Source organism: Campylobacter concisus (assembly GCF_003049085.1).
In the GTDB taxonomy this organism is placed as follows: Bacteria; Campylobacterota; Campylobacteria; order Campylobacterales; family Campylobacteraceae; genus Campylobacter_A; species Campylobacter_A concisus_H.
The window spans coordinates 171,643-228,115 of record NZ_PIQX01000003.1; the positions used below are offsets into that span (position 1 = coordinate 171,643).

A 56,473-nucleotide genomic window follows, 5' to 3' on the forward strand; every position below is an offset into this window, starting at 1 on the left:
ACCTTCTTTTTCCAAAAGAGATATAAAATTACTTTCTTTATAGTGCTGTGGCGCTTGTTTTTTTACTTCCTGTAGATTAAATTCTAATATTTGGAGCTCGTCGCCTTGTGCTAGATTTAATGTTATCTCTTGAACTTCTTTATCTTTGTCGTCTTCATCTTCAGTTGTGGCTACGATAGCGTTTTTAAATCCTTTATAGATACATTTGCTCGTTTTTGCCTTGAAGCTTAGCGTCTTTATATCTATATCATATATAGTATTTTCGTTAATCGCATTTTTGGCTTGACTTTGAACCGAATTTAAAAAGATAAGCTCATAAAGGCTTTTTTCGTCATCCGTTAGGCTTTCTTTCTTTGCTATTTCTTCTATTTGGTTAAAATCATGTATGTGTGAGATACGTATTGCTTCATGTGCTTCTGCTTGGCTTTGACTTCCTGCTTTATATTCTTTTTTCTCATACCATTCTTCACTGCCAAATTTAACGCCTACTTCATCTATAAATTCGTTTGATAAGCTGTTACTATCGGTTCTATGATAAGTAATTAAGCCTTTTTCGAATAATTTTTGAGCAAGGCTCATTGTCTTGTCAGGGCTAAAGCCCAATCTTTTATTTGCGTACTCTTGTAGTTGTGAGGTTCTAAAAGGTACTTTAGGCTTTTGTTGTGCCTGCTTAACATCAATTTTATATACCTTTGCTAGACTACCAGCTAATTCAGATATTTTGGCATTTGCTTCATCTTTGTCAGTAAATATATTGTCATTTACCGCATTGAATTCTATGCCGTCTTTTGTTTTAAGTTTTACTTTTATTTTATAATCGATCTTTGCGTTTGCCTTATTTTCCAGAAATTCTTTTATTTCCAATTCTCGCTTGACAATTAGAGCAAGAGCTGGGGTTTGCACCCTGCCTACGCTATTGTTTTTATCATTTAGCTTGTTGATATATGTTGGCGACATGATAAAGCCCACTAGCTTATCGCCAACCGCTCTTGCCTTGAAGCTATCAAATTCTTTTAAATTTGAGTTTGCAAATGGCACAGCACTATCTAGCCCCTTTTTTATTCCACTCTCTGTGATCTCGTGAAATTCTGCACGTTTAACGCTTTTTGCTATATTTTTAATAGTTTGATAAACCATATAGCCTATTCCGTATCCCTCTCTATCAGGGTCTGTCGCAATTACGACATCTTTCCCTTTGCAATCGTTAAATATTGCATTTATTCGGCTTTTGCTATCTTCTTTGAAATCAAATATTGGCTCATAGTTCTTAAAATCAACCACTATTTGATTTGTAAGCTCTTTGAAATGCCCTTTTGTAGCATAAACTTTTGCTCCAGTTATTTGCTCTATCTTATTGACCTTGTTTGGACTTTCAATTATGATTATTGTGTTTTCGTTCATAGCTCTAATCCTTTGCTTTGATTTTGGTGTTCTTTCCATTGTTTTGATTTTTCAATCATTTTTAAAACTTCCTTGATTTGCGTGTTTCTGTCTATAATCATAAACGTTTCATCTCTAAGAATAGACGAAGCCAGCATTCTTTCTTGCAATTTTTGGCTTTGTGCGTATGTGTGAACTCTGCTTTCCATTGTGTAGTCCTGTTTGGCTTGTTTGTCAAGTTTTAAAAAGAAGTTGATACTCGTATAGAAGTTTTTACATTTTTTTATGAGTTCATTTGTTCTTTTCTTATCTTTTGGATCGCAATAAAATTTACCAAGCTCTATAGGGCTGTCACTGATTGCTATGTCGTGCTCTTTAAGCACTTTGGCTATATTTAACATCTGTCCTTTGGTAACGTATGGCTGGTCTTTTAGCCTCTCTTTTTGGTTGTTTTCGATGAGTTCCGTTGCAAATTCCGAAATTAAGCCAACATCTATTCTTTTTTCTCTCATGTATTTTTTTAAATTTTTAGCTAGCGTACTTTTGCCAGCTCCTGGACTACCATAAATATTTATTACCAATTTATTCATTGCTTTATTCTCCTACTTTTATGGAGCTACATATCCGCCACGAAATGTTTTATACTTTTCATATGCTTTTCCTACGCCTTGACCTATTGCTTTTGAGCCTGCGCCGATATCTTTTATTAAATTTGCACCTGCTCCTATACTTGCACTAGCTATTTGTCCTGCTACTCCAGCTCCTGTAGCTGATCCAAATCCACTTACTGCTCCGCCTATAAAACTTCCGCCACCAGCTTTTCTAGCTAATCCGCTTAATATGGTCTTGCCTGCTACTGCACCAGCCACTATTCCACCAGTTACACCGCCACTTCCATTTTCCATCTGTGTACCAAGCACTGCGTTGATCCAACTTGGAATTTTCCTTAATAAAAACAATGCTGTTATGCAGGTTATCGATCCTGTAATTAGGTATTCGAATTGTTTAGTAAATAGTTCGCCTATATAATCTTGGTATTTCTCTAGTTCTAAAATTGGGTTCATTGCTAAATTTAGGGCTATAAATGCTAATGGTGCAATAATTGCGTATGATAAATAGAGCTTATACCAGCTCCATAAATATGGTAAGAATTTTGGCATTATTAAAAATGGTATGACTAAAGGCAAGGTGCTAAGTATTAAAAATGCCATAAATTTACTAAAGAAAATCACTATTGTAATTCCTATCAAAAGTATAAAAAATGCTAAATAAAAAATCCAAAAAGGTATCATGCGAATTGCTGTTATTACGCCTGCCGATAAATAATCCATCACACCATTAAAGCTAATGCCTAGAAATGACCACTCTTGCGATTGTAAATACTCTTTTGTTCCGTAGCTCCACATCATTTCTCTTAGATTATCGATCCTGTTTGCTGACTCTGTAACAATCGATCCAAAGTCTTTATTTTCAAAAATTGAGCTAACTATTGCGGTTATTGCGTTCTCTGGGATTGTCAAAATGTATAAAACGCCCATATAGGCGTTAAAGGAGCTAAGAGTTGCAAATATGAAGCATAGCAATATTAAATATTTTATAGCTCCGAAGATCTCATCTCTTGTTGGGTAGCCATTTTTAACTCTACCTAATAGCCAAAACACCACTATAAGAATTATTATAGTTTCCGATGCAGTTGAATATACTAAATCATGCGATCCATTATAAAATTTTTCAAATAAGCTCATTACGTTTTCTTGCATAACGGCTTGTACTTTATTAATCCAATTGCTATCGGTTAATATATCTTTTGCTACTTCTGTCTGTGCCATTTTACGCCTTTGTTATTTCTTTCATATATGTTTTTATTGATATTAGTGCTCTCCCATTACCTAATGGATTTTTAGTCTTTATTTTTTTTATTTCTATTTTTTTATTATTTTTTATAATTGTTTCTGTTGCGATTTCTTCTTCAAAGTATGGACTTTGCATTTCTATGATAAAATTTTCCGTATTTTCTTTTGTGGTAGGGTTGCCCACATTTGTTTGAATTTTGCTATTGTTCTTTTTGTCGCTCAGCCCTAAAAAATTTATAAAATCGCTTAACATCTTTTTCCCTTTTTACAAACAATAGGGAGCTTTGCTCCCTATTTGTCCTAAGTTTCGTTTATGACCTATTTATCTCTCCATGCCCTTGTTTTGCTCTTTGGTTTGAGCTTTTTCTTTGGTCATGTCGATCTTTTTAGCTGGATTAAAATAATCTACACCTTTAATTTGAGCTAGCGTTAGGTTATTTAGTTGTTTCTCTAAATTTCCGCTTATCCCCAAGGTCTTGTTGTAATCTATTTTTACTTCAAAATCTTGATTTTTTGCTTGCTCTCTATAGTGCTGGATTGCTGTTAGATCTCTTTCTTTGATCTTGCTCTCGTCTAGTCCATCAAACTGACTTACGTGATATAGAGTTTTTGTTTCTAGGCGTGGATTAATTGGGATTTTTTCCTTTACAACATAGGTCATTGCTTCCCCTGTCTCTTTGTCATACTTTATATTGCCGTCTTTGTCTTTAACAACAGCCATGATTTCTTTACCATCTTTGTCTAGCTTTGGTCTTATCTCATGGTCTGCAATATAGAGCATTTTAACACCATCGACTCTAGCTTGTAAGCCATTTTTAGTGGTTAGGATTTCGCCTGTTTTCTCATCGTGTTTTAGCTTTAGTATTCCGCCCATTGCGTTACCTTGCTCCATTGTCACAAATTGAGGCTTGTCATAACCCTTTATAGCCATTTCGGCTCTTAATAGCATACTAGTCTCTCTCGAGTATGTGGCTCCAGTCTTTGCGTTGTATGGAATTGTCCTATCGACTTCTTCTTTACTCATATCTTTTTGCCAGTCTGCTTTTGCTGTATTGTGGGCTTCAAAGAGCTTATATTTCATGTATTTATCAAAGCTCTCTTTCTTTTCAGCGTTATCCATCTGGTTCCAGCTTTTTCTCTCTTGTTGTTCTGACTTGATATACTTTGTAAAATCAGCCATTTTTTATCCTTTACATCTGTTAATAACCTATAACTTTTGGGCTATAGGTTAGAGTTAGGCTCATTTTCTTCTTCTATGATTTCGAGGCTTTGGTGGTCTTTTTTTAGATAATCCCACTTCTTGCTTTCATCATCGTTGATTTCAAACTCGCCGTCTTGGCTCTCTTCGAATTGCTTTGCAAGATACATCTCATACTCTTTATATGCTTCTTCTTGCTTTAGCTTTTCTGCATAGTTCATTTTCTACTCCTTAGGACAGATTTTTAGAGTTTTTAGGCTCTAATCTAAAATTTAGGTTCTTACTTAAATTTTAGATTAAAAACTTTATAAATAATAAAATATATAATAATAAAATATTAAAAAGTAAAAATATTTAAAATTTATAAATACTATTCCTTTAAAATTATTAGTAATATTTATAAATTTTTTTAAAAAATTTCTACTCTTTATCTATTTTTATTCTTAATGATTTTAATAATTCATCTCTTTGCTCTTTTCTTTCATCTTTTACTTGTGTTTGTTCTTGATTTGTAATTGTCTTAGTTGTTTCTGCTGTTTCTATAATTTCTTGGGTCGATACTACTTCTACTTTATCTGCCCCTTTAAATTGCTCTATTTTGAACCAATACGGCACTTTCGCCTTGATAGGTATTTTAAAAAATCCTTTTACAAGTATCAAAATATCGCTACTATCCTGATTTTTTAGGTCTTGTGCTGTGACCAGCTTCTTTGCTTCTTTGCTTTTTGAGATATTGCTTTTAAAAAGATCCATATTGCCTTGCGATTTACTTATTTTTATGTTGGTGTAATCGCCTATTAGCTTACTTGTGTCTTCAGCGTCTTTGTCGCTGTTCATGCCAAAAATTACTTGATAACCGCTGTTGTTTTTAACGATATTCATATCATCTTCGCCATAATATTTTTTGATTTGCTCATAGCTTTGGGTCACAAATACAGGCAATAAACCATAGCTTCTACATAGTGCTGGTGCTTCTAGCAAGAATGGCATTTTTCCAAATCTAACGAATTCGTCTAAAAATGCATAAATAAATTTATTTAAATCACTGCATTCTTTTCCACTCATAAGCTTTTTAAATAGCGTTTCTACAAAAATTCTAATAAGCGGTGCTAGGATATCCATATCTTCGGTTTGAACGACTACGTACATCGATATTCTTTTTTCTCTTAGGTCTTCAAATGTGAAGCTCATTTTGCTGGTGGCACTAGCAACTTGTGGGTTTGTAAAAACTTTCATAAAAGTATCGTATGTCGATTTTATCGATGCAAACTCATTGTCGGCAGATTTTGAGTAGGCTCTAGCTTGATTTCTCGTATTCTCATCTATAGTTTCGTCAAAACTAGTCTGCTTGAGCCAAATTTTAAAAGTATCCACATCATAATCTCGTTCTCTTGGTTTCGTTGGATCGTCTTCATCAGGCTCTTTCATGGCTTCTTCGCCAAATTTCTCATCAAGATAGTCGAAATAATCAGCCTTTGGTGCTTGTGCCAATTGCGCTAGCGTTGCGTGCTTGTCTTTTTGCATAAAATACTCTGCGAAAAATACAAACATTGTTTTTGCCGATATTATCCAGTGATCGTTTTCTCTACCTTTTTCGCCTACAAATATTGTGGAGGCGATCTGCTCTGCTAATTTTTTTATGTGAAGATATTGTAAATCTTTAACTAGGCTATGATCGAACGGATTAAAAAATAATGTATTATCCCAGCTAAAAGGGGAGAATAGCTGGATTTCATTATTAAAATATTTTTGACGATAGCCTGCCGTTTTTGCGTAAAGCTCTCCTTTGATGTCTAATACTACACAAGAATTCGGCACACTTAATAAATTTGGGATAATCATACCAGCCGTTTTTCCGCTTCCAGGAGGTGCCACTACTAATGTTGAGAGCGGTTGTGTTGCCCGTATAAATTTTGGGCTTGTGCTGTCAATATCAAAGCATCCTAGCACAAGTCCTGTTTTGTAGTTTATCTTCATCTTTTCAAAATCTGCTGGCGTTGCAAACCTTGCTGATCCATAATCTTCATTATCTCTTAGATATGGCATTAACCACCAAATTATAGCGACCAAGAGTGGTGCTATTAGTGCAAATACCGCGACATAGGCTTTCATTTTTAACGTTGGCGTGCCAATATTTTGTAAAATTTTAAATGCCACAATTGGCACATTTACTATGTCAGGGTTGAAAATAAGTTTTACAACTACCAAATATGCAATTATCCCCATTATTAGGGATGTTACGTATATTAATATCCACTTTTTAGCTGTAAATTCTTTGCTATTCACTTTGCAATCCTTTTATCTCTTTGTTATTAGGTTGCTTTGTTCGTTCTACGTCTATTTTTATTTTTAGCTTACCGATCTTATTACTTAGTCTTTCTATTGCGTCAAAAAACTCATACATAGTCTTTTCTAAGTCGCTTTTAGCTTCTTCTTTTTTTATGATATGAGCATTTAGGTGATATGCTATTTGGTTTAAATTTTTTCCGAGGTGCTTAAATTCTTTCAAAAAATCAGCCAAAATTTCATTATTAATCTCAATTTGTTTTAGGGTTTGTGCATATTTTTCAACATGAATTAATTTTCTAACGATCGCAGATTTGCTTTCATTCCTTGCCTGCATCATTTTTGTTAAAATTCTTGCATCGGCTTCGGTAAAATAAATAAAATGGCTAGATACTTTTTTCATGCGATCATCCTTGCAATATCTATCTCTTTTAAATTGAGGATGTCTGTAATTACTCTTTTATTTTTTACCCTTGCTATTTGAATGATATAGTCAATTGCTGTCATTATTAGGCTGTCAAGCATACTTTCATCTACGTTTGATAATCCACCGCCTAATATAATATTTGTTTTTATTGCTTTTATGGCATCTTTTGGGTTGTTCGCATGTAGTGTGCTTAGGTTGCCTGCGTGTCCTGTATTATTTACACGTAAAAATGAAAAAGTGTTTCGTATATCTATTTCGCCTAGAAATAATCTATCAGGTCGCAAACGCATTGCATTGTCGATCGCTACTTGGTAGCTATAAATTTCTGTTGCTATTTTAGGGACGGCAAGTTGAGTTTTATTTATGTTTTCAACTCTTAGTTCTTGGCTATCTTCTATGGTTACTACTCGCTCGCTTGGGTCTATTTCCCCCATTAGTGAGTTTAAAAAACTTGTTTTTCCGCTTCCTGTTCCACCACTTAAAAGCACATTCTTTTTTTCGTGTATCAAGTTTTTTATTTTTTCGTAGCTCCAGCCGTTATTTATGCATTTTTCACTTAGGATAAAGCTTTCGAGTGGATAAATTTCTTTGCTTGGTATCCTTATACAGATTGCTATTTCGCTATTAAACAGGCTTGATTTGTGCTGTGCTTGAACACGATATCGCAAAAATGGACTTGGCAATTCACAAGATAAGTGGCAATGGCTTTCATCAAAACGTTGATTTCTTCTAGTTGCCAACTCGACTAAAAAACTATTTAAAAATTTAGCATCTAGTTTTTCGTCTTTTACCACTTCCCAGTGGTCGCCATAATCTATATTAATTTCGCAAGGCTGATTAAAAATTAGCTCGTTTGCGTTTAGATTTAGATATGGCTTTAAAACACTAAGAATGTTTTTTAAAATTATACTTTCACTCATCTTGCTCGTTTTGCTTTTGGTCTGGTGCTTGGTTCATTAAATTTCTTTTTTCTTCTAGCAACATCTCAAGCTTTTGTTTCTCTTTATCTGCATTTGCTTGAGCTTTCTCGGTTTTCTTTACCTGTTTTGCTATACGCTCCAAAATTTTGTTATAAGCGTTTTGGTTTTTGATTTCCGCTTTAATATCTTCTAGTTGCACGCTTGCTCCTTAATCGTTGAAATATTGCATTAAAACTTCGCCATTTTTAGGTTTAGCAAACCACATGTGATTTGTTGGTACTAAAAATATACGGCTTCCGCTTTTAATTTCAATTGTTGGTTTAATTTGACTTTGTTGTTGAATTATGTCTTGAACCACACTACTTACATCACTTCTTGAATTAGAGTAAATTTCATTTACATAGGTGTTGTTTGCATTGTTTCCGCTATTAATTTTCGATGCTATGCCTAAAAGCAAAGCATTTGTAATTGTTGAGATTGAATATGCTATGCCGTATCTTTCCCAATATTTGTTATTGACTGCTCCAACTGCTCCTGTCATACCCATATTATCAGCTACTATTGCATCTGTTAGCATTATGTTTATGCCTTGTGGCGTGATAATCTCTCGCCATCTAATTTCTAATCGCTCGTGTCCGATCTTGGTGTCGTTGGTGTAAAATCCTATTGCTTTACTTCCACGTGGTATCAATACGGCTCGCCCCATTGCGGCATATATATCTTGCTCTATTTGAGCCGTAACTATTCCGCTTAAGTCTGAACTTATTGCACTGGTTAATATTGCTGGGATTAGTCTGCCAGCTCTAATTGTGCGATACAGCCTATGTTCATTTGTGCTTATATCAACTGGCTTTTGATTTGAAAAGCTATCAACGCCATATTTTGAGCTGTTTTGATTTACGCTTTTTACTTCATTATTGCGATTTGCTAAAATTTGCGCTCGCATTAGCTCCTGCATTCGTTTTTTATACGCCCTTTGGTTGTCTATTGCCATTTCTTGTCGCAATTGTTCTTGTTTGGCTTGAAGCTTGGCTTGTTGTTCTCTTGCACGCTGTGCCATTTGCTCCTGCTCTTGTATATCTTGCTCAGGCGTCTGATCTTGTAAATTTTGATTTCTTTGTTCATTTAAAGCATTTTGTTGCTTGTTGCCTAGCTTCTCGAGTCTGTTTAAAATCTCAGTTAAATTCTGATCTTCATTTGGCTCTCTCTTGCCAGCTTTATAAATATAATCATCTACTGGGAATTTTGAATTTTCGAATAGATGATTTAAATTTGTTTGATTTTGCAAATTCCTGATCTTCTCATCTTTTGCTTTTTTGCTTATATTTTCGTCATCAAATATTTCAGCCGTAGCTGTATTGGTGGCAAAAAGGGGGGCAGATATAACGCTAATTGTAACTATGCTTAAAAATAGTCTATTCCCCTTTTTCATTTTAAATTCCTTTAGTTTCATTTATTGTTTTTTTGTTTTCTTTTTGGTGCTGTCTTATTGCTTCTTTATCAGTATTTAGGTTTTTTCTTATTTCTTTTCTATCTCTTTCTTCTTGAGTTTCTTTTCTTTCTACGCACACATAGCTATCGCCACTTTTAATAGTAAATTTTGGATTTATGGTTTCGGCTATAATGTAATCTCCTATTACTCTTGTTTCTACTGGGCTGTCCTGCTTGTCGATAACCGCAAAAATTGTAGGAATTTGTGGCATTTCATCTTTGGCATATTTAAAATATGTAAATTTCTTGTCGCTAAAAATTTCTGCTGACAAAAGCCATTCATTTTCTTTTTTCGCCTTTTGCGTATAGCCAGTATATATATCGCTCTTTAGCACTTTTAGCTCTGCTATGCCATCTTTTATGATTTTATATTTATCGCTTTCATCTTTTGCTTTGGCTTGCTTTACCTTTTGCACTTCATCGTCTTGTATGCGAATTACAAAGCTTGGGTCATTCGTATTTTTATAATCTGTCGAATACAAATAAAATGTGTGGATTTTTCCATCGCTTGTAAAAATAGTTAGACTTGTATCAATTCCTATAAGCTGTGGGATTATCGCTATCGCATTTGCTTTGCTTGGTATTTGCTCTACTTTAAATCCTGTTTGGTCACCCAATACAAAATTATCTATATCATTATCAAATATAAGCGTTGTTGCCATTGCTTGGCGAGTACGTATTTTATGCGTCTTATTTGGTACGTATTTTATTGTTTGTGTATTTTCATATCCGCTATAATTTTTAGTGTGGAATTTATTTTGTAGTGCTTTTAAGTCCTGATTTCTTATAGCATTTTGCATAAGCTCAAGCTCTTCTTTGCTTATATCTTGTGATTGCTCCACACCCATTCCATCTTGCTCTGGTATTTGAGCCATTTGTGGTTGAGAATTATTAAATTTTGCTAGTTGCGGATGATTGTTCTGCCCCATGCCAAATGGTTTTACCTTGAAATTTGATTGAACTTGGCTATTAATATCCTTGTTTTTGTCATTAAAAATATCTTCGCCCATTGAGCCATTTTTTTGCTGTTCATTAACTAGTTCTTGTGTCTGTCGCATAATTGCGCGGACTTCATTCATTTGTTCTTCACTTAATCCGCCTTGATCTTGTTCTGCATTTAAATTTAAAACAAATAATGCTATTAAAGATAATCTAATTAAATTTTTCATTTCTTATCCTTTTCATCTATTATCTGCGTTACTTGATATTTGTTCACTATAAAGCCTGTTGGGTTTTTCATTGTGTCCGCATAATTACTAGTTTGGTTACGGAAGTCATACTCTATTGCACTTCTATATTTTTTATAGCTAACTTCAGTGCGAGTTGGATTTGTAATTTCTGCTTGAAAATCTATCGTAGCTACATTTTGGCTTAAAATCGCTACGTTTAGAATTTTTATATCTCTATAGTAGTTTTTGGTAGTGTAAATTGAATTAGGATCACTAACCAAATTTTCGAACGCTTCCCATACCTGTCTACTACTTTGCGTACGTATTTCGTTATAACGCTCGGCATCATCTATGCGATTAATTAGCTCTCTATTTTTCACATATCCTGCAAGTATGCTTTTTAAAAGTTCTTCATTGTTTCTAACATTTAAACTGGTATCGTCTATTGTCACAAACCTTGAGTCACCATCTGAAAATTTTAACAATACAGGCTTTGTCTCTTTAAGAGGTGTTAGTAGTGCTATTGCAACAGATAAACTTATGCTAACTATTGTTAAAGCAATGATCACATAAAACATATACGCTTTTATGTTTCGCTCCGCCTTAAAAATAAAATTTGGGTCTACTTTTTTGTCTTCGTATGCCATATTAACCTACTTGTATGATGTCGTAGCAAGCGCAAGGGCTTACTTTTTCTATTTTGCTTGGCTTATCAGCACATCCACTTAAAAATATTGTTAAAGCTGTTGCTACAATTACTGCTAGTTTCATTTTTAGCTCCTTTGTTCTTTGTGTTCTATATAGTATTTACGCCAATGTATTGGGCTTTCAGTCTTTAATTTTTTTATCAAATTTACGCTATCTGAGCTTGACGAGAATACTCTTAAATAATTTCCTAGGCTTGACAAATTGACATTTAGTTTTGCGCTCTCGTTTCGTAGCTTCATGTTTAAAAGCACCTGCCTAGCATTTGATTGAGTGTCTTTTAAGAATTTAGCTTCCGTAGGCGTTAGTCCTATTATCTCGCTTAGCTGATTTAGCGTATCTTCATTGTTTGTTGGGAAGATAAGAAAATTTGCGATATTGTCAAGAAATGATGAGCCACGCTCATTTCCGTTAAATAGGCTTATGTTTTGAAAGCCAAAGCATCCAACACCGCCTATCTTTCTCCACTCCAAAATACCTTCAAGGATTTTCTCTGACATTACTTCATCTCTTAAATAGTCCTTCAACTCGTCTATGAAACAAAAAAAGCCACGTATATTTTCGCTATTTTTTGCCTGATTTTTCAGTCTGTGAAATACATACATTGCGGTGAGGGCTGATACCTTTTTGTTTGGCAATATTCCATCCATGTTTAGTACTGATAGCTGTTTTGTGAAATTTAGGGCATCTTCTTTGTTATCAAAAATTGAGCCCTTATAATTTCCAAATCTAGTTTTTAATCTTGCTTCATTATCAGCTGGCAGTGAGTCTATAAAATCACTTAACGACAATATTTGATCCGCTTGCTTATTATCAAAAAGCCTATTTATTGTTTCTCTAATATCTTTTGTTGCATCATGCTCTTCAGGCTTTAGCTCAGCCATTGAGCTTAGCCATGAAGCCAAGAATTCTCTATTTTCTGCTGTGTCGGCTAGGCTGAATGGATTTAGCTTAAACCCATCGCTTTCGCTATCATGATATTCGCCGTCCATATAATTTGTGAAGCAATACATACCCCTTAATTTGTCCATTGCAAAAATACTTACAGGATATTTAAAGAGGTTTGTCATTAAAAATTGAATTGTTGTTGTTTTACCAGTTCCTGTTCCGCCTATGATCATTGTATGACCAGCTGGTCTATCTCCATCAGGCTGGCAGTGGAAGTTGAACAAAAATGGTGTGCCGTTTAAGTGTTTAAAAGTCGTAACTGCTTCGTCGCCCCAATCATTTTGGTTAAAGCCAGTTACTTCGTTTTCAAAATTTGCAATCGTAGCTAGGTTGCTTATATTTAAGGTTTTCTTTCTTGCATTCAAATTTCCACGACTTGGGAAGAGGCTAAAATATAGTGCCTTTTGGTTAATAGTCTCTCTAACAACGTTGAGACCTTGATTTTCAAGGATATTTTTTAATTCATTTGTGCGATTATCCAATTCCGATAGGTTGTCGGCTAGGCAATATATAGAAAAGCTTGTTTCAACTAGGTTTTCTCTATCTGCTTGGATAAGCTCCATCAAATGATCCAGTTCTTGTTGGACTAGTTCAACCGAGAAGGCTCTAGTATCTTTTATTTTTTTGATTGCTTTGCGTTTTTCATAAGCTTTGAAATAAATCATTGTCATAAACTCATGATCGCTTTTAATTAAATTTGACGTAATGATTGACTTAATTTGCTCTGTTTCGTATGCCTTGACGCTTATAAATCTTGCATATTTTGTTGTGCCATCATTTCGATAAAATTCAATATAATCTTTTTTAAATTCGACATAAGAGCTAATGTAGCTATCTGTTATTAATTCGTTTGTGTATCTTAAATTTGTTTCCTGTGCGTTTGAGTATGTGGCATAAAAATTAATTATCTCATCACTACTCATCTGGCGTGGTTGATACGTTGCCAAATGATTTTTTATATTTAAGAGCGTGTTATTTAACAACTCCATTTTTTGTTTATAGTTTGAGCTTTCTTTATTTTTTTCGTCTTGTTCGCTAGTTACTTTTGTCTTAAAACTTTCAAGAAATCCAGTTATATTTTTCGTCGTAGTCGATATAAGCATAAAATATTTGATTGAATAAATATCTTGATTTTGTTCCCATTTTTCAATTATTTCATTCGCATATTGATTTATATTTTTTTCGATGTAGTCTTTAGCCTTGATTTTAGTTTTTTTGATGATTAAATTGGTCTCTACATTATCTCTTAGCGTCGTAAAAAACATAATTCGATTTAATAGATAATCCATTTCATTGTCAAGACTAATTCCTGCGTAGCTTGTCCCTTTTAGCTCCACTGCAATTGTTATGTTGCCATCTTTTGTAACAATAGCATTCTCGCCGTATTTGCATGCGATATTGTTTTCTTTTGCCATTGTGTATATTTCAGGTTCGCCCATCATTATTATTCTGTCAGCTTTTTTATTTATTTGACTTATTTTTGAGCGGATATCACTATCTTTTTCTTTTTTTGTTTCAATTCCAAGTTCTTGTTTGTTTTGTTTCCAATCTTTAAAAACATCTATAAGTCCACGAGCCATTATCTAATCCTATGCAAAAAATTTTCTTTGTGAAATTTTAAGATTTGAGCCGATGATCTCATAGATATCTTCATCGAAAAATTCCAAAATGAAAAAAAAGCAGTATAAAACTGCAACGACTGCCAATGAATACAAAATCAAGATAAACCACGATATAAATCCGATTACAAAAATAATTAGTAAGCTTGTTGTAGTTAGCCCCATTATTTTTGTTTTTCTAGTTAAGTCCATATAGCAGTCAGTTACAACCATTTTACACTCGCTTTATCTTAAATCTACATTGCTGCGGCAGTTAATCCGTAGCAAACCCCGAGGATAATTGATGCGATTACTACAAATCTTATATGTTGTTTTATTTGCTCTACATTGAAAAATGCTGTTAGCATAAGGACAATAATCCAGAGAATTCCAATTACAAGTATTATCGTGTTGAGAACGCTCGCAACACTACTTCCTGCTTCGGTTACTTGAGTATTTACGTTTTGCTCAAGTGTCTTCAACACATTTTGTCCGCCACCTGCTCCAAAAAGAAACAATGGTGAGCACATTGCCAGATAAAAAAGCTTTTTCGCTTTTGATAGGATTTTTTTCATTCCATACTCCTTTGTAATTTATTTTGTTTCCGTTACTATATTATTTTTAAAAAACGGACTTTTTGTATAAATATTTTTAAGATGTATGTTTTTATGGGAGTTCTAAAATATGATATAAGTTTTTTTTAATTTTTTATTTACTTTTTAATTTTTCTAAAGTAACGTTTTTTTGGCACTTCATTTATTTTTTTTATAAATTTTTTCTTTTACAAAATGTCACTTTTTAAAAAATTTGTATTTTTTTATTTTTCATTATCTTTTATATCTTTGACTATATATTTTTCAATTTTATATATTCTATTTTAATTTATTTTTTTATAAATATAATTTTTTCTTATCATCTCTATTTTACATATTTTATATTTTTTACAAATATTCTTTTTAATTACTATTCTTATTTAAAAAAATAAAATCTCATTTTATTTTTTATTTTTATTCTTTTGTAAAAAGAATAAAAATCACACTATAAAGCCGATTATATCGGCGTTTAGTGTAAAAAGTGATATATAAAAGGGGTTATCCTGCCTATCTTCTCGCATTATATTTTTTTAACTTTACTTACACTAACATCATTACAAATCTTTTAAATAGTTGGAGTTTTTATTTTGGCTAGGACAGAAGCGCAATGGGATGAATTTTTAAAAACTATCAGAGCTGGGCGAACAAAAAATTCAATAAATGAGCACAAAAATATATCTTTTAGCTCGAGCCATATTTCATCGATTAAAAATTCTTTCTTAAAAAATACAAAACAATCTGTTGTGAAGATGATTTCAAATTTACCACGTGAAAGTATTAAAAGATGTATTGACTACACTCTTAATAACTCAATTGATGGCTCTGCCATCAATGAAAAAGGGGAGAGAGTAAGCAGTGACGAAATTATGAAAAATTGGAGTAAGGATTTTGGCACAAATAAAAATTCAAAAGACGCTTGGCATCTGATTTTCTCAATCAATGAGCCATGCAATGACGAAAAAACACTAAACGCTCTAGTTGATAGTGTTAGTGAAATTTTAAGTAGAAATTTTATGGGGCATAAGTATGCTTTGGTGCTTCACACGCATCAAAACAACCCACACGTGCATGTGGTTCTTAACAAGCGTAATGATATGACTAGGCGTAAAATTCATTTTGATACTCGTGACGAGATTAAAGATTTCTTCGACGAAGTTCGCACTGATTTTGCCTATTCGCTTGGCGCAAGAGGGTTAAAATACGAAAATAAAAACGCTATGCATAAGGATTTAAAAAAAGAATTTTCTAAAATAAAATCTAGTGTCAACCTTGAGCAGGATAGCTATACGGCAAAGGATAAAACACTAGAATTTTACGAGCAAATGCAAGAAAAAAATAAGAGAGAATACAATGCAACTTCCAGCCGTATTAAGGCTATGAATGATGAGATTGATTTGCTAAAAAAAGCTAATGATGAGCTGACTAGGCAATTTTTACTATACGTTCAGAAAAAGGGCAAAAAACGTTTTAAGCTGGGTAAGGAGCTAAAAGAGAATAATAAAATATTACTTCAAAAACGCAAGGATTTAATAAAAGAGATTAAAAAGCTTGATAGTCTTTCACATAAGGCTACTCAGATTAATGATATGCATTTGGCTCACTACAAGGATCAATCTGATACCCTTAAATTACTTGAAAATTTTAGTTATAACTTTAACAAAATTTATCCGCACGGTAAAGGCTCTAGTAAAGCCGACTGGTTATTTTCTAAAAAGGTAAAACGATCTATTGCTGTGCTTCGTGGGCGTGATGATAATGCTAAAAAATACTTTGATGATAGCTTAGTTGCTACACGTCTTTTGGGTCGCAATGAAAGTCTTTTTAAACTTAATAAAAAACTTGAAATTTTAGATCAAAGCCTTTATATTTTACATCACTCTGAGCTTGGCGATACTGAGAAAAATGAATTTAAAAAGCGACTAGATGATAATAAGGATTTTATAGCCGATATATGTAAAAAACGCTTTTTATATATTGAAAATAAGCTATTAAAATCTGAAAAGATTAGTAAGGACGATTTTCTTTTAAAAGAGTATTTTAAAGGCGTATCTATGCTTGATACTACGGCTAATGAACGACTTGTTAGGATTAAAAACGAGCGTAGGCTTTATAAGGATGTTTTGGCTGAGCGTGAGGCTATGGGCTTAAATTCTTACTCTTCGTATGATAAAACTCAAAATGAAAAAAATAACGATCGTAGTAGATAAATGCTATTACCTACTATTTTAAAATTTCTTTGATTGTTGTTTGATAGTTTGCTAAAAAAATAATAAAATATATAATAATAAAACTACATATAATTAAAATTAATAAAAGTTAAGAATAATAAATAAAGTAATTTTTTATAAAAATTAAGATAGTAAATATTAAAAAATGTGTTATTTCGTTGGCACATTCTTTAAAATACTTTTGACATTCCTATCTGTATAAACTTCATCTCTTTTACTTATGTCGAGAAAAAGTACTATAAGCTCTTCGTCTTGTATAAAACATATTAAACGATAGTTTTTTACTCTATATCTCCATAATCCACTCAAATTCTCAGTTAATCCTTTTCCACTACTGCGAGGATCATCACTTTCCTCGAGCCGATCAAGAAACTTTTGAATTGGTTTTTTTATTGAGCCGTCAAGTTCATTAAACTTCTCTTTGGCATAATCGCTAAATCGTATCTTATAAGCCATTTTCTTTCTTTATATCAGCCCATGAGGTTGATTTGCTTCCGCTAGCCAAATATTCAGAATAAAGCTTTGCTCCAAGCTTTGCATCTTCAATATCTTGTAAGGCTTCGCTGTCGATCTTATCTTTCGATGTGTTGATATACTTTATCGTATATGTTGGATTGCTGGCTTTGGCGACAGCGTTTTTTATAGCTTGGATAATTTGTTGATTTAAATTTTCGCCTGTAATAGTTATTGTTTTCATGTGTCTTGCTCCGTTTTATCTATTCTTATCCATTATTTTTTCGATATCTATATCTGCGCCTTTATCTTCTGTTTCGCAATAACTAGCTTCAACTGCATAATTTTTTCCAAGAGTCCTAACCAAATCTGGTTCGTTTCCTATATATCCTTGACTTCTTAATTGCTTATATTTTTTTATGATTTCTGCACAACTTTCTTTTTGCTCTTTTTTTTGCACCTTTGGCAGTTGAAACTCTGCACATCCACTAAAAAACAACCCAGCTATTGCTGTAATTATCAAAACCTTATTTACTTTCATTGTAAATCCTTTTTTAAGAAAAATTATAACATATTGTATAAAATTTTACGTTATAAGGCTATTTGGTTTCTCGACCAGCTTTATCATACTCTGGCTCTTCTTTGCTCTTCTTCGTCGATCTGACACACTACTTCGTCGTCGTGCCATATCATGCACCCAAGGGAGTCTAAGTACTCAACCATCAACCTAACACTGCTTTTTAAAAATGAGAGCTCTCTATCACTTATATTTGCAAGCTCTCTTGACTCTAGTGGGAGCGGAGCTTTAATTAACTCATTCATTATTTCATTTGCTCTCTCAAATTTATTATAATCTCTATTCATGTTTGCTCCTTTTATGGCAATTTAAAACCTATTGCATAAATCGGATACACATTCTCTATAAACCCACTTTTAGCCAAAGTTTCTCTTATTTCCTTAAAAGTATGGCGACGATCATCATATTTGATCCAGCCACCTTCAATATCTTTTTTCTCAAAATACCAATACACTTCATCTATATTAATATAGCTTTCTTCGACATGCCCCTGTTTAAGTGCCATGCTATTATCAAATTTATCTGCTGGCTCGGCTGGTTCTATAACATAGTAGTATTCATTGTCGCTAGCTGCTTTATAAAAATCTACTACTCTATAGATAGACTCGAATTTATCAAGTGGTCTATCCATGTGCTTTTTTAGGACTATTCTGTCATTTGATTTAAATTTTTGCATTTTAGACTCCTTAATTGTTTAGGTTTGCTAGTAAATTTGACTTTTCGTCTTCTATGCTCTTAATTACATCTTCTTTATTTGTAATTTCGCAACCAAACTCGTCTGCTAGCTCAATTATGTACTTTTGAAGCCTAGCACATTCGGCTATGACTTCTTCGCTGTCGTCATCCAAATCCCCTAACCATTTGCATTCTTTTAACGCCTTTAGCGTCATTTCATGCCTGCAGTAGCTCATAAATATCTCTCTCATCTTCTACTCCTTATCTATTTTCTCTTATATTTTGCTCTATAACATCTTTTGTGGCTCTTAGTGACTCACAAAATGATGTAAACTCGGTCTTTTCGCCTTTATTATAGGTAACATAAACTACGTTAGTTGTGTTCGTGTCGTTTAACATGGCTTCGTATACCACACCATTTCTTTGCATCGATATATGCTTTTCATCGCCATTTATCTTTCCGTATTGACTAAGTAGGTTAATTATGCTGTTTGCTTTCATCTCTTATCCTTTCTTTTTATAATAAGATTATATCCAAAATAAACTTAATAAATAATAAAATAATAAATAATAGAATATTATATAATTAAAATATTCAGTAGTAAAAAAATAATCTATGAAATAAAATAATAAAAATACAAACATAATATTTAAGCATTTTTTAAGTTACATTATGCTTTTTTCTTCCCCCTTTTTAAATTTACACATCGCTTTTAGCGATGCTACTATATTGCGGGGCGTTGCGGGGTATCCCCGCTTAATACCATAAAGAGCCGAGACCTAGGCTCGGCTCTGGCGTTCCAGCACTCTAGTGCAGGTCGCCTGCCATAAATTTCGGACAATTTGTAAAAATAAATTTACTCAACAATGCGTCAAACTCCCACACAAAGGGGATAAACATCACTTTATCAATACTTATTTAAAGCTTAAAGTCTAAAAACCATAGCTTTATCCTGACTAGCCAAATCCTGAACTATTGACGAGAAAATGTAAAATTTCTTACTATTTAAAAGCCTTACAAACGCCGATACAATGGGGCTAAACCTAACTTCATCAATACTTACTTAAAGCTTAAAGTCTAAAAAGCAGATGGCTTGCATTCGATTACGGCTCATAAAATTTCGGACAATTTGTAAAAATAAATTTACTCAACAATGCGTCAAACTCCCACACAAAGGGGATAAACATCACTTTATCAATACTTATTTAAAGCTTAAAGTCTAAAAACCATAGCTTTATCCTGACTAGCCAAATCCTGAACTATTGACGAGAAAATGTAAAATTTCTTACTATTTAAAAGCCTTACAAACGCCGATACAATGGGGCTAAACCTAACTTCATCAATACTTACTTAAAGCTTAAAGTCTAAAAAGCAGATGGCTTGCATTCGATTACGGCTCATAAAATTTCGGACAATTTGTAAAAATAAATTTACTCAACAATGCGTCAAACTCCCACACAAAGGGGATAAACATCACTTTATCAATACTTATTTAAAGCTTAAAGTCTAAAAGCAGATGGCTGTTTTTTATCGTATCTTAGATGATCTTTCGTAGTCTTTTTCAATTTTTGCATTTATCAAGTTAAATCGCTTATAGCTTTCTCTCATTCCCTGCAATGTCTTGATCTTTGGTTCTATTTCTCTAAATTTTTCAATATTAAGGGCGTATAGGTCTTTTATTCTACTTTTCTTAGCATCTGGCTCGAGAAAGTCGTATTTCTTTGACAAATACTCAACTTGCCGAGAAAACTCCTTTAAAGGCTTTGTTATGCTGTCGAGATTAATTTTATTACTACTTATACCTAATGCTGTGCCTGCTACCAAATCATCATTAAAGTCCTTTAGGATTGGTTTGGCTGATCTCGCATTTGGTACTATTTCTAGTATCGCTTTTGTAAATTCTTTGCCACGTTCGTCATTATCAAATCCTAGTACAACTCCTGCATTTGGTGCCAGCTTTGTCAATGCTTTTATGACTTCCTTTTGCGTTGCCGATATTTGACCATTTGTTGAGCATAGGAGTGTTTCTTTTAAATTTACGTCTTTTATTTCACAATATGATAATGTATCTATCATGCTCTCACAGATTACAATATTTTTAAAATCCTTTGGATTCTTGTGTGCTTCGTCTGCCTTGAGTATTTCAAGCCCCTTTATTCCATTGCAGAGCTGTTTTATTGGCTTAGCGTATGCCTTTCCTTGCTGATCCTGCGTTAAAGGCTTTGATAAATAGCTTATATACCCTGTCTGTTTTAGAAATTCTCTTTTGCCACTGCTTAGTTCCAATACACTTAATGTATATGTTGGCACTATTGCATTCTTAAATTTTTCATCCTGCTTGAGGCTACTAAATTTTATCAGGATATCACTTTTAATTTTTCTTTTGCTAGTCAAAAATGAGTTTTCATCTATCTTATTTAATTTTTTAAATTTTTCTACTATAATACTATCATTTTCTTTTTGTTTTATTATTTCTTTAGTATTGATTTTTAACGTCTTTACATCGTTTATTATATTTTCATCTATTAAATCTTTTATTGAAACGCCACGATTTTTGGCGAAATTATAAATATTTCCTCTATCATTATCATCGCTTGGGTTAAAGTATAAATAGTGTCCGTTGCTTTTTCTCGTTATGATAATTGTATCGGAGTTGTTGTTTGTGAGTGTCTTGTAATTTTGGCTACTTTTCTCTCGTTTTTCAAAGTAGCCATTATTCTTTAAAATTTCATCTAGTGGGAGTTCGACTAAATTTTCTTTGTTCATTGTTTAGGACATAATTTTAAAAAGTTCTCACGCTTCTTTGCTTGTTTGTGTGGTTTTTTGTCTGTTATCGAAAAATATTTTTTAAGTGCTGGAGCACATTCGCTTGGTCTTGTTGGGCTCGATAGGCATAATAATGCTTCGCATGCCAGCTTTGCATCTCCTGTTATTTCCTGTGCTACTGCACTACCTGCAAACATTGTTATGGCAACAATACTTAAAACTATTTTTTTCATTTTTACTCCTTATTTAAAAAATACAAATTTTGGAAGCCCTAGCTCATCTTTTGGCATTTGTTTTGTTTCTGGGTCAAATATTGCATCATTTCGCTTATATTCAACAACTTTTTGGTTAAAGCTATCTGGCGTTAAGTCTCTAGCACTATTGTCTTTCATGGCTTGTCTGCTCGATGCCATTGCGCTGGTGTAATTGATATTTAGCTCATATTGCTGTTGCATATTTTCTAAAATTTTAAGCAGTATAGAATTTGTTAATGCTTGAGCCTGCTTTTGATTATTAGCTTTATTTAGTTGTTTTGCTAGACTTTTTAAATCATCTTGCATCTTTGCTCTAGAAAATCTGTTATCTTTGTCAGCATTATAAAAAACGTCTTGAAATTTTAGAAGATTGTTTGTTTTCTCTATATTATCTCTCTCTTGTAAAAACCTTTCCGCATTTTTAATATTGCTGATCTGTGCCTGATAGTTTGCTCGTTCTATTGGGTCAACTGCCTTATTCATTTTTTGGGTTAATTCTTCTATACTCTTGCTTATATTTGCTCCATTTTGCAAAGCAAAAATGCACCTATTTGCTTTGTCCTTTATTTTATTGCTTGACGTTTTTACAGTATGACTAAAAAATTGGCTATTTTGCTCTAAGAATGAGCAGGCTGTTTTAACTCTTGCTATATCCCCCATTATGTCTTGTGGTAAATTTTTTACATCTTCGTATATACTTTGCATTTGCGATATTAAACTTTGTGCATCGCCTAATATCTCATAAACGCTGTTCATATCTACACCAAGCTCTTGCATTTGTTTCTCGAAATTTAGTGTATCTTTTACCATCTGCTCGTATTGTTTGATCTGTTCTGCGTAGTCTTTCAGTGTTTGCGTGTATTCCATAACTTGTTGGGCTATCGCGGCTACGTCAATGGTTGGTATACCACTAGCATTAACACTACTTAAAAATAGTGAAGATGCTACGGCAACTGATATAATCATTCTTTTCATTATTTTTTCCCTTTTTTACTCATTTTTTATAAGCTCCTGCTTTGTTCTTGGTCTTTCTCTTTTGTCTTATTTAGTATTTTTTCTTTGCTCTGCGCTAAACTATCATTAACTTTTTTATAAAATTTAGGATAACTATTTTTAAAATTTGGCGTTTCTTTCTCTATTTCATTTAACATTTTATTTAATTTTTCGTATCCTTTTACATCAAGCCCTTTTTTAATTTCTTTTTCATACGTTGTTTTTAGTTTTGCGTAGTTTGCATGTTCGTTCTCTAATTCTTTTAAACCGCCCTTGACTTCTTTGCGTTGCTTATAAACTTCTTTAACCAGATCTCCCACTGCATCTTTAAATTTGGGACTATCAAAGGCTAGCTCTAGCTTTTCTTGTCGCTGGCGTTCTTTTGTTTCGCTTTCTTCTTTGCCCTGTCGCATCATCATTTCTAAACTTCTATCCATCTCCTGCAGAGCAGTCATTATGTCTTTTATATCGCCACTATTCATCAGATTGTCAATTGATTTTTGAAAGTTGGCTTCAAGTCTAGATTGTTCATCTCTTAATTTTTCAAGCTCTTTTTCGTGCTGGTTTTCTAGTTCATCAGCTTTTCTGCTCCAGTCTTCTTGTTCTGCTTCTCTTTCTTGTGAGTGTGTTGTAATTGCGACATCCAGCTTGGCTTCATTTTTATTCTCTAGCTCAGCTTCTTTTGCCTTGATCTGCTCATCTATCTTTTCTTTTTCTTTTAAAATTTCAAGGCTACTTTTTAGGGTGTCATTGCCGTCTATTTCATTCAGCTTATCGCTTACAAAGTCTCTCTTTTCTTTTGGGCTTTTAAATTCATTAAACTCAGCTTCTTTTGCCTTGATCTGCTCATCTATCTTTTCTTTTTCTTCTAGGGTATTAACGGCTTCATTCAAATTCTTATTTAATTTTAATTCCGCTGTTTCAAAAATAAATTTACGATTTATGTCTTGGATCGTGTATTCTTTTTCATTGTCGAAGTTCTCTTTTAAATCCATATCCATTTCTCTCATCGTGAGTATTTTAATTTTGTTGAGCTCTTCTGCGCTTATGTCTGTTTTATAGATATTGTTAATAGCTTCTCTTACTTCATTATCGTCGTTGCTACCATAAGCTGTATAAAATTCTCTCGCACATGCTACTGCACCTGTTTCGTTGCTTTTAAAAATTCCTGTGTTATCGATAGCTTCTTTGCATGCTAACACCTGCTCTTTTACACTGCTTTGTTTTATTTCTTCGGATGGCATCACCATTTCTTGCTCTTTAAGATAACTCCATTCAGCCAATTGATCTTGAGTTAGCTCTTCTGCCATTTTCTTTCCTTAAACGATAGATTATTTAATTAATTTTACCCTTTATTAAATTCAACTAACTTTTAAAAAGTGATATATAAAACAACTATTTTTAAGCTAAATTTAATAAAAGCCACAATCAATCTTTAAATGCTCTACAATCAAAAATAAGTGTTTAATGCTATCCTTTCTTTAAATTATTTTTTAAAAGCCAACACACCCCTTTAAAATCAATTTAAACGCTAATTCCTTTCTTAAATTTTTTCAACCTACAAAACAATAAAAAATTTAAAAACTCAAAACAACATAAAATAACTTTAAAAAATTTTTAAGCTTCTACTTATTCTATTAAAATTTAAATTTTCTTATTAACAACATCTCTAATAAAAAAATTTCTTTCCCTTTTTAAATTTTATGTATTTATATATTAGTGTTTAGCGTGGCGGACATTTTGTAAAATATTAAACTTTTTATTTAATTTTTCCTTAGTTAAAAATATCCCTATTTTTTGGTGTTTTTAATTAATTCTTTTTATTTATAACTTAAAATAAAAATAACAAATAAAAGGACATTTTGTAAAATAAAGCCATTAAAGCAAGGTATATTAAGCATTTATTAATATTTATTTCCCTTTATATGGTTATTTAAGCTTTAAAAGATATAAATACTCTTTTTTAAAAATCTTAAATAATAAAATTAATTTAAAGTAAATTTTTGTGTTATGTTTAAATTTTTGCTAAAATCACCGCATGAAAAATTTAGAAAAAAATAGAAATATATATATTAAGCATAATCGTTTTTATATTGACTATCAAAAGGATGGCGTAAGAATTCGCCGTGCCACTGGACTGAAAAAATCCCCTTTAGCATTTGATTTTATTCGAAAAAACTATAATTTATTTCTTGGCTCTGAAGAGGATATTGAACTTGCTAAGAGCAAATATTATGAGCTCGAGGATATGCAAACTGATCGCATAATCAGAAAAGGGGAGCAAAAGCTGGAGCCTATTAAAAATACTAGTGAGTTTAGCTTTGAGGGGATTATTTATAGATTGCTTAATGAAAAATCCTTTTTAAAGGATAAAACAATCAGGTTTTATAATGTTGCTAGTCAGGCTGTTATCGATTTTCTGCATTCAAAAAACATCTTTTACCTGTCCGATTTTGAAAGGCAGGATAGTATTGATTTTGTAAAATTTTGTAAAAACAAGGGCTTAAAAGATAGCTCAATTAATGGGTATTGCTCTTTTTTTAAAATGGTTTTTCGTTATGCTATTGCCAATGATATAATCTCAAAAAATCCATTCTATATACCTAGGTTCAAACAAGAATTACATAATGCCGACAATGGTGATTTTACCCCTTTTAATTTAAGTGAGATTTTGCAACTTATAAAACATGCCGAGGGCGAGCTACGCTTATTTTTAATAGTTGCATTCTTTACTGGGGCTAGGACTGGCGAGATTTTGGCTTTGACTTTTAATGACTTGGATTTTCAAAATAAGGAGATACGTATTAATAAAACTCTATCGGAGCTAGGTGTTTTGGATTCTCCTAAAACTAAATCCAGCAATCGTACAATCGATATGCTTGATATTGTTTATAATGAACTGATAAAACTCGATTATACCGATATTAATCAAAATATTTTTTCTCTTTCACGAGCAGTTATCAGATTAAAATTTAATGATTTGCAGAGATCCCTTGGCTTTAAAATACATAAGCTTTATGATACTAGACACTCATTCGCTTCTGTAATGTTAAGTCGTGGCGAGGAGCCGATGTGGGTTGGTTGTAAAATGATGGGTCATAAAAATTTAAATGAGACCTATCGCTCTTATGCTAAATATCTACCAAAAGATACTAGGCAAAGAGCAACTTTTTTAAAGAATATAGCAATTTAAAATTTTAAAAAAATAGACACTTTTTGATAAAAATATGCTATAATATACTAATTTAATTTAAAAAAGTAGATGACTTTTCACCCCTTTTTTATTTATTTAAATGCCTATTTTACGGCATTTCAGCTTATAAATAATAAAAATTTAAAAGAGTAGATTTTCTTCGGATGTTTTGTGAAGCTCTTCTAAAAGCTCCTCTTTTTGGCATAAAATCAATATATAGATAAAATTTTTAAGCTTTTTTATCTCGCTTAAATTTTTAAAGTAGATTGCGTTTTGTACTTTTAACAAAGAGCCTTCTGGCAAGCAAATTTTTATCTCATCAGGGCTAAATTTTTTATTTAAAAATATACTTTGGCTTATGAATAAATCTTCATCGCTTTCAGTAATTATGGCTCTAAAGCTATTTCCAAAACTAGTAGGAATAAAATTTTTATCTATAAAAATCGGGTCAAAATGCCCGTGAATCCTACCTTCGTAAGGCTTAAATGAAATTTTATTGCTATCAAGAAATTTTAAAAGCCCATAAAACATCCCAGCAAAAACTCGTGGTATGTTTAAGTTTTGATAGTATGTTTGCTTAAAGACCGTATTTGTAAAAAAGATCGAGCTTGGATTTATCTCGTGCATAGTTGTATCTGTGTAAATGGTCTCAAAAAGAGGCGATATTCGCTGAAGTGTTCTTGTATCATCGCCAAAAAAGATATCAAAGACCTTTACGTGAAAAATTTGATTAAAAAGCTCAGTGATATTTTTTGACATGACGTGTGCGTTAGAGCCGAGCTTTGATTTTTCTAAAAAGTCATTTATAAAAGGATTTACGGCGCAAAATTTTAAATCTTTGTGAGTAGCCTCAAATCTCATGAGTTTTATCATGGCAGTTTGTAAGCTACTAACTTTTAAAAAAGCGATCTCTTTGTCGATAATTGGCACATTGTCTTCGCTAATTATGGCGTATGCGCCTTGTTTAATCGCTGTTTCTATGTCGCTATCGTTTGCGTTTAAGCAAATATACGCAAAGCCACGTCTTACATGCTTTAGCTCGAAAACAAACTCGCTTACGCTAGTTATCGTCGGTGCGTTTAGAGCCTCGGCATTTATTAGACGAGTTAAATTTTCTATTGTCATTTAGCCAACGATCGCGCCATTTTTAACTTTACCTTGTGTACCAAGAAGTGTTAGCGAGCCATCAGATGCGCTTAGGATCATGCCTTGAGAGACATATTTTTTCATCATCGTTCGCTCTTTTAAATTTGCTAAAACGCAAACTTGTTTGCCCACAAGCGAGCTAGGCTCGTAGTATTTTGCGATGCCAGATAAAATTTGACGCGGCTGCTCCTCGCCAAGATCTATCTTAAATTTAAGCAGTTTCTCACTACCCTCGACTCTCTCGCACTCGAGCACTTCACCTACTTTTATCACCACCTTTGCAAAGTCATCAATGCTAATGATTTCGTCCTCTTTTTTCTCCTCTTTTGGCTCAGCTTTTACCTCAACCTTTGACTCATTTGCCTCGCTCATTAGCTCTTTTTCTATTCTTGGGAAAAGTGGCTCGGTAGCTTTTGCCACAAAATTTGAAATTTCATTTTTCAAAACAAGGCTTTCATAAGATACTGTGTCTATGCTAAAGCCAAGCGTGTCAGCTATCTTAGCACAAGTTTTTGGCATGGCTGGACTAAGCAGTATCGCCACTTTTGCAAGTAAATTTGCACAAAGTGCCACAAGTGCGTTTGCCTCGTCAGTTTTGCCAGCTTTTACAAGTGACCATGGCTCATACTTCGCAACGGCTGCATTTGCAAGCGTTACGACCTTCCAAAGATCCTCTAAATAGCGGTTTGTTGCTAAAATTTCTAAATTTTTTATAGCCTCATCAAGGTAGCCCTTCGCCTCATCAAGTTCGGCTTTGTGAAATTTGATCACGTCTTTTGAACCGATTTTATAGTCGCTATACTTTGCACTCATGCCAACAATACGGCTTAGCAAGTTACCAAGTCCATTGCCAAGTTCTGAATTTATACGCTCAATCAAAGCCTTTTGGCTGTAATCGCCATCTTGACCAAATGGTACTTCTCTAAGCAAAAAGTATCTGAAATTTTCAAGCCCGTAAGCGTTTGCGACCTCTCTTGGGTTTATGACATTGCCCTTGCTTTTGCTCATCTTTTCGCCATTTATAGTCCACCAGCCGTGGGCTGCTACGTGTTTTGGTAGTGGCAAGCCAAGACTCATCAAAAATGCCGGCCAGTAAACTGCGTGAAAGCGCAAGATGTCCTTGCCAACGATATGTGTCGTATATGGCCAAAGATCCATTTTAGCGTTATCTCTTGAGTATCCTAATGTTGTTAGATAGTTTATAAGTGCGTCAAGCCAAACGTACATAACGTGCTTGTCGTCATTTGCGCTCTTTGGTAGCTTTATGCCCCAGTCAAAGCTCGTTCTTGTTACCGAAAGGTCTTTTAACCCGCCTTTTACAAAGCTTACGACCTCGTTCTTCTTCCCCTTTGGGATAACGCAAAGCTCGTCGTTTTCGTACCATTTTAAAAGTGCATCTTCATATTTTGAAAGCTTAAAAAAGTAGCTCTCTTCTTTAACTAAAGATGTCACTCGGCCGCAGTCTGGACAGTGATTGTCTTCTAGCAGGTCTCTTTGGTTAAAAAAAGTTTCGCAGCTAACGCAGTAAAATCCCTCATATTCGCCTTTGTAAATGTCGCCATTTGCTTGCATCTTTTCAAAGACATTTTGCACGGTTTGTTTGTGCTCTTCGTCGGTTGTTCTTATAAAATGATCGTAGCTTATCTCAAATTCATCCCAAAGTGATCTAAATTTCGCACTGATCTCGTCGGCGTACTCTTTTGGAGTCTTGCCTCTAGCACGAGCCGCCTGCTCGATCTTTTGTCCATGCTCGTCTGTACCTGTCATAAAGTATGTTTCTTTGCCTTGCAAGCGGTTAAATCTAGCAAGTGTATCAGCGATGATAGTCGTGTAGGCGTGGCCAATGTGTGGCACGTCGTTTACATAGTATATTGGGGTCGTTATATAAGCTTTTTCTTTCATATTTTTCCTTATAATTTTAAAAATCAAATCCACCATCACTGCCAGTATTGCCCTTTGACATCGAGTTATAGCAGCTATTTACGTACTCTTTTCTTGTCTCGCAGTCAAAAAATACTTCGCAGTTAAAGCAGCTTTTTTGCCCTTTTTGGCTTTGACACTCTTGCAAAATTTTTGCTTTTTGCTTTAAGGCTAGTTCAAATGCGTCAAGTGACTCGCTTGCTTGTGTTTCTTGCATTATTTTTTCTCGTAAAATTTATGCAAAAGTGAAATTTCATCACGTGAGCCAAAAAAGCATGGCGTTGTTTGGTGAATTTTTTCTATTTTTATATCAAAAAGTGTTTGGTTTTTGCCGTTTGTCGTTGCGCCCTTTGCGTTTTCATATATGAAGGCAAATGGCAACACTTCAAAGACTACTCTTAGCTTACCATTTGGATGATCGCTCGTTGCTGGATAGCTAAAAAGGCCGCCACCTTTTAGCAAAATTTGATGCAAATCGCTCACCATCGCACCTGAGTATCTTAGTCTGTAGCCTTGGTTGAATAGCTCGTTTATAAAATTTCTATGCGTTTGGCTCCAGCCTTTTTGCGTGGCTCCCGTGGCGTTTAGCTTGCCTTTTTCTTTTAGCTCAAGCTCTTTTACAAATTTAAACTCGCCATCTTTGCCAAGTCTATAAAATTTAGGCAAAGTGCCCTTTTTCTCAGCAATTACAAGCTCAAGCCTTGGGCCATATATGCTGTAAGCTGCGGCTATTAATTTTTCTGGTTTTACCTCGTCTTCGTAGATGCCAAAGATCGAGCCAACGGCAAAATTTACATCAACTAAGCTTGAGCCATCAAGTGGATCGTAAGCGATGATAAATTTAGCGTTTTTATTGATCTCAAGCTCGTCCTCTTTCTCTTCGCTAATTAGCGCTTTTACGCAGGCAAGCTCCTTAAATTTAGCTGTGATGATCTCATCGCTTTTGACATCAAGCTTTAGCTGTGTGTCGCCGGTTGCGTTTTCGTGAGTTGTGTAGCCAAGATCGGCATATTTTATCACTTCGCTTATCTCTTTTGCGATCTCTTTTATGGTGTTAAAGATTTGGTTTAATTCTTGCATTATACAGCCTTTGCATTTTTGATTATCCACGCACAAATAGCGTCTATATCGTCTAAATTTATATTTTTTATCTTGTAAGGAATTTGTTTTTTGTATGTTGCGATCGCATCTGAAAAGCTAAGATATTTTTCATCTATTTCATCTTTAAAAACACTTAATCTTGGTAGTGGAAGCGTCTTTAACCCCTCGACTAATAGCATATCAAACTCGCCTAGCATTTTAATGACGTCGCTAATTTCTTGTGGATTTTGTGAAAAATAAGTTGTTCTAGTCGGACTCATCACCACCACATCTGCCCCAGTTTGAGAAAATTTAAAGCTATCCTTGCCTTCAACATCAAATTTAGCCTTGTCGCCTGGATCATGTTTTACTATCGCAACCTTTAAGCCATCGTCTATAAATTTCTTTGCAACTTTTAAAATAAGAGTTGTTTTTCCGCTATTTGAAGGACCAGAAAAAGCGATAGCAAGTCTTTTCATAAGAACCTTTTTTGTTAAAATTTCTCGCGATTATAACTTATGTTGGCTTTAAAATTTATGAGTGAAATTTAAAAATTAAAATGCTAAAATGGTAGAAATTTTAGAAATTCAAGAGTTTTTATGAGTAAATTTATATCGTTTTTTGTATTTATTTTGATGATATTTGGCTGTGCTGGTGAAAAAGTAATCGTGCATGAGCCGTTAAAAAATGAGCTTTTGGCTTACACAAGCAAGAGCGAGATCATTGATGGCACTGATAGAACGCTAATTGTAGCAACTTATTTAAATCCTATTTATAACTCAGATTTAGATGCAAGCAAAGAGCACTTTTTGGTAGCTATAAATCCAAAAGAGCACGCTAGTGAGCTAAAAAATATCAAGGTAAACAACGACTCAAATGCCACAAATGCAAGACTACTTGATGAAAATGACGAGATGCTAAAATTTGCTGGATTTTCTATGCCTTGGGCGCTCTATTATGAAGTGACCGCACCAAGCAAGCAAAGCGATGATCTCACTCTTAGTTTCGAAATTTATCAGTCAAAGCCGGTTTTGTTAAATTTTCGAAAAGTTGCGAAATCTTTATATTGGAACCAGTAAGCGCCATATAGATCACGTAGTTTGCAAGCACCTTTTTGCCGTAGTTTCTAGTCTCTGCGACTGGGACAAGCTCGATCGATAAAAACGGCTCAAATTTCCCCTCTTTAAACATATCATCTCTTGTGATAAGCTTTTTAGTAAAGCCAATACCGCCGTTGTACGCATATGCGGTAAAGAGAGGATGATAGAGAAATTTATCAAGATAGTTTAGGTGGTGATTTGCAAATTTAAATGCGACATCTGTTTTAAAAAGATCATCCTGGTCAAAATTTGGGATTTTTAGCTCTTTTTTACCGATCGCATTTGCAAGAAATGGCATAAACTGCATCATGCCAAGGGCGTATGAAGTAGAAACTACGCTTGGGATAAAGAGACTCTCTTGTCTAGCCAGAGCGTAGATCATTGACTTTCTCTCGTTACTGATGCCATCAAGCTCAGGAGAACTTGGCATCAAGAAGTATTGCTTCTCCCAGCCATGCGCCTTTTGCATGAAAAATGCATAGGCGCCGATGCTTTCGTTTGTATAAAATTTCTTAGCAAATTCGCTTGCTTGCGTGGCATTCATATCCTTTGCAAGGGCTGCAGTTTTGTTCCATAAAAACGGATCGCTTACGTCAAAATTTTCGATATTTTGCTTACTAGGCCTTGGTACGATGACCTCAAGTGGTTCACCACCGATCAAATCTCTTGCGTAAAGTGAGTATATATTCGCGTCCTTGCTGGCACTTAGCTCTTTTAAAAAGCTTTCGTTTTTGCTTATCTGGTACTGCCAAAAGGTCGCATTATCTCTTTGCCAAGCTCTTTCAAATGTGCTCTTGGCTCTTGCAAAAAGACTAAAAGCGATATCGTCTTGTCCTAGTAAAATCGCATTTAATCCAAGCGTAAAAGCGTCATTTTTTTCAGTGACAGCTGGATCGATGCTTAGCAAATTTCTCCTAAAGCCTTCATATTTTTTATTAAAAACAATATCGTTTAATAAATTTGTAAAGCCCTTTTGTGAGTAGAGCTTGGTCATGAAATTTGCATCAAAACTTTCGCTAAAAAGTATACTTTTATTTTGCGGGCTAGAGGCGTTAAATAGCTCTAAAAAGCTCTTTGTATCGTTTAAATTTGCAAAAGCTTTAGCCGGATTTGCTTCATTTAATACGAGTAAAATTTTTGATTTTTCTGGATTTGTCTTTGCAAGATTGGCTGCTAAAATTTCACGAGTGTGATTATCAAGCTTTAAGCTAAAAGTAATAGATGTTAGCAAATTTTGGCAGGTTAGATTTGCCTGGGTGATATTTTTTGTATTTACACCAGGGCATTTGCTAGGAGCCGCTTTCGGAGGTAAAATTTTATCGATTGATTTTTGAACAAGGCCCGCTTTTCTAAATACATCACGCGAAAGATCTGCGATCTGCTCTTTTGTATAGCTGCCCTCGTTAATAAGACGGTTGATGTAGTAGTCTTTTGCTAGGCTTTTTGGCTCGTTTTTTAGCTCTTCGTAGGTATAGATTTTAGCTAAAAGAGCAACACAGGCAAGAGAGAGAATACTAAAGTGACGCAGCAAAATCAAACAAAAGCCTTATTAAAAATTGATCTAAAAATTGAAGTGCTAAAAGTACGATAAGCGGAGTAAAGTCGATGCCACTAAAATTTGTTTTTATATAGCGTCTAATAAAGCTATAAACCGGCTCAGTTAGCCTATAAAGTAGCTGCACGACTGGCGAGCTAGGATCAGGTCTGACCCAGCTAATGAGCGCTGCTGCGATAATGACCCAAGTATAGACCGTGATAATAAGGTGCAAAATGTTTGCGATCGCTGAAAATAGGGTGGAAAGTATCATTTTTGCTCCTAGATTAAAATTTTGGCCAGATCATCTTTGATGAGCGGATAGAGCTCGCTTAGCTCAGGACCGTGAAGGTCGTTTGTAAGTAGCGCACGTAGTGGCATGAAAAAGTTTTTACCTTTTAAATTTGTAACGCTCATAAGCTCTTTTTTAAACTCATCAAATGTTTCGCAAGCTTTTAAATTATGAGCTGCTTTTTTGATTATCTCAAATTCGTTTTTATACTCTTCTGGAACTATTTTTGGTGAGTATATAGCCTCAACTTTTGCCTTTATCTCAGGCACTAGAGAGCTCTCTTGAGTGTAAAATTTAACTAGCTCAACTTTTCTATCATCCACGCCAAAGATCTCTTTTATGCGCTCTTTTGAAGCAAGCTTGATGTGTTCTCTATTTATCTGCTCAAGTTTTTTCACGTCAAATCTAGCAGGTGAGCGTGAAATTTTAGTTATATCAAACCACTTTACCGCATCTTCGATCGTAAAAATTTCGGTTGGAGTTTTGTTGCCAAGAAGTATCAGATAGTTTGCGATCGCCTCAGGTAAAAATCCCTGCTCAAAAAGCCATTTTACGCTTGATTCGTTCTCGCGTTTGCTCATTTTTTTACCCTCTATATTTAAAAGGATAGGCAAATGCGCGTAGTTCATCTTGCCAGTGTAGCCAAGCCCCTCGCGTATGAGGTCTTGCTTTGGTGTATTGCTCACGTGATCCTCGCCACGTATGACAAAGGTCACGCCTTCAAGCATATCATCAACTGCACAAGCAAAGTTGTAAGTTGGAGTCTTGTCTGCTCTCATGATGACAAAGCTATCAACAGCGTCTGGCTCGAAGCTTAGCTCGCCTTTGATCGCATCTGTAAAGCTCATAGTGCGTGTTGGCTTTTTCATGCGGATGACAAATGGCTTCTCGCAGTTTAAAACTTCAGCATCGCTTAATCTCTCGCAGGTACCGTCATATCTATATGCCACGCCTTGTTCTTTTGCTTTTTGTTTTTTTGCCTCAAGTTCTTCTTCGGTGCAAAAGCAAGCAAAAGCTTTTTTGTCGATGAGGAGCTTTGAAGCTAGCTGTCTGTGGAATTTTAAATTTTCACTTTGGATGTAAATTTGCTCTGGTTTTATGCCAAATTTGCTTAAAATTTCTAAAATATCTTTCTCTTTTCCCTCGATATTTCGCTCTTTGTCGGTATCTTCTATGCGTAAAATAAAGCCACTTTTATCTTGCAAAGAACAAATATAATTAAAAATAGCGGCACGTAAATTTCCTATGTGCATATCTCCTGTTGGAGAGGGTGCAAAACGATACATAAGCTCATTCCTTACGTTAAATTTTGAGTTTGGATTATAACACCAGCTTGATAAATTTAAAGTTATGTAATTTGATTTTTTTAGCCGAAGCAAAGCATTTCTTGAATAAAATCCGAACAAAAATTTAACATTTTTAGGAGAAACAATGAGTTTTATAAGCGAATTTAAAGAATTTGCGATGCGCGGAAATGTCATAGATATGGCTGTTGGTGTTGTTATAGGTGGCGCGTTTGGAAAGATCGTTTCATCACTAGTTGGTGATGTTATCATGCCTGTTGTTGGCGTTTTAACTGGTGGTGTAAATTTCACTGATCTTAAGCTTACACTAAAAGAAGCGGTAGAGGGAGCGCCTGCTGTTACGATAAACTATGGCTCATTTATACAAACAATGGTTGATTTTTTAATAATCGCATTTTGTATTTTTTGCGTCATCAAAGCTTTAAATACACTTAAAAATAAATTACCAAAAGAGGAGCCAGCTCCAGTAGAGCCTGAAACTCCAGCTGACATTATACTTTTAACTGAGATTAGAGATCTTCTTAAAAAATAAATTCTTAAATCAAAGGGAGAAAGCTCCCTTTGAAATCCGTTAAATTTTGTCCTATTTTTTATGCTAAAATGCTTTTTTATCTTAAAAGCGAGTGAAATATGATAGAACAAATCCCATTTTTTCAAGGCCTTAGCGCCGAGGACCTAGCCAAACTTGAAGCAATAAGCGTTGTTAAAAAATACAAAAAAGGCGAGTTTTTATTTATAGAGGGCGAGGAGCCAAAGTGGCTTACATTTTTGATAACTGGCTCGGTTAAACTTTATAAAACTACGGCAAATGGCAAGGAAATTTTTATCCATCAGCTTGCACCTATGAATTTTGTAGCTGAAGTTGTAAATTTTGAAAATATCCCTTATCCAGCAAGCGCCATTTTTACTATCTCCGGCGAGGTTTTAAAGATAAATTATGAAAAATTTGAAGCACAATTTTTAACAAAGCCAGAAATTTGCATGAAATTTCTAAAATCAATGGCTCAAAAGATAAGAATAACTACAAATTTACTCCACCAAGAACTAATACTAAGCTCCGAAGAAAAGGTGGCTAGGTTCATTTTAAATCATGAAGATCTATTTAATGAACTAAAGCATACAAAAATTTCATCAATACTCAATATGACTCCAGAAACTTTTTCGAGAATTTTAAATAAATTTAAAACAAATGGTTTGGTTAAACTTGATGAGAAGAACCAAATTCTGGAAAAAGATGTAGGTGGACTACAAGAAATTTATTCTTATTGAAAGTTAATATCAAATAAATATTTTCATTTACTTAAAGAAAAAATTTATATTTTTTTGGATAACATTCACCTAAAATTTTCGTAAAAATTTACGATATATTGATAAATTCAGGAGGAAATTTTGGCTGAAGTTAAGAAGAAATTTTTTGTTTGGTCATCTGTGATAATAGGCATCGTAATCGGCCTTATCGCTTCTATGGGCATAGCTGATGCACTTCACGCGACTGGTAGTGGCTACATCTGTACTATTTGTCACACGATGGATCCTATGAATGCTGCATATCATGAAGATGCACATGGCGGCAATAACAAGCTTGGCATAAAAGCTGAATGTTCAGCCTGTCACCTAAATCATACAAGTGCCTATACCTATGTACTTACAAAACTTAAAGTATCGATAAATGATGGCTATAAGACATTTTTTACAGATACGGACAAGATCGACTGGCGTAAAAAGCGCGAGCACGCATCTCACTTTGTCTATGATAGTGGATGTTTGACTTGCCACTCAAATTTAAAAAATGTTATTCAAGCTGGTAAATCATTCTTGCCACATAGAGATTATTTCGTTCTTGGAAATCCTAATAAGAAATCATGTGTTGACTGCCACGAGCATGTTGGTCACAAGAATTTAGGACTACAAATCGATAAATTTGAAGCAATTAAAAAACAAGAAAACAATAAAACCAAGTAAGGAGGAGAGATGTTTAAAAAGTCGCTAATGTTATTAGCCTGTCTAATGTCTTTTGGCTTTGCCGCAAACATGGATGCAAATAAATCTGACGCTTTAAACCTTAATGTTGTAAAAAACATTAAAGTTGCTCACAAAATGTCAGACTTATCAAAAAGCTGTGTTGAGTGCCACGCTAAAGAGACACCCGGCATAGTTGCCGATTGGAAAAATAGTCGCCACGCTCACGTTGGCGTAAGTTGTATGGATTGCCACTCTGTAAATGCAGATAATCCTATGGCTTCAGTTAAGGTGCATCCAAAAGATTCTAACAACCATGTTTCAATGCTAGTTAGCCCAAAAACTTGTGCTAAGTGTCACGAAAATGAGGTTGAAGAATCTGTTAAGAGTGGTCACGCAAGAGGTGCTATGCAAATGTATGCTAACCCTGCGATGGTAAAACTAATGTATCACTATGAAGGTATGGATCATCCAGAATACAAAATGGCTCCAGACGCTACTGGTTGTACACAGTGCCACGGAACCGTCATCAAACTAGACGCTGATCACAAACCTACAAAAGAGACTTGGCCAAACTACGGTATAGGTAATGTTTATCCTGATGGTGGCGTAGGCAACTGTAAATCATGCCACAGCGCACACACATTTAGCATAGCTGAAGCTAGAAAACCAGCTGCTTGTGCATCTTGCCACCTTGGACCTGATCACCCAGATATTGAGATTTATAACAACTCAATGCACGGACATATCTATAATAGCGAAGCTCACAAATGGAACTTTGATGCTGCTCCTGACACATGGGATGTACCAGACTTTAGAACTCCAACTTGTGCAGCTTGCCACATGAGTGGTGTTGGTGAAACAACAACAACTCACAATGTTTCAAGAAGACTAAAATGGAACCTATGGGGCGTCAGCAGTAAGCTAAGAACAGCTGGTGATGAACAAGCTGCTGTTGTTTACGAAAAAACTGGCAAACTAACCATAGGAACGCCACTTGCAGGTCATCCAAATGGACCAGAAGCAGCAAGAGCTGAGATGAAGCTAGTTTGTAAAGTTTGCCATACATCAACTCATACAGATAACTTCTTCATTATGGGTGATAAGCAAGTAGAGCTTTATAACGTTTACAGTGCTGAAGCAACTAAGATGCTTGAAGAGTTGAAGGCTAAAAACCTATTACTAGAAGATGCTTGGTCAGATGAATTCCAAGATATCTACTATCATATGTGGCACCATGAAGGTCGTCGTATGAGACAAGGCGCTCTAATGGGTGGTCCTGACTATTCACACTGGCATGGTGTATTCGAAGTTAAAAATGATATAAGAAAACTTCGTGAGATCTACAAAAAAAGAATGGAATCTGGTAAAGTAGAGTAATACTTTTTAAGGTGGGAGTTTTTCCCACCTTCTTTCTTAAATAACTATTAGATTTACTCAACTTAAATCATTTTTTATACGTTCAAAACTATACAATTTTTAAGACTAATAACATTAAAAGTAAGATATTAATTTTTATAGTACAAATTTAAAAATATAAAATATAATTTTTTATTTTTACAAGGAGAATTTTTGGGACTTTTGAGAATTATTATTGGAGCATTTATATTTAGTTTTCTTATAAATTTTTATTCATATAACCGTTTCATAAAAAAGGTTTCATTTTTTATACCACATCTTGCAAAAATCAGGATACTTTTATATGTTATTTGTATTCTTGAGTTTATATTTGTTCTTCAGATCAGGTTTTCATTCTTAAGCATTGAGCTTTATTTGATCGCTGGTACGCTCATAGGTTTTTCACTATTTTTGTTTGCTGTTAGTCTATTTTACGATATTTTACGTAGCATTTTTTCTAAAAGTAGCTTTAGTCCAACAAGACGAAAATTTATAAAATTTTGCTTTGATATTACATTTGTCATTTTTGTAATTGCTTGTTTTTTAAAAGGTATTTTCAATGCTTTAATGCCACCAAAGATAAGGCAAGTAGATATAAAAATAAAAAATTTACAAAGCAGCCTAAAAATAGCCATGATAACGGACGTGCATATAGGAGAATTTTTACAGAAAGATTTTATGGAAAAACTCGTCAATGACATAAATTTGGCAAATCCTGACATCGTAGTGATAGTGGGTGACTTAGTTGATGTAAATGCCGCTTTTATAGAAGATTTTCTAGAGCCATTAAAAAGTCTTAAAAGTACTTATGGGACTTTTTATGTACCTGGCAATCATGAATATTATCACGGAATAGATGGCATTTTAGAAAAGATCAGTTCTCTTGGCATAGAAATTTTAGGTAATAAAAACAAAAAAATTGCGAGTATAAATCTAGCTGGCGTTTACGATCTGGCTGGCTTTAGATTTAAACATTTAGAGCCAAATTTAGATGAAGCATTGACAGGACGTGACCAATCGCTACCTACCATCTTGCTCTCTCATCAACCAAAATTTATAAAATCAATGCAGCAAGACGTTGATCTGGTGCTTTGCGGTCATACACACGCTGGTCAAATTTTTCCTTTTGGTCTTTTGGTTTTACTTGATCAGGGATTTTTACATGGCCTTTATAAGATTAATGATAAAATGCAAGCTTATGTTAGCAGTGGTGCTGGATTTTGGGGGCCTCCTGTTAGAATTTTTGCTCCAAGTGAGATTGCAATATTAAATTTAAGTAAGGAATAAAATGAATAAAGACAATCTATTTTCTCAAATTTTTGGAAAGGTTGCAAAGATTAGCTTTTTCAAACCACTTCAAGAAGCCATAAATTCTTTTTACATAAAGCTGTTTAAGATAGATATGAGCGAGTTTAAGCCAGCAAATGAATATAAAAATTTAAATGAGCTTTTTACTAGAAGGCTCATAAAACCAAGAGATTTTGATGCAGCAGATGAGATGTTTATAAGCCCAGTTGATGGTACTTGTCTTAGTTTTGGCAGTACAAAGGAACTAAAGGCCTTTAGCATAAAAGGCATGGAGTATAGTGTAAGTGAGCTATTGGGGCAGAGTGAGCTTGAAGGCGAATATGACTTTGCAAATATCTATCTTAGCCCAAAAGATTATCATCATTATCATGCGCCTTGTGATATTGCCATTAAAAAAGCCATATACATTCCGGGTAAACTTTACAGCGTGGCTGCAAAATGGCTTGCAAAAGTAGACAGCCTTTATACAAAGAACGAACGCGTAGCGCTATCTTGTGAGACGAAAAATGGTAAAAAACTTTGGCTTGTTTTTGTAGGTGCGCTAAATGTCGGAAAGATGAAATTTTGTTTTGATGAGCGTATACAGACAAATGCGATGGCAAATTTTACACAAATTTACGAGTATGAAAATTTACATATCAAAAAGGGCGAGCGCCTTGGGAATTTCGAGCTTGGCTCAACTATCGTGATACTAAGCGAAGAAGATGCGATCGAATACAATCTCTTTGAAAATAAAGAGCTTAAATTTGCTGAGACCATTGGAATAATAAAATAAATATGCTAGGCATATAAGTAAAATTTTTATACCCTACTTGGCCGGTGTCCTATTTGCTCAGATTTTGGTGGTTTTTTCATATATCCATATATAATATGAGCTTAAAATAGTATTAGGTATGAAAGCTTGTAAAATATAATGAGTGCATTATTTTATCTATCGAAATCTTTCTTGCTTTAATTGTGTTCTTCATTGAGCCATCAACCTCTGCAACTAAGAGCTATTATCTTCACTTATAAAACCTATATTGATTGATATCACAGAGCTGATAGCATTTACATCATTGCTTGTATAGAGAAGCTTATGTATCAATAAAGATATTAATAAGACGATATAGCTTAGTATATTTTTCAAAAGAATTTTTATCAACTATAATAAGGAAGTTTTAATTCACCTTATACAGCCCAAGGATTAAATATTTTTTTGACTATTTAGCCCAAAAGAGGGCTAAAATTAAACATTAAATCTAAAGTGCATAATATCGCCATCTTGTACGATGTAGTCTTTGCCCTCAAGTCTCATCTTACCAGCCTCTTTGGCTCCGTTTTCGCCGCCATGTGCGATATAGTCGTCATAACTTATCACTTCAGCTCTGATAAAGCCCCTCTCAAAGTCGTTGTGAATGACGCTTGCTGCTTTTGGCGCTTTCCAGCCTTTTGTGATCGTCCAAGCCCTTACTTCAACGACGCCAGCAGTAAAATAACTTATTAAATTTAGCTTTGCGAAAGATGTTCTTATGATCTTTTCAAGACCGCTTTCGCTCGTGCCAAGAGAGGCCAAAAACTCGTGTGCCTCCTCATCGCTTAGTCCAATTAGCTCCTCTTCTACTTTGGCGCAAAGCTTGATCACCTCGTGGTCTGAGGCTTTTGCGTACTCTTTTAGCGTTTTTACAAATTTATTATCTTCGCTAAGTCCTTCTTCGTCGACGTTTGCGCCATAAACTACCTCTTTTGCGCTTAGAAGCCTTAACTCTTTGTTTAGTGCCAAAAACGCCTCACTATCTCTTTGCTCAAAGCTACTTGCGCTTTTGCCATCATTTAGGTGAGCTAAAAGTAAATTTGCTATCTCAAGCGCTTCTTTTGCGCCTTTTGCGTTTGCTTTTGCCTCTCTTGTGAGCTTTTCTATCTTTTTATTTAGCTGCTCGATGTCAGCTAGTATCAGCTCGGTTTGGATGATCTCGATGTCTCTTACTGGATCGACGCTGCCCTCGACGTGAGTGATGTTTTCGTCCTCAAAGCAGCGAACGATATGCAAAATAAGCTCGGTCTCTCTGATGTTTGATAAAAATTTATTGCCAAGACCCTCGCCAGAGCTAGCCCCTTTTACAAGGCCTGCGATATCTACGAATTCGATGGTTGAATATTGAATTTTATTTGGACTAACTATCTTTGCAAGCTCATTTAGGCGCTTATCAGGCACTGGCACGATAGCTTTGTTTGGCTCGATAGTGCAAAACGGATAGTTCGCGCTCTCGGCATTTTGTGCCTTTGTAAGTGCGTTAAATGTTGTTGATTTGCCCACATTTGGTAGGCCTACTATTCCAACTGAAAGTCCCATCAATTCTCCTTGCTAAGTGCTTGTAAAAAGTATAAATTCATCCTAACGCCAGCCCCACTCGCACCTGCTTGATTGTATCCCCAAGCCTTTTCGCGGTATGCTGGACCTGCGATGTCGAGGTGTAGCCACTTATCTTTATATTCATCTTTGATAAATTTAGCTAGAAACATGCCAGCTGTGATCGCACCGCCATATCTGCTTGTGGCGCAGTTGCTAACGTCTGCGATCTGGCTTTTTATAAGCTCGCTAAGATAAGGGTTAAAATCAAGCGTAGTCGCTAGCTCGCCGCTATCTTTTATCTTGTTTTTAAACTCGCTTTTTAGACTCTCGCTGTTACCCATGATGCCTGTTGTGTATTCGCCAAGTCCCACGACGCAAGCGCCAGTTAGGGTTGCCATGTCGATTAGGATGTCTGGTTTAAAGTCCTGCGCGTAGCTTAGGCAGTCAGCCAGCACCAAACGCCCCTCTGCGTCGGTGTTTCTAACCTCGATGCTAACGCCACTTCTAGACATTAGCACATCGTCAGGTTTGTAGGCATTTCCGCCGATCATATTTTCAGTGGCACCCAAAATAGCGTGAATTTCAAATGGTAAACTTAGCTCCGCTGCGCCTTTTATGATACCAAGAGCTGCTGCTGCACCGCTTTTGTCTGATTTCATCGTTAGCATATAATCAGCCGGCTTCAAGCTAAGTCCGCCACTATCGTATGTTAGGCCTTTGCCAACAAAGATGATGCGTTTTTTAGACTTTTTAGGCTTATAGGTTAGGTGGATGAGCCTTGGTTTATGCACACTTGCGCGGTTCACTGCTAAAAATGCGTTCATATTCTCTTTTGCTAGAAATTTCTCGTCATAGACTTCGCACTTTATGCTTGCGATATTTTTGGCTAAATTTTGCGCGTCCTCGGCCATCTTTTGTGGTGTGTAAATTTCTGGGATTTCATTTACGATATCTTTTGCAAAATTTGTAGCATTTGCTATTATCTCTGCCTCTTTAAAGCCTTCATTTGCAGCTTTTAGATCGACCTTTTTGCCAGCAAATTCTTCAGTAGAAAAGATGATCTCTTTTAGAGTGTATTTCTCTTTTTTTTCTTTATACTTGTTAAATTCATAGCATCCAAGCAAAAAGCCCTCAGCTAGTGCTTCAAAACTTAGTTTTTGGCACTCCGCTACATAAGAAGCCAGCTTTATGCTCTTAATATTTAGCGATTTTAGTGCGTTATAAGCTTTAGCGGCTGCAACTCTAAGCTCATCAAGATCAAGCTTAGAAAGTGGCACGTAAGCCCTTTTTGCCTCACTTAGGATAAGAACGCTCTCACCTTTGTAATTATTAAATTTAATAGCCTCTTTATCGCTTATAAATTTATGTTTTAATTCCTTATCTACTACGAAAATTAGTTCAATATCAGCTTTTATATCTTTTAATTTCTTATCAACTATTTGAAACTGCATGTCCTCTGTCTCTCCTTTCGTTTAAAATTTTATTTTCGATGCGCTTAAATGTATAGATCAAAAGCCCCATAAATATAGCAACAACTGGGATAGCGACGTACCAGTGCTCTTTTGCTTCTTGTAAAAGCACAAGTATATGCTCGCCAAGTATCCAAGCAGGTATGGTCGTGATCGCCGCCCAGCACCAAGCGCTGATCAAATTTATAAAGGCGTATTTTTTAGCGTCATAGCCGGTAAGTCCTATGCAAAGCGGGATGATAACACGAAAGCCGTACATATAGCGTTGCAAGAAGATGATCGGCCAGCCGTATTTTTTCAGCATTATGTGCGCCACTGCAAATTTTCTCCGCTGCGTGTGAAGCCTTTTTGCGATGTATTTTTTATTGTAACGGCCAAGATAGAAGTAAATTTGATCTCCCACAAAGCCTCCAAGTCCAGCCACAAAGATAGCAAGCGCGATGTGCATATGCGTGGTGTGAGCAAGAATTCCAGCCATTATTAAGGCCATCTCGCCCTCCATGATACACCAGACAAAAAGTATGATGTAGCCGTACTCTTTAAGCAGTTCTATAAAAAATTCTTCCATTCTAAACCTCTAAAACGCTGTAAATTTTAGTAAGCGACTTTAGTTTTTCGCTCCCTTTTAGATCGACTAGATCTATGAGAAAGCACGCTTCTACGCAGGTTGCGTTAGTTTGATTGATAAGCTCAACTGAAGCCTTTGCAGTGCCTCCAGTAGCTATTAAATCATCCATCAAAAGCACTCTAGCGCCCACTTTTTCTCCAAAAGCATCGATGTGAATTTGCACTTCATCGACGCCGTATTCTAGGCTATATTTTTGGGAAAGCGTGATAAATGGCAGCTTTTTTGGCTTGCGAATAGGCACAAAAGGCAGCCTTAGCCTTGCTGCAAGTGCCGCGCCAAAGATAAAACCACGAGACTCGATACCAGCGATGTAGTCGATATTTGCGTCTTCATATCTCGTCACTAAATGATCTATCAAAAAGTTAAATGCTTCTTTGTTGTTTAGTAGTGTCGTGATGTCGCGAAAGACTATGGCAGGCTTTGGAAAGTCGTTTATGCAGCGAATAGAGTTTAGTAAAAATTCTTTGCCTTTTTGATCTAAAATTTTCATAAATTTCCTTAAATTTGATGTTATAGTAGCGCTTCGATCTTGCCTTCAAGCTCACGAATTCGTTGTCTTAGCTTGTCGTTTTCTAAGCGGTACTGGGAATTTCTTGTGCGAAGTGAGGTTACGTCGTTTTTAGTTTTGTTTAGCTCGTCTGTCAAGATGTCGATATTGCCTAGACTTCGTTGGAGTTGGATCTGAAATTTTCTTATGACGACCTCGGTATCTTGGAGGTTATTTTTCATAAAATCTTTTGTCGCACGCTCTTTTTTTAGAAGCGTTTTGAAGTAAAAAACCATGACAGTTAGGTAGATCGCAGCACAAACAAGAGCGGTAAAAACGATCCACTCGCCTATCATTTGCCTGCCTCAAGCTCTATTTTTTTGACTCTTCTTTCGTGTCTGCCGCCTGCAAACTCAGTCTTTAAAAAGGCTTCAACCGCCGAGATAGCCACGCCTGCGCCAATAACCCTTGCGCCAAAAGCGATTACGTTTGCGTCATTATGCTCTCTGGCAAGTCTAGCGGTAAATTCATCGTGACAAAGGGCACACCTTACGTTTTCGTGCCTGTTTGCAGCTATTGATATACCTATGCCTGTGCCACAAACTAGCACGCCGTAGCAGTTAGGCTCAAGCTTGCTCGCTAGCAAATGCGCATAATCAGGGTAATCAACGCTATTTTTATCGTTTGTGCCAAGATCAACTACTTCGTATCCAAGCCCTTTAATAGCCTCTTTAAGCTCGTTTTTTAGCTCAAAACCAGCGTGATCGCTAGCTAAGAAAACTTTGTCTATATTCATGAAAAGTCCGTTAAATTTTTTGTTGATTATAGTCAAAGTTGCATTAAAATAAAATTTTACTCTCAGCCAAAATGAAGCTATAATTTACCAAAAATTTAAAGGAGAAAATGTGAAAAAAGTGCTCTTTTTAGCGGCTTCTACGCTAGCCTTTGCAAATGAAAATCTAATAGAGATCTACACAGATCAAACCATCATCACTCAAAAATTTAGCGACGCAAATAGCTCTTTTAGCGCCTTTGTGCCAGAGAGTGTGCAGAGTGAGAACATCACGATAAATGGGGATTGTGACGCGAATGCTTATCTAAAAAAGATCAGCGAAGAAAATAGCCCAAGTTACATAAAATGGAAGCAAGAAGTTGCAAATTTAAACAATAAGCTTGAGGCGCTAAATGCGAGAGGTAGGTTTATAGAGCAAGCTTTGGTAGGAGAAAACAAAAGTAACGATGTGACAAAAAGAGCTGATGAGTTTTATAAAATTAGCCTAGAAAATATCGAGAAAATTTCAGCTGCTAAAAGTGAGCTTGAAGCGCTTAAAGAAAATGAGCCAAAGAGCGAGATGGCTGGATTTTTGCAGCTTGATATGAAATTTGCTTGCGACCCAAAAGAGGTAACGCTTTCATACATGGATGATGAGGCGCCAAAGACGCTAAATGAAATTTATGCAGATACAAAAAACAAAAATATCTTGATAAAACAAGAAATTTTACTCACTAACCCATTTGCAAGCGAAGTTAAAAATTTAAAGCTCGCCATCTATCCGACCAGATACCAAAAGGCGCTTGCTCCAAGCAAGTTTTACCCTTGGTATGAGGAGAGTGAGGTGGAGGCTGATGGTTACGGCGCTTCAAAAAATATGCTAAGAGCCGCGAAAGTCGCCGCTGAGGTCGCTGATATGCGTGTGCAAAGAGATGAGAATGAGTTTGCCAAAATTTGGAAGATAGATGGGATAAATTTAGCAAAAGGCGAGAGCAAATATATAACTTACGACACGCAAAAAATGGACGCAAATTTTAGCGTTTTTGCTGATTTTTACGGCTCGCTAAAGGCATATAACGTAGCTAGCTTTAAGCTAAATGACGATCTAACTCCAGCTAAAACGCAGTTTTACGTTAATGGTGTGAGTGTTGGCAGTCCAAGCGAGTTTGAGATGAAAGCAAAAGATGAGCCCACTCAGCTATTTTTGGGACAAAACGAGCTAATCGAGCTTAAAAAAGAGCGCTTAAATAAATTTAAAAAGAGCTCGTTTCTTGGCAAAGAGCGAATAAGTGAAGAGGGCTATGAGATAAGTGTCAAAAATAACTCAAGTAAAAGTGTCGATGTCACTTTGGTCGATCGCGTGCCAGTATCTGCCGACGAGGCGGTAAAGGTCGAGATAAAGGGCTTTGATAAAAAAGATATCAGCAAAGATGGCAAGGTGGAGCTTAAATTTAGCCTTGCACCAAAAGAGGAATTTAAAAAAGAGTACTCTTATAAGATCACAAAGCCAAAAATTTAGAGCAAATTTGCTCTAAATTTAGCCATTTATAAATGCACTTGCGATATCTAAAACGTATCTTGTCGGATAAAAGATAGTATCTTTTAAAGGCGAGACGAGGATGATGATAAGGATGACAAAGCCATATCGCGAGATGCCCTCAAGCTTTTCAGCCAGTGCGTGAAAGCCAAAATTTCTAAGCGCATACTCGAGCGCGTGAAAGCCGTCAAGTGGTGGGATCGGATAGAGGTTGAAGATGGCTAACATCAAATTTAAAAGCGCAAGCGTAAATAAAAACTGAAGTAAAATTGCAAAGGTTTCTATATTTAATAAAGCCTTTAACACAAAGAGCGATAAAATGCCTAAGATAATGTTGTAGCAAATGCCAGCTAGACTTACGTAGATAGCTGCCTTGTATCCGCCATTTCGCACGACTGTGTAGGTATTTACAGGCACTGGTTTTGCCCAGCCAAACATCATGCCAGTGCTTAGATAAAGCACCAGTGGCACGATGATAGTGCCAACTGGGTCGATGTGTTTTATTGGATTTATGCTAAGTCTGCCAAGGCTTTTTGCAGTGTTGTCGCCAAATTTATAAGCGACATAGCCATGAGCGATCTCGTGGCCGACGATAGCGATTATTAAAGAGATGACGATAGTGGTGACTTTAACTATGTCTATGTTATCAATGAAGCCCATCTACTTCGCCTTCTTTTAGAGCTTTGTTAGTGAAAAATTCGTCATTTTCTATCGTATCTACAAAACGCCCGATACGCTCCCAGCGTACATTGTAGTTATTGTCCCAGCTAAAATATATAAACCAAGGCTGTCCGACTATGTCCTTGTAAGCTACGCTTCCCCAAAAACGGCTATCGTTTGAGTGATCGCGGTTGTCGCCTATCATGAAGTATTCATCTTTTGGTACTTTGACGTAAAATGCATTAAGGTTAAAATTTGGATTTTGTGGTAGTGAGCCAATTAGCACTGGCTTCATAAAAACACTATCTTTGTTTGTATTTAGCATGAAAATCATCTGCTCAAATAAATTTACATTTTCGTCATAGTGGATGCCGCTAAATCTATATGGCTCTTTTATGAAAAGCTTACCATCAAGCTCGGCTATATCGCCGCATGAGTAGCCAAATTTGCTCTCTTTACCATTTAAATTTTCACGGCAGTTTGCTTTTATAAAATCATCTCCCTCTTTTGGACGCAAATACAAGGCTTTTTCGGTAAATACTATCTCATCTTCGCTTGTGGCAAAGCAGCGTTTTACAAAGTGGGTCTTTTCATCTTTTGGATAACGAAAGACGACTATATCGCCTCTTGCTGGACCATCGCCTGTAATAAGATGCCCATTGTCATTTAGCTCGGGTAAAATTTTTACCTCAAGCCATGGAATTCTTGGTGTTGGTATACCATAAACAAATTTTTTTGCAAATAAAAAATCACCAACTAAAAGCGTATTTTTCATCGAACCAGACGGGATAACAAAGGCTTGAGCTATGAAAAATATAACAAAAAGCACGATGATGACAGTGCCTGTCCAGCTCGAGCAAAAGTCATAAAATTTAGTAAAAAATTTTTTCATTATTACGCTCTTTTGTGGCTATCTATCTTGGCTTGGGCTGCAAGGATTGTATTATTTAAAAGCATCGCAATCGTCATCGGACCAACGCCCCCAGGAACTGGTGTGATGTATGAGCATTTTGGTGCGACTTCATTAAAATCCACATCGCCCACAAGTCTGCCATCATCAAGTCTGTTTATGCCCACATCAACGACTACTGCGCCATCTTTTACCATGTCCGCCTTTAAGAAAAATGGCTTGCCAATGGCTGCGACGATGAGGTCAGTATTTTTACAAATTTCTTTTAAATTTTTAGTCTTGCTGTGAGTCACGGTAACGGTTGCTGAGGCGTTTAAAAGCAAATTTGCCATAGGCTTGCCAACGATATTACTTCTACCGATCACCACCGCGTTTAGTCCAGCCACATCAATGCTATACTCTTTTAAAATTTCCATCACGCCAAGCGGTGTGCAAGGCACAAAGCCATCTAGCCCACTAACAAGTTTGCCAACATTTACAGCGTGAAAGCCATCTACGTCTTTTGCTGGATCGATCGTTGCTAAAACGGTGTTTGTATCTATATGTTTTGGAAGTGGCAACTGTACTAAAATTCCATGGATACTATCGTCTAAATTTAGCACATTTATAAGTGCTAGAAGCTCTGCTTGAGTTGTATTTTCGCTTAGACGGTGAGCTACGCTTTTTATGCCGTATTCGTTGCAGGCTTTTTCTTTGGCTCTAACGTATGTCTGAGATGCTTTATCTTCGCCTACTAAGATGACAGCTAGGGTTGGCTCTACGCCAAATTTTTTTAGTTCTTCAGCTCTTACTTTTACGCTTTCTTTGACCTTTAAAGATACGGCTTTGCCGTCTAAAATTTTCATGTTGGATCCTTATTTAAAAGCTTTTTTAATCACAAGGGTGGTATCATACCTAAAATTAAATTAAAATTTTTAAAGAGAGGTTTATGCGGTCTGTTTTTTTGATTTTGCTTTTTTGTGTAGCGATTTTTGGTGCTGATTTTATCACAAAGACCGAATATGCCAAGATGCTCTACCTAAATCCACGTGGCATAGGATGTGATAAATGTCACGGCACAAAGGGTGAGGGCAGTCTAATCTCTAAATACAAACACTTTGACAAAAAGGCAAACAAAACGGTTGATGATGAGCTTAGAGCACCAAAGATAAATGATATAGATTTTGAAAGCTTTAAAGCCGCTTTAACTAAGCCAAAAGGCGTCATGCCAAGCTATTTTTTGACAGACGAGGAGACTACGATTCTTTATGAATACATTACAAATAAGATAAATACTCCTTCAAAAGCAGCAAAAGCGCAAAATTTAAGTAGGCCAGTTTCCACTGATACGACACAAAAACAGCCAGAGCAATCTGCTAAAGTCGCCCCTGCTACAAAACCAGCAGAGCTAGCTAAAACTACCACAGCTAAGCCAGCTGAGTCAGCAAAAACCGCTACTACGCAAGCACCAAAGTCGCCAGTAAAACCAGTAACAAATCAAAAAGATAATCAAAAAATAAATTTAAAAACACAAAATCAAAAGGATAAAAAATGACAAATAAAGAGGCATTTAGCGAAGCCAAAAAATATATCCCAGGCGGCGTAAATTCGCCAGTACGTGCATTTGGAAGTGTTGGTGGTGAGCCTGTAATGATCGATCACGCTAGGGGTGCTTATATCTATGATGTCGAGGGCAAAAAGTATCTTGACTTTATCCAAAGCTGGGGACCGCTCATATTTGGCCACTGCGACAAAGATATCGAAGAGGCGATCATCTCTGCTGTAAAACAAGGCGTATCTTACGGCGCGGCATCTCCAAAAGAGACCGCTCTAGCAAAGCTAATATGCGATGAGTTTAAACAAATAGATAAAATTCGCTTCGTAAGCTCTGGCACAGAGGCCACTATGAGCGCGATAAGAGTGGCTAGAGGATATGCCAAAAAAGATGGTCTAATAAAATTTGAAGGCTGCTACCACGGACACAGCGACGCACTTCTTATCAAAGCAGGAAGCGGTGCAACGACATACGGCAACGCTTCAAGCAGCGGCGTACCACAAGACGTTGTGAAAAACACTTTTTTAGCTATCTACAACGACATCGAGAGCGTAAAAGCTATCTTTGAAAATAATAAAGACAAAATAGGCGTCGTCATAATCGAGCCAATTGCAGGAAATATGGGGCTTGTGCCAGCTGATAAGAAATTTTTAGAGGAGCTTAGAGCGCTTTGCGATAAATTTGGCGCTGTGCTTATCCTTGATGAGGTTATGAGCGGTTTTAGAGCTTCTCGCTTTGGCTCATATCCATTTCACGAGGTGGACGCTGATCTCATCACATTTGGCAAGGTTATAGGCGGAGGCATGAACGTCGCTGCATTTGGTGGCAAGGCCGAGATAATGGACTGCTTAAGTCCTGATGGCGCTGTCTATCAAGCAGGCACTTTAAGTGGCAACCCAGTAGCGATGAGTGCTGGCATAGCGGCGATTTCAAAGATAAATAGTGATCCAAATTTATACGCTAGGCTTGAAAAGCTTGCCCTAAAACTAATGGCTGGCTTTAAAGAGGCTGCAAAGAGTGCTGGTATTACTATCCAAACTGATGTTCGTGGCTCGATGTTTGGCTACTTTTTTACAGATCACGTGGTAAAAAACTACGACGATGCGCTAAAGAGTGACACAAAACTCTTTGCTAAATTTCACCAAGCGATGCTTAAGCGTGGAATTTATCTTGCACCTAGCCAGTTTGAAACTGGATTTGTCTGCGATGCGATGAGTGAAGCTGATATTGATCTAGCGGTAAGTGCAGCTAAAGAGGCATTTTTGGAGATAAAAGCCTAATGGCAAAATTTAAGATAAAAGATATCGTAGTAGGTGCTGAGCAGCTAAGTCTTGGCGTTTCAATCGTAGTTGCGATCTTGCTTGGCACTGGGCTTGGGTATTTTGTAAAAAAGGCTACAAATTTCACGCCAGCCCTTTGGATAGGCTTTGCTATTGGCATCGCAGCTGCTATTTTAAATGTCTATAAAGCTTACAAAGCGCAGATAAAAAGCCTAGATGAGCTAAAAGATGAAAGCAGATACAAAGGCTATACAAAAGACGATGATGAGGACGATTAGTAGACTTTTGATTTGCTATTTTGCGCTTTGGCTAGCTCTTAGCGCGGTTGGCAAATTTATATCAAATCAATTTTTTATAAGCTCGCAAATTTCATTTTTTGCCTCGCTTATCATCCTAACGGCTAGTTTTTTTGCCTACAAAAACCGTATAAATTCAAGGCTAGAAAATGCTAGAGATGAAATTTTAGCCACAATAGAAGAGGACGAGGATGAGGAGGATGAAATTTCTCCTCAAGAAGAGGTGAAAGAATTTAACCTAAAGGATGAGAAAGCAAGGCTAAAAAAGCAGAGATTTTCATTTAAAGATAAGAGTTTTGTGGCAGCCTTTATGCCTTACCGCTTGGTGGCTTATGCGATACTTTTTTTTGGATTTATCTTTTTAAAAAATGAAAATTTGCTAAATGTATCTGGTTTTTTAGTGGGGCTTGCTCCGATGCCTATTGGTGCATTTGTTTTTGGACTTATGGAGAATAAATTTAATACCACAAAGGACACTGATGGCAAGTAGCTTTAGGATCATCCGCTCGATGGGACCGCTATTTTTGGGCATGAGTTTGCTTTTTATCGGAAATGGCCTAGTCATCGCATCTTGCAGCGCACTTCTTAAGCAAAATGGAGTGGGCGAGCTAGAGATTGGATTAATCAATACAGGCTTTTTTGTGGGTGCGTTAATTAGCACCATTACAGCTCACAGAGTCATCTCAACTACTGGTCACATTAGAGCCTTTGCCATCTTTTCAGCCATTTTTGCAGTCTCAGCTATGCTTCATGCGGTAAATCAAAATTTAGTATTCTGGGCGATCTTGCGTGCATTTTTGGGATATTGCTACTACGCGCTTTTGATGGTTATAGAAAGCTGGCTAAATGCAAAAATTCCAAACAAAATAAGATCTCGCGTGATAGCCTTTTATGAAGGCGTTTTTTACACAAGTTTTGGACTTGGCATTTTGATCTTAGCGCTTGATCTTAAAACCTTTGAAATTTTCATCATAAGCGCAGCTTTTATCATGCTCTCAAGCATTCCATTAAATTTGATCCGTATAAATCAGCCTCAAATCCCAGAGCGTCAGCCCATAAATATCCCAAAAATTTTTGGTATCGTCCCGCTCGCTCTTGTTGGTGCGCTCATTGCAGGCTTAGCAATAAACGGCTTTTTTTCGATGGCAAGCCTTTTTGTCTTGCTTCAAGGATACGGCACAAAAGAGGCGTCATTTTTTATGACGGTTGCGATGATCGGAGGCTTTTTAGCTCAAGTTTTTATCGGTAGTTTCTCTGATAGATATGGCAGAAGGCCAGCTATTTTGCTTTGTAGCAGTGTGGCTTTAATAAGTGCGGTTTTGTTTTTACTAAATGGCAAAAATTTAACGATTGAATATCTGCTTTCATTCTTTTTTGGGGCTGGAATTTTTTGCACCTATGGACTTTCTCTGGCTAGGGCAAATGACGAGATCACAGATAAAACAAAGAGTGTGCAAGTCGCACGTGCTTTGCTATTTAGCTACTCTTTGGCTTCGCTTTTCTCACCGCTTCTTATGAGCTATGCGATGAAAATTTTTGGAGCATTTGGCTTTATCTATGTTTATTTGGTGCTTTTTGCTGGACTTATTTTATTTGCACTAACGCAAAAGACAATACCACAGCACATGAGAAAAGAGTACAACGACAGACTCGTTGCGAGAACGGCTGGCATAGCTACTATTGAGCAAAATGGAAATTTTGCCGATAGAAAAAATAAAAAGTAAAAAATGGACGTAGGAAATTCTTTGAATATATCAAACACTTCGGTTCAGACCGGACAAAATACTACTCAAAATGTGCCAGTTCGTAAAAATGAAGGCTCGCTTTTTAAAAATCAGCCAAGCGTACAAACGCCTAATGAGCAGAGTATTTCAGAGACACTTGATAATGTTGGAAAACTCGTTGCAAGAGTGCTTGATGATCTAAAAAGTGCTTCAAGTCTTAGTAAGGCTGAACAAATTTTATCTCAGGCAAAAGACACGAAAATAGCTCCAAATTTAGCCAGCGAGCTATCAGACCTTGCAAAAAGCTTAGAAGCAGAAGCAACGCAAAATGAAAATAGTGAGATAAAAAATCTTGCTTTAAAACTAAAAGAATTTCTAAAACCAATAGCCGATCTAAAAGCTGGCTCACTAAATGATCAGATCAAAAACTCAGGCGTAATGCTTGAAGCAAATTTAAAAGACGCACTTAGCCCAGAGAAGCTTCCAAACTCGGTTCAGAAGCTACTAAGCGATATAAAAAATCTCTCAAGCGGGAATTTGCTAAATCAAATTTTAACCCTAAATGATGAAAAATTAGACAATCAAAACTCTTTTTCAAAGCTTGCTTCTATACTTGAAAAAGCGAGCAATGATGCAAAAAACATCCTTGATAACTCAAACATAAAAACCCTTTTAAAAGATGTTGATAAGCTTGATAATGTGGTTAAATTTTTAGATAAAAATTTTTCAAAAGATCAAAATGGCGAGCTAGTAAAAAATCAAATAGGCAAAATGCAAAATTTTATCTCAAATTTAAGTGAGAAAGTTGCAATCCTAGCAAATGAAAAGCTAAATCAAAATTTTGGTTTTAGCCAAAATCACAAAGAGCTAAAAACTATCCTTGATAGCATAAAAAACGATCTAAAAACGCTAAATAACATAGGCGATGAAGCAGGGCTTGTAAAAGCGTTTAATGAGATGAGCGATGTCTCAAAGGATGGCAGCTTGCAAGATAAGCTCCAAAGTGCGGCGAGGCGTCTTGCTCATAGCCTAAGTCTTGCTGATGCTAAGGCAAGTTTGGCTAAAAATGAGCTAAGTGAGAGCAAGGCGCTTTTAAAGCAGTTAAATCTCGCTACAAACGATATAAATAACATTGCGACTAAAAATAGCAGCGAAATTTCAAAGGTGCTAAGCCAAGATATAAAAAGTACGCTTTTAAATATCAGTGAAAAGAGTCAAAACCCGCAAAGCGTAAATGCTGCAAATAAGATGATTTCGCAGATCGAGATGCATCAAATGATATCAAGCCTTCAAGGCGGGATCCAAACTTATATGCCTTATATTTGGGACGGCGTTGAGGGTGGAAATATAGCATTTAAGCAAGGCAAAAAGGATAAATTTTACGCTCAGATCGATCTAAATTTTAAGAAATTTGGACAGATAAATGTGATGGTTGGACTTATTGATAAAAGATATATTGATCTTTCGGTAGCTACGCAAACAAATGAGTTTAAGGAGCTAATCCTTTCAAACTCTAGCGAATTAAAACAGGCAATATCAAAGCTTGGACTCATAGTTTCAAACTTTAATATCAAAACTTTGTCAAAAGTGAAGCTAAATGATAGATTTAAAAAATTTGGTGGCCTTGATGTGGGCTTTGATAAGAAAATTTAATGCAAGTAAATAAGAAAAAAGCAGTAGCTCTTGGCTACAACAGATCTAAAGATAATGCTCCAAGAGTGCTGGCTAGTGGCGCTGGAGAGATAGCAAATAGAATAATTGATCTTGCAAAAGAGCATGATATACCGATCAAAGAGGATCCTGATCTTATTGAAATTTTAAGCAAGGTTGAAGTTGATCAAGAAATTCCGCCAAATTTATATAAAGCTGTTGCTGAAATTTTTAGTTTTTTATATAAGATCACAAAGAAATAATCTATAAATTTGCTTAAAAATTAGCAAGGCATATAAAGAGTGGCAGGGATATTGACGATATACAAAAAAGTAGCGTAAGCTAAATATTAAATTAAAATTTTAAAGGCTATTTGTGGCACAAAAATTAATATTAATAGGGGCATCTACTGGCGGGCCTGGGCATTTAAAAAAGTTATTAAAAAACGTAAAACTAAATGGAGCTATCATCGTGATAGCCCAGCACATGAATAAAATGTTTATAAACTCTTTTGCCATGCAAATCGGAAAAGAGTGTGGCTTGGATGTTGAAATTTTAAATGAGAGGAAAATTTTAAAAGAAAATACCGTATATGTCTGTGAACAAAATGTAGTGGTGTCGCCAAATTTACCAATCAGTGCAAAGCCAAATACAGAAGAAAAGACTATATATACGCCAAATGTTGATGTGCTGTTTAAATCTGGAGTAGGAATTTGCAAAAGCGCAAATGTCCTAGCTATCTTGCTAACTGGCATCGGAGATGATGGTGCATCTGGGCTTGATAAGCTTTATAAGGCTGGAGCAAAATGTATAGCTGAAAATGAAGAGAGCGCGATAGTTTATGGTATGCCAAAACGTGCAAAAGAGCTAAATCAAAGCTTAAAATCATTAAATCTAACTATGATAAAAAAAGAGCTGGAGGATTTTTTAAATGCTATTAACTAATGACGCAAAAGATACAAAAACAATGCAAACAAACACTTCACAAGATATGGATAGTTTTAATGAATTTATGAACGTTATCAAAACCCTTTGCGGAGTTGATCTAGAGCCAAAAAGAGATATTACGTTGCAACGAATTACCATTTTTATTAGAGATCGTCAGATAAAAAGCTTTAAAGATCTTGTTTCGATGATAAGATATAACTCAAGCTTGCGACAAGACATTTTAAATCTAGTAACTGTAAATGAGACTTATTTTTATAGAGAGTTGCCTCAACTTAAAGATGTGATCTATTACGCAAAGGAGCTTGGAGGAGCTAGAATTTTGTGTGCTCCTTGCTCTACTGGAGACGAGTCGTATTCGCTTGCGATGCTTGCTTATGAGATGGGATTTAAACAGCATGAAATTTCAATCGTAGGTATAGACATAAACTCAGAAGCCATAGCAAGCTGTCAAAATGGCATTTTTAGTGAGAGGAGCTTGCATAGGTTAAGCGATTTTCAAAAAGAGAGATTTTTTACAAAAGTCGATGATAAATTTAAGATAAAAAAAGAAATTTTACCAAGGTGTGAGTTTAAAATTTTAAATGTTTTTGATGATGCTATTTTTAACCTAGGAAAATTTGATATCGTGCTTTCAAGAAATATGATGATCTATTTTGATGATGATTTTAGATTAAAATGCGTTGAGAGACTTCATAAATTACTTAAGCCAGATGGTAGGCTTTACGCTGGGCACGCTGATCTTGTGCCTTACACTCCAGCTTATGAAAAGCGCTTTTCAAATGGAACTACTTACTATTTAAAAAAATAAAAATTTGCCAAGTCGCCTTTTAACTTAGGCGACTTAATTTAAAATCAATTACCTTATTTTGTAGCTTTTTAATACTATGTGATAGTAAAAAGCCCCTATAAAAAAGAGGCTTCCCATAAAACTTGCAATCATCTCAACGCTAAGTCCAATATCATAAAGCAGTCCAATGACAAATGAAATGAGAGCGCTAAAGCCAAGAAAAACCATATCGTTATATGCAATCACTCGGCCATAAAATTCTTTTTTGCAGTTTTGCTGAAGCATTGTATAGGTGTAGCTCCAAAGACTTGATGTGCAAAATCCAGCGAAGATAATGCCAATAAGCGATAGATAAAAATTCCAAAGCGATAAAGCCCAAATAATGATACCAAGGCCTTGACCGATATATACGAAAATAAGCGTATTTTTATTTATAAATTTACTAAGTATAGCTGGAGCAAACATAAGTGAAATGGATCTTGAGGTATTTAATAGTCCTATAATTAATGATGTCGAGAGTAAATTTGCATATTTGTAATCAGCCAAAAGTGCGATCAATGCGTCATAAGCAGTAATGCCAACAAAGGCGTGCAAAAATATAAGATGCACGATAAGTCTATTTTCTTTTAGATATTTAAGCCCATTTTTTAGCATTTTTAGTGGTTTTTCTATAAATTCTGGCTTTAGACCTTGCAAATTTAAAAAATATA

The 56,473-nt window shown here is 35.5% G+C and carries 64 protein-coding genes and 1 pseudogene (2 of these 65 running past the window's edge); 19 read left to right on the forward strand and 46 right to left on the reverse strand.

Features of this window, described 5'->3' with window-relative positions; genetic code table 11:
- From CVT13_RS04840 to CVT13_RS04915, 17 genes are all read right to left on the reverse strand, one after another.
- A protein-coding gene (locus CVT13_RS04840) for a type IA DNA topoisomerase (RefSeq protein ID WP_107811794.1) crosses the window boundary here: on the reverse strand, positions 1–1,401 show its 5' portion. It extends 558 nt beyond the left edge of the window; the window shows 1,401 of its 1,959 coding nt (coding positions 1–1,401); its start codon is at positions 1,399–1,401; its stop codon lies beyond the left edge, outside the window.
- The gene (locus CVT13_RS04845) at positions 1,398–1,970 is read right to left on the reverse strand and encodes an AAA family ATPase (RefSeq protein ID WP_103617584.1); all 573 of its coding nucleotides are present in this window, start codon (positions 1,968–1,970) and stop codon (positions 1,398–1,400) included. The genes CVT13_RS04840 and CVT13_RS04845 overlap by 4 nt, the downstream gene beginning before the upstream one ends.
- A gap of 18 nt (positions 1,971–1,988) precedes the next feature.
- Positions 1,989–3,209, reverse strand: coding sequence for a type IV secretion system protein (locus CVT13_RS04850; RefSeq protein WP_021091994.1), 1,221 nt, complete (start codon positions 3,207–3,209; stop codon positions 1,989–1,991).
- Position 3,210: 1 nt separating this feature from the next.
- On the reverse strand, positions 3,211–3,486 hold the full coding sequence (locus CVT13_RS04855) for a hypothetical protein (RefSeq protein ID WP_021091977.1): 276 nt from the start codon (positions 3,484–3,486) through the stop codon (positions 3,211–3,213).
- 69 nt (positions 3,487–3,555) lie between these two features.
- Positions 3,556–4,413 (reverse strand): ArdC-like ssDNA-binding domain-containing protein, encoded by an 858-nt coding sequence (locus CVT13_RS04860; RefSeq protein ID WP_107811795.1) that lies wholly within the window; start codon positions 4,411–4,413, stop codon positions 3,556–3,558.
- A 41-nt stretch (positions 4,414–4,454) separates the two neighbouring features.
- A complete protein-coding gene (locus CVT13_RS04865) occupies positions 4,455–4,652 on the reverse strand; it encodes a hypothetical protein (RefSeq protein WP_107811796.1) in 198 nt (65 codons plus the stop codon).
- Between the two features lie 199 nt (positions 4,653–4,851).
- On the reverse strand, positions 4,852–6,657 hold the full coding sequence (locus CVT13_RS04870) for a type IV secretory system conjugative DNA transfer family protein (RefSeq protein WP_107811860.1): 1,806 nt from the start codon (positions 6,655–6,657) through the stop codon (positions 4,852–4,854).
- Positions 6,658–6,709: 52 nt separating this feature from the next.
- Entirely contained in the window at positions 6,710–7,120 is a 411-nt protein-coding gene (locus CVT13_RS04875; RefSeq protein ID WP_107811797.1) for a plasmid mobilization relaxosome protein MobC, read from the reverse strand.
- Positions 7,117–8,064 carry an ATPase, T2SS/T4P/T4SS family gene (locus CVT13_RS04880; RefSeq protein ID WP_107811798.1) on the reverse strand — a complete coding sequence of 316 codons (948 nt, stop codon included), beginning with the start codon at positions 8,062–8,064 and terminating at the stop codon, positions 7,117–7,119. Before CVT13_RS04880 ends, CVT13_RS04875 begins: the two co-directional genes overlap by 4 nt.
- A complete protein-coding gene (locus tag CVT13_RS04885; protein ID WP_021091988.1) occupies positions 8,057–8,263 on the reverse strand; it encodes a hypothetical protein in 207 nt (68 codons plus the stop codon). The genes CVT13_RS04880 and CVT13_RS04885 overlap by 8 nt, the downstream gene beginning before the upstream one ends.
- Positions 8,264–8,272: 9 nt before the next feature.
- The gene (locus CVT13_RS04890; RefSeq protein WP_107811799.1) at positions 8,273–9,496 is read right to left on the reverse strand and encodes a DNA type IV secretion system protein ComB10; all 1,224 of its coding nucleotides are present in this window, start codon (positions 9,494–9,496) and stop codon (positions 8,273–8,275) included.
- Between the two features lies 1 nt (position 9,497).
- On the reverse strand, positions 9,498–10,724 hold the full coding sequence (locus CVT13_RS04895; RefSeq protein ID WP_107811800.1) for a TrbG/VirB9 family P-type conjugative transfer protein: 1,227 nt from the start codon (positions 10,722–10,724) through the stop codon (positions 9,498–9,500).
- Entirely contained in the window at positions 10,721–11,371 is a 651-nt protein-coding gene (locus CVT13_RS04900) for a type IV secretion system protein (protein WP_021091981.1), read from the reverse strand. Before CVT13_RS04900 ends, CVT13_RS04895 begins: the two co-directional genes overlap by 4 nt.
- Position 11,372: 1 nt before the next feature.
- Complete coding sequence (locus tag CVT13_RS10540; RefSeq protein WP_263973553.1) at positions 11,373–11,495, reverse strand: hypothetical protein; 123 nt, start codon at positions 11,493–11,495, stop codon at positions 11,373–11,375.
- A 2-nt stretch (positions 11,496–11,497) separates the two neighbouring features.
- Positions 11,498–13,957, reverse strand: coding sequence for an AAA family ATPase (locus tag CVT13_RS04905; RefSeq protein ID WP_107811801.1), 2,460 nt, complete (start codon positions 13,955–13,957; stop codon positions 11,498–11,500).
- A gap of 9 nt (positions 13,958–13,966) precedes the next feature.
- Complete coding sequence (locus CVT13_RS04910) at positions 13,967–14,209, reverse strand: hypothetical protein (RefSeq protein ID WP_103560445.1); 243 nt, start codon at positions 14,207–14,209, stop codon at positions 13,967–13,969.
- Between the two features lie 23 nt (positions 14,210–14,232).
- Positions 14,233–14,550: a hypothetical protein gene (locus CVT13_RS04915; RefSeq protein ID WP_107811802.1), complete on the reverse strand. Its 318-nt coding sequence runs from the start codon at positions 14,548–14,550 to the stop codon at positions 14,233–14,235.
- Between the two features lie 605 nt (positions 14,551–15,155).
- Between CVT13_RS04915 and CVT13_RS04920 the strand changes: the two genes are divergently transcribed.
- Entirely contained in the window at positions 15,156–16,775 is a 1,620-nt protein-coding gene (locus CVT13_RS04920; protein WP_107811803.1) for a relaxase/mobilization nuclease domain-containing protein, read from the forward strand.
- A gap of 171 nt (positions 16,776–16,946) precedes the next feature.
- On the opposite strand, the gene CVT13_RS04925 is transcribed toward CVT13_RS04920, so the two are convergent.
- The 11 genes from CVT13_RS04925 to CVT13_RS04975 all read right to left on the reverse strand — a co-directional run bounded on the left by CVT13_RS04925 (position 16,947) and on the right by CVT13_RS04975 (position 23,825).
- On the reverse strand, positions 16,947–17,252 hold the full coding sequence (locus tag CVT13_RS04925; protein WP_051303952.1) for a type II toxin-antitoxin system RelE family toxin: 306 nt from the start codon (positions 17,250–17,252) through the stop codon (positions 16,947–16,949).
- On the reverse strand, positions 17,242–17,493 hold the full coding sequence (locus CVT13_RS04930) for a hypothetical protein (RefSeq protein ID WP_021091971.1): 252 nt from the start codon (positions 17,491–17,493) through the stop codon (positions 17,242–17,244). The genes CVT13_RS04925 and CVT13_RS04930 overlap by 11 nt, the downstream gene beginning before the upstream one ends.
- A gap of 15 nt (positions 17,494–17,508) precedes the next feature.
- Positions 17,509–17,790, reverse strand: a complete 282-nt coding sequence (locus CVT13_RS04935; RefSeq protein ID WP_103560448.1) for a hypothetical protein — start codon at positions 17,788–17,790, stop codon at positions 17,509–17,511.
- Between the two features lie 83 nt (positions 17,791–17,873).
- A complete protein-coding gene (locus CVT13_RS04940; protein ID WP_103560449.1) occupies positions 17,874–18,113 on the reverse strand; it encodes a hypothetical protein in 240 nt (79 codons plus the stop codon).
- A gap of 11 nt (positions 18,114–18,124) precedes the next feature.
- Positions 18,125–18,502, reverse strand: a complete 378-nt coding sequence (locus tag CVT13_RS04945; RefSeq protein ID WP_103560450.1) for a hypothetical protein — start codon at positions 18,500–18,502, stop codon at positions 18,125–18,127.
- A 10-nt stretch (positions 18,503–18,512) separates the two neighbouring features.
- Positions 18,513–18,752 (reverse strand): hypothetical protein, encoded by a 240-nt coding sequence (locus tag CVT13_RS04950; protein ID WP_103560451.1) that lies wholly within the window; start codon positions 18,750–18,752, stop codon positions 18,513–18,515.
- Positions 18,753–18,762: 10 nt separating this feature from the next.
- Positions 18,763–19,002, reverse strand: coding sequence for a hypothetical protein (locus tag CVT13_RS04955; protein ID WP_103560452.1), 240 nt, complete (start codon positions 19,000–19,002; stop codon positions 18,763–18,765).
- 1,027 nt (positions 19,003–20,029) lie between these two features.
- A complete protein-coding gene (locus tag CVT13_RS04960; RefSeq protein WP_107811804.1) occupies positions 20,030–21,268 on the reverse strand; it encodes a toprim domain-containing protein in 1,239 nt (412 codons plus the stop codon).
- Complete coding sequence (locus CVT13_RS04965; RefSeq protein WP_103560454.1) at positions 21,265–21,501, reverse strand: TrbM/KikA/MpfK family conjugal transfer protein; 237 nt, start codon at positions 21,499–21,501, stop codon at positions 21,265–21,267. The genes CVT13_RS04960 and CVT13_RS04965 overlap by 4 nt, the downstream gene beginning before the upstream one ends.
- Positions 21,502–21,510: 9 nt before the next feature.
- Positions 21,511–22,497 carry a type IV secretion system protein gene (locus CVT13_RS04970; protein WP_107811805.1) on the reverse strand — a complete coding sequence of 329 codons (987 nt, stop codon included), beginning with the start codon at positions 22,495–22,497 and terminating at the stop codon, positions 21,511–21,513.
- A 26-nt stretch (positions 22,498–22,523) separates the two neighbouring features.
- Positions 22,524–23,825: a hypothetical protein gene (locus tag CVT13_RS04975; protein WP_234411974.1), complete on the reverse strand. Its 1,302-nt coding sequence runs from the start codon at positions 23,823–23,825 to the stop codon at positions 22,524–22,526.
- A gap of 728 nt (positions 23,826–24,553) precedes the next feature.
- Here CVT13_RS04975 and CVT13_RS04980 point away from each other — a divergent pair.
- Complete coding sequence (locus CVT13_RS04980) at positions 24,554–25,708, forward strand: site-specific integrase (protein WP_107811806.1); 1,155 nt, start codon at positions 24,554–24,556, stop codon at positions 25,706–25,708.
- 141 nt (positions 25,709–25,849) lie between these two features.
- Here CVT13_RS04980 and CVT13_RS04985 read toward each other — a convergent pair whose 3' ends face one another.
- The 5 genes from CVT13_RS04985 to mobB are packed head-to-tail and all read right to left on the reverse strand — an operon-like array spanning position 25,850 to position 30,333.
- On the reverse strand, positions 25,850–26,833 hold the full coding sequence (locus CVT13_RS04985; protein WP_107811807.1) for a ferrochelatase: 984 nt from the start codon (positions 26,831–26,833) through the stop codon (positions 25,850–25,852).
- Positions 26,834–28,756: a methionine--tRNA ligase gene (gene metG, locus CVT13_RS04990; RefSeq protein WP_107811808.1), complete on the reverse strand. Its 1,923-nt coding sequence runs from the start codon at positions 28,754–28,756 to the stop codon at positions 26,834–26,836.
- 16 nt (positions 28,757–28,772) lie between these two features.
- Positions 28,773–28,991 (reverse strand): hypothetical protein, encoded by a 219-nt coding sequence (locus CVT13_RS04995; protein ID WP_021090564.1) that lies wholly within the window; start codon positions 28,989–28,991, stop codon positions 28,773–28,775.
- A complete protein-coding gene (locus tag CVT13_RS05000; protein WP_234411975.1) occupies positions 28,991–29,854 on the reverse strand; it encodes a class 1 fructose-bisphosphatase in 864 nt (287 codons plus the stop codon). The genes CVT13_RS04995 and CVT13_RS05000 overlap by 1 nt, the downstream gene beginning before the upstream one ends.
- Complete coding sequence (mobB, locus tag CVT13_RS05005; protein ID WP_103619175.1) at positions 29,854–30,333, reverse strand: molybdopterin-guanine dinucleotide biosynthesis protein B; 480 nt, start codon at positions 30,331–30,333, stop codon at positions 29,854–29,856. The genes CVT13_RS05000 and mobB overlap by 1 nt, the downstream gene beginning before the upstream one ends.
- A 120-nt stretch (positions 30,334–30,453) precedes the next feature.
- Here mobB and CVT13_RS05010 point away from each other — a divergent pair, with 120 nt between their 5' ends.
- A complete protein-coding gene (locus CVT13_RS05010) occupies positions 30,454–30,933 on the forward strand; it encodes a hypothetical protein (RefSeq protein WP_103619176.1) in 480 nt (159 codons plus the stop codon).
- On the opposite strand, the gene CVT13_RS05015 is transcribed toward CVT13_RS05010, so the two are convergent.
- The 3 genes from CVT13_RS05015 to gltX are packed head-to-tail and all read right to left on the reverse strand — an operon-like array spanning position 30,854 to position 34,066.
- Positions 30,854–32,491, reverse strand: coding sequence for a lytic transglycosylase domain-containing protein (locus CVT13_RS05015; RefSeq protein ID WP_103619177.1), 1,638 nt, complete (start codon positions 32,489–32,491; stop codon positions 30,854–30,856). The genes CVT13_RS05010 and CVT13_RS05015 overlap by 80 nt on opposite strands.
- Entirely contained in the window at positions 32,469–32,762 is a 294-nt protein-coding gene (locus CVT13_RS05020) for a YggT family protein (RefSeq protein ID WP_103619178.1), read from the reverse strand. The genes CVT13_RS05015 and CVT13_RS05020 overlap by 23 nt, the downstream gene beginning before the upstream one ends.
- A gap of 8 nt (positions 32,763–32,770) precedes the next feature.
- Complete coding sequence (gltX, locus tag CVT13_RS05025; protein WP_107811810.1) at positions 32,771–34,066, reverse strand: glutamate--tRNA ligase; 1,296 nt, start codon at positions 34,064–34,066, stop codon at positions 32,771–32,773.
- A gap of 145 nt (positions 34,067–34,211) precedes the next feature.
- Here gltX and mscL point away from each other — a divergent pair, with 145 nt between their 5' ends.
- The 6 genes from mscL (at position 34,212) to CVT13_RS05055 (ending at position 39,524) form a co-directional block, all read left to right on the forward strand.
- Positions 34,212–34,616 (forward strand): large-conductance mechanosensitive channel protein MscL, encoded by a 405-nt coding sequence (gene mscL / locus CVT13_RS05030; RefSeq protein ID WP_107775949.1) that lies wholly within the window; start codon positions 34,212–34,214, stop codon positions 34,614–34,616.
- Positions 34,617–34,714: 98 nt separating this feature from the next.
- Positions 34,715–35,353 carry a Crp/Fnr family transcriptional regulator gene (locus CVT13_RS05035; RefSeq protein WP_021086389.1) on the forward strand — a complete coding sequence of 213 codons (639 nt, stop codon included), beginning with the start codon at positions 34,715–34,717 and terminating at the stop codon, positions 35,351–35,353.
- A 120-nt stretch (positions 35,354–35,473) separates the two neighbouring features.
- Positions 35,474–36,046 carry a cytochrome c3 family protein gene (locus tag CVT13_RS05040; RefSeq protein ID WP_084040850.1) on the forward strand — a complete coding sequence of 191 codons (573 nt, stop codon included), beginning with the start codon at positions 35,474–35,476 and terminating at the stop codon, positions 36,044–36,046.
- A gap of 9 nt (positions 36,047–36,055) precedes the next feature.
- A complete protein-coding gene (locus CVT13_RS05045) occupies positions 36,056–37,423 on the forward strand; it encodes a multiheme c-type cytochrome (protein ID WP_107811811.1) in 1,368 nt (455 codons plus the stop codon).
- A gap of 192 nt (positions 37,424–37,615) precedes the next feature.
- Positions 37,616–38,728 carry a metallophosphoesterase gene (locus CVT13_RS05050; protein WP_107811812.1) on the forward strand — a complete coding sequence of 371 codons (1,113 nt, stop codon included), beginning with the start codon at positions 37,616–37,618 and terminating at the stop codon, positions 38,726–38,728.
- A 1-nt stretch (position 38,729) separates the two neighbouring features.
- Entirely contained in the window at positions 38,730–39,524 is a 795-nt protein-coding gene (locus CVT13_RS05055) for a phosphatidylserine decarboxylase (RefSeq protein WP_107811813.1), read from the forward strand.
- A 453-nt stretch (positions 39,525–39,977) separates the two neighbouring features.
- Here the strand turns inward: CVT13_RS05055 and ychF are convergent, their stop codons facing one another.
- The 6 genes from ychF to rpiB are packed head-to-tail and all read right to left on the reverse strand — an operon-like array spanning position 39,978 to position 44,461.
- A complete protein-coding gene (ychF, locus tag CVT13_RS05060; protein WP_107811814.1) occupies positions 39,978–41,081 on the reverse strand; it encodes a redox-regulated ATPase YchF in 1,104 nt (367 codons plus the stop codon).
- Positions 41,081–42,532 (reverse strand): leucyl aminopeptidase, encoded by a 1,452-nt coding sequence (locus CVT13_RS05065; RefSeq protein ID WP_107811815.1) that lies wholly within the window; start codon positions 42,530–42,532, stop codon positions 41,081–41,083. Before CVT13_RS05065 ends, ychF begins: the two co-directional genes overlap by 1 nt.
- The gene (locus tag CVT13_RS05070; RefSeq protein ID WP_107811816.1) at positions 42,513–43,118 is read right to left on the reverse strand and encodes a DedA family protein; all 606 of its coding nucleotides are present in this window, start codon (positions 43,116–43,118) and stop codon (positions 42,513–42,515) included. The genes CVT13_RS05065 and CVT13_RS05070 overlap by 20 nt, the downstream gene beginning before the upstream one ends.
- Before the next feature lies 1 nt (position 43,119).
- A complete protein-coding gene (gene apt, locus CVT13_RS05075) occupies positions 43,120–43,668 on the reverse strand; it encodes an adenine phosphoribosyltransferase (protein ID WP_107811817.1) in 549 nt (182 codons plus the stop codon).
- A gap of 20 nt (positions 43,669–43,688) precedes the next feature.
- Positions 43,689–44,021: a hypothetical protein gene (locus tag CVT13_RS05080; protein WP_002939538.1), complete on the reverse strand. Its 333-nt coding sequence runs from the start codon at positions 44,019–44,021 to the stop codon at positions 43,689–43,691.
- Positions 44,018–44,461: a ribose 5-phosphate isomerase B gene (rpiB, locus tag CVT13_RS05085; protein ID WP_107811818.1), complete on the reverse strand. Its 444-nt coding sequence runs from the start codon at positions 44,459–44,461 to the stop codon at positions 44,018–44,020. The genes CVT13_RS05080 and rpiB overlap by 4 nt, the downstream gene beginning before the upstream one ends.
- A 109-nt stretch (positions 44,462–44,570) precedes the next feature.
- Between rpiB and CVT13_RS05090 the strand changes: the two genes are divergently transcribed.
- Positions 44,571–45,956, forward strand: coding sequence for a DUF4139 domain-containing protein (locus tag CVT13_RS05090; protein WP_107811819.1), 1,386 nt, complete (start codon positions 44,571–44,573; stop codon positions 45,954–45,956).
- Between the two features lie 18 nt (positions 45,957–45,974).
- Here the strand turns inward: CVT13_RS05090 and CVT13_RS05095 are convergent, their stop codons facing one another.
- Genes CVT13_RS05095 through folD form a run of 3 tightly spaced genes read right to left on the reverse strand, consistent with a single transcriptional unit; the run spans position 45,975 to position 48,389 of the window.
- Complete coding sequence (locus tag CVT13_RS05095; RefSeq protein ID WP_107811820.1) at positions 45,975–46,634, reverse strand: site-2 protease family protein; 660 nt, start codon at positions 46,632–46,634, stop codon at positions 45,975–45,977.
- Entirely contained in the window at positions 46,621–47,526 is a 906-nt protein-coding gene (lepB, locus tag CVT13_RS05100; RefSeq protein ID WP_107811821.1) for a signal peptidase I, read from the reverse strand. Before lepB ends, CVT13_RS05095 begins: the two co-directional genes overlap by 14 nt.
- 2 nt (positions 47,527–47,528) lie before the next feature.
- Entirely contained in the window at positions 47,529–48,389 is an 861-nt protein-coding gene (folD, locus tag CVT13_RS05105; RefSeq protein ID WP_107811822.1) for a bifunctional methylenetetrahydrofolate dehydrogenase/methenyltetrahydrofolate cyclohydrolase FolD, read from the reverse strand.
- A gap of 83 nt (positions 48,390–48,472) precedes the next feature.
- Between folD and CVT13_RS10265 the strand changes: the two are divergent.
- From CVT13_RS10265 to CVT13_RS05150, 9 genes and pseudogenes are all read left to right on the forward strand, one after another.
- Positions 48,473–48,808, forward strand: a pseudogene (locus tag CVT13_RS10265) (c-type cytochrome); the annotation flags it as partial.
- A gap of 266 nt (positions 48,809–49,074) precedes the next feature.
- Entirely contained in the window at positions 49,075–50,358 is a 1,284-nt protein-coding gene (gene hemL, locus CVT13_RS05115; protein ID WP_107811824.1) for a glutamate-1-semialdehyde 2,1-aminomutase, read from the forward strand.
- A complete protein-coding gene (locus CVT13_RS05120; RefSeq protein WP_107811825.1) occupies positions 50,358–50,636 on the forward strand; it encodes an AtpZ/AtpI family protein in 279 nt (92 codons plus the stop codon). The genes hemL and CVT13_RS05120 overlap by 1 nt, the downstream gene beginning before the upstream one ends.
- Positions 50,587–51,144, forward strand: coding sequence for a hypothetical protein (locus CVT13_RS05125; RefSeq protein ID WP_234411976.1), 558 nt, complete (start codon positions 50,587–50,589; stop codon positions 51,142–51,144). The genes CVT13_RS05120 and CVT13_RS05125 overlap by 50 nt, the downstream gene beginning before the upstream one ends.
- On the forward strand, positions 51,134–52,378 hold the full coding sequence (locus CVT13_RS05130) for an MFS transporter (protein WP_107811827.1): 1,245 nt from the start codon (positions 51,134–51,136) through the stop codon (positions 52,376–52,378). Before CVT13_RS05125 ends, CVT13_RS05130 begins: the two co-directional genes overlap by 11 nt.
- A 21-nt stretch (positions 52,379–52,399) precedes the next feature.
- Positions 52,400–54,031, forward strand: coding sequence for a flagellar hook-length control protein FliK (locus tag CVT13_RS05135; protein WP_199907276.1), 1,632 nt, complete (start codon positions 52,400–52,402; stop codon positions 54,029–54,031).
- Positions 54,031–54,291 (forward strand): FlhB-like flagellar biosynthesis protein, encoded by a 261-nt coding sequence (locus CVT13_RS05140; RefSeq protein WP_021090972.1) that lies wholly within the window; start codon positions 54,031–54,033, stop codon positions 54,289–54,291. The genes CVT13_RS05135 and CVT13_RS05140 overlap by 1 nt, the downstream gene beginning before the upstream one ends.
- A gap of 112 nt (positions 54,292–54,403) precedes the next feature.
- Positions 54,404–54,973 (forward strand): CheB methylesterase domain-containing protein, encoded by a 570-nt coding sequence (locus tag CVT13_RS05145; protein WP_021090732.1) that lies wholly within the window; start codon positions 54,404–54,406, stop codon positions 54,971–54,973.
- Positions 54,960–55,784, forward strand: a complete 825-nt coding sequence (locus tag CVT13_RS05150) for a CheR family methyltransferase (protein ID WP_021090925.1) — start codon at positions 54,960–54,962, stop codon at positions 55,782–55,784. The genes CVT13_RS05145 and CVT13_RS05150 overlap by 14 nt, the downstream gene beginning before the upstream one ends.
- Positions 55,785–55,832: 48 nt before the next feature.
- Here CVT13_RS05150 and CVT13_RS05155 read toward each other — a convergent pair whose 3' ends face one another.
- Positions 55,833–56,473 carry the 3' portion of an MFS transporter gene (locus CVT13_RS05155; protein ID WP_107811829.1) on the reverse strand. Its footprint extends 556 nt past the window's final position, so 641 of the gene's 1,197 nt are visible here — the last part of the coding sequence; its start codon lies beyond the right edge, outside the window — the gene reads right to left on this strand; the stop codon is at positions 55,833–55,835.

Excerpts from the sequence above, each read along its gene's own strand:
- CVT13_RS04845 (WP_103617584.1), bottom strand. The coding sequence starts at position 1,970 with ATGAATAAATTGGTAATAAATATTTATGGTAGTCCAGGAGCTGGCAAA.
- CVT13_RS04850 (WP_021091994.1), bottom strand. The coding sequence starts at position 3,209 with ATGGCACAGACAGAAGTAGCAAAAGATATATTAACCGATAGCAATTGG.
- CVT13_RS04855 (WP_021091977.1), bottom strand. The coding sequence starts at position 3,486 with ATGTTAAGCGATTTTATAAATTTTTTAGGGCTGAGCGACAAAAAGAAC.
- CVT13_RS04860 (WP_107811795.1), bottom strand. The coding sequence starts at position 4,413 with ATGGCTGATTTTACAAAGTATATCAAGTCAGAACAACAAGAGAGAAAA.
- CVT13_RS04865 (WP_107811796.1), bottom strand. The coding sequence starts at position 4,652 with ATGAACTATGCAGAAAAGCTAAAGCAAGAAGAAGCATATAAAGAGTAT.
- CVT13_RS04870 (WP_107811860.1), bottom strand. The coding sequence starts at position 6,657 with ATGGGGATAATTGCATATTTGGTAGTTGTAAAACTTATTTTCAACCCT.
- CVT13_RS04875 (WP_107811797.1), bottom strand. The coding sequence starts at position 7,120 with ATGAAAAAAGTATCTAGCCATTTTATTTATTTTACCGAAGCCGATGCA.
- CVT13_RS04880 (WP_107811798.1), bottom strand. The coding sequence starts at position 8,064 with ATGAGTGAAAGTATAATTTTAAAAAACATTCTTAGTGTTTTAAAGCCA.
- CVT13_RS04890 (WP_107811799.1), bottom strand. The coding sequence starts at position 9,496 with ATGAAAAAGGGGAATAGACTATTTTTAAGCATAGTTACAATTAGCGTT.
- CVT13_RS04895 (WP_107811800.1), bottom strand. The coding sequence starts at position 10,724 with ATGAAAAATTTAATTAGATTATCTTTAATAGCATTATTTGTTTTAAAT.
- CVT13_RS04900 (WP_021091981.1), bottom strand. The coding sequence starts at position 11,371 with ATGGCATACGAAGACAAAAAAGTAGACCCAAATTTTATTTTTAAGGCG.
- CVT13_RS10540 (WP_263973553.1), bottom strand. The coding sequence starts at position 11,495 with ATGAAACTAGCAGTAATTGTAGCAACAGCTTTAACAATATTTTTAAGT.
- CVT13_RS04905 (WP_107811801.1), bottom strand. The coding sequence starts at position 13,957 with ATGGCTCGTGGACTTATAGATGTTTTTAAAGATTGGAAACAAAACAAA.
- CVT13_RS04910 (WP_103560445.1), bottom strand. The coding sequence starts at position 14,209 with ATGGTTGTAACTGACTGCTATATGGACTTAACTAGAAAAACAAAAATA.
- CVT13_RS04915 (WP_107811802.1), bottom strand. The coding sequence starts at position 14,550 with ATGAAAAAAATCCTATCAAAAGCGAAAAAGCTTTTTTATCTGGCAATG.
- CVT13_RS04925 (WP_051303952.1), bottom strand. The coding sequence starts at position 17,252 with ATGGCTTATAAGATACGATTTAGCGATTATGCCAAAGAGAAGTTTAAT.
- CVT13_RS04930 (WP_021091971.1), bottom strand. The coding sequence starts at position 17,493 with ATGAAAACAATAACTATTACAGGCGAAAATTTAAATCAACAAATTATC.
- CVT13_RS04935 (WP_103560448.1), bottom strand. The coding sequence starts at position 17,790 with ATGAAAGTAAATAAGGTTTTGATAATTACAGCAATAGCTGGGTTGTTT.
- CVT13_RS04940 (WP_103560449.1), bottom strand. The coding sequence starts at position 18,113 with ATGAATAGAGATTATAATAAATTTGAGAGAGCAAATGAAATAATGAAT.
- CVT13_RS04945 (WP_103560450.1), bottom strand. The coding sequence starts at position 18,502 with ATGCAAAAATTTAAATCAAATGACAGAATAGTCCTAAAAAAGCACATG.
- CVT13_RS04950 (WP_103560451.1), bottom strand. The coding sequence starts at position 18,752 with ATGAGAGAGATATTTATGAGCTACTGCAGGCATGAAATGACGCTAAAG.
- CVT13_RS04955 (WP_103560452.1), bottom strand. The coding sequence starts at position 19,002 with ATGAAAGCAAACAGCATAATTAACCTACTTAGTCAATACGGAAAGATA.
- CVT13_RS04960 (WP_107811804.1), bottom strand. The coding sequence starts at position 21,268 with ATGAACAAAGAAAATTTAGTCGAACTCCCACTAGATGAAATTTTAAAG.
- CVT13_RS04965 (WP_103560454.1), bottom strand. The coding sequence starts at position 21,501 with ATGAAAAAAATAGTTTTAAGTATTGTTGCCATAACAATGTTTGCAGGT.
- CVT13_RS04970 (WP_107811805.1), bottom strand. The coding sequence starts at position 22,497 with ATGAAAAGAATGATTATATCAGTTGCCGTAGCATCTTCACTATTTTTA.
- CVT13_RS04975 (WP_234411974.1), bottom strand. The coding sequence starts at position 23,825 with ATGGCAGAAGAGCTAACTCAAGATCAATTGGCTGAATGGAGTTATCTT.
- CVT13_RS04980 (WP_107811806.1), top strand. The coding sequence starts at position 24,554 with ATGAAAAATTTAGAAAAAAATAGAAATATATATATTAAGCATAATCGT.
- CVT13_RS04985 (WP_107811807.1), bottom strand. The coding sequence starts at position 26,833 with ATGACAATAGAAAATTTAACTCGTCTAATAAATGCCGAGGCTCTAAAC.
- metG (WP_107811808.1), bottom strand. The coding sequence starts at position 28,756 with ATGAAAGAAAAAGCTTATATAACGACCCCAATATACTATGTAAACGAC.
- CVT13_RS04995 (WP_021090564.1), bottom strand. The coding sequence starts at position 28,991 with ATGCAAGAAACACAAGCAAGCGAGTCACTTGACGCATTTGAACTAGCC.
- CVT13_RS05000 (WP_234411975.1), bottom strand. The coding sequence starts at position 29,854 with ATGCAAGAATTAAACCAAATCTTTAACACCATAAAAGAGATCGCAAAA.
- mobB (WP_103619175.1), bottom strand. The coding sequence starts at position 30,333 with ATGAAAAGACTTGCTATCGCTTTTTCTGGTCCTTCAAATAGCGGAAAA.
- CVT13_RS05010 (WP_103619176.1), top strand. The coding sequence starts at position 30,454 with ATGAGTAAATTTATATCGTTTTTTGTATTTATTTTGATGATATTTGGC.
- CVT13_RS05020 (WP_103619178.1), bottom strand. The coding sequence starts at position 32,762 with ATGATACTTTCCACCCTATTTTCAGCGATCGCAAACATTTTGCACCTT.
- gltX (WP_107811810.1), bottom strand. The coding sequence starts at position 34,066 with ATGTATCGTTTTGCACCCTCTCCAACAGGAGATATGCACATAGGAAAT.
- mscL (WP_107775949.1), top strand. The coding sequence starts at position 34,212 with ATGAGTTTTATAAGCGAATTTAAAGAATTTGCGATGCGCGGAAATGTC.
- CVT13_RS05035 (WP_021086389.1), top strand. The coding sequence starts at position 34,715 with ATGATAGAACAAATCCCATTTTTTCAAGGCCTTAGCGCCGAGGACCTA.
- CVT13_RS05045 (WP_107811811.1), top strand. The coding sequence starts at position 36,056 with ATGTTTAAAAAGTCGCTAATGTTATTAGCCTGTCTAATGTCTTTTGGC.
- CVT13_RS05055 (WP_107811813.1), top strand. The coding sequence starts at position 38,730 with ATGAATAAAGACAATCTATTTTCTCAAATTTTTGGAAAGGTTGCAAAG.
- ychF (WP_107811814.1), bottom strand. The coding sequence starts at position 41,081 with ATGGGACTTTCAGTTGGAATAGTAGGCCTACCAAATGTGGGCAAATCA.
- CVT13_RS05065 (WP_107811815.1), bottom strand. The coding sequence starts at position 42,532 with ATGCAGTTTCAAATAGTTGATAAGAAATTAAAAGATATAAAAGCTGAT.
- CVT13_RS05070 (WP_107811816.1), bottom strand. The coding sequence starts at position 43,118 with ATGGAAGAATTTTTTATAGAACTGCTTAAAGAGTACGGCTACATCATA.
- apt (WP_107811817.1), bottom strand. The coding sequence starts at position 43,668 with ATGAAAATTTTAGATCAAAAAGGCAAAGAATTTTTACTAAACTCTATT.
- CVT13_RS05080 (WP_002939538.1), bottom strand. The coding sequence starts at position 44,021 with ATGATAGGCGAGTGGATCGTTTTTACCGCTCTTGTTTGTGCTGCGATC.
- rpiB (WP_107811818.1), bottom strand. The coding sequence starts at position 44,461 with ATGAATATAGACAAAGTTTTCTTAGCTAGCGATCACGCTGGTTTTGAG.
- CVT13_RS05095 (WP_107811820.1), bottom strand. The coding sequence starts at position 46,634 with ATGGGCTTCATTGATAACATAGACATAGTTAAAGTCACCACTATCGTC.
- lepB (WP_107811821.1), bottom strand. The coding sequence starts at position 47,526 with ATGAAAAAATTTTTTACTAAATTTTATGACTTTTGCTCGAGCTGGACA.
- folD (WP_107811822.1), bottom strand. The coding sequence starts at position 48,389 with ATGAAAATTTTAGACGGCAAAGCCGTATCTTTAAAGGTCAAAGAAAGC.
- hemL (WP_107811824.1), top strand. The coding sequence starts at position 49,075 with ATGACAAATAAAGAGGCATTTAGCGAAGCCAAAAAATATATCCCAGGC.
- CVT13_RS05120 (WP_107811825.1), top strand. The coding sequence starts at position 50,358 with ATGGCAAAATTTAAGATAAAAGATATCGTAGTAGGTGCTGAGCAGCTA.
- CVT13_RS05125 (WP_234411976.1), top strand. The coding sequence starts at position 50,587 with ATGAAAGCAGATACAAAGGCTATACAAAAGACGATGATGAGGACGATT.
- CVT13_RS05130 (WP_107811827.1), top strand. The coding sequence starts at position 51,134 with ATGGCAAGTAGCTTTAGGATCATCCGCTCGATGGGACCGCTATTTTTG.
- CVT13_RS05140 (WP_021090972.1), top strand. The coding sequence starts at position 54,031 with ATGCAAGTAAATAAGAAAAAAGCAGTAGCTCTTGGCTACAACAGATCT.
- CVT13_RS05150 (WP_021090925.1), top strand. The coding sequence starts at position 54,960 with ATGCTATTAACTAATGACGCAAAAGATACAAAAACAATGCAAACAAAC.